The sequence below is a fragment of the Planctomycetia bacterium genome, assembly GCA_016795155.1.
GTDB lineage: Bacteria > Planctomycetota > Planctomycetia > Gemmatales > HRBIN36 > JAEUIE01.
In genome coordinates this window covers 57672-115342 of record JAEUIE010000006.1, presented here as the reverse complement: position 1 = coordinate 115342, position 57671 = coordinate 57672, and the positions used below count along the sequence as shown (strand labels likewise).

General features: G+C 47.9%; 51 protein-coding genes (2 of these 51 cut by a window edge). 17 read left to right on the top strand and 34 right to left on the bottom strand.

Annotated features, from left to right (window positions below; translation table 11 throughout):
• From rffA to JNJ77_03315, 9 genes are all read right to left on the bottom strand, one after another.
• Positions 1-77 carry the 5' portion of a dTDP-4-amino-4,6-dideoxygalactose transaminase gene (gene rffA / locus JNJ77_03355; protein ID MBL8821599.1) on the bottom strand. Its footprint begins 1063 nt before the window's first position, so only the first 77 of its 1140 coding nucleotides appear in the window; the start codon lies at positions 75-77; its stop codon lies off the left edge, out of view.
• Positions 78-100: 23 nt separating this feature from the next.
• Complete coding sequence (locus tag JNJ77_03350; protein MBL8821598.1) at positions 101-931, bottom strand: class I SAM-dependent methyltransferase; 831 nt, start codon at positions 929-931, stop codon at positions 101-103.
• The gene (locus tag JNJ77_03345; GenBank protein MBL8821597.1) at positions 928-1680 is read right to left on the bottom strand and encodes a GNAT family N-acetyltransferase; all 753 of its coding nucleotides are present in this window, start codon (positions 1678-1680) and stop codon (positions 928-930) included. Before JNJ77_03345 ends, JNJ77_03350 begins: the two co-directional genes overlap by 4 nt.
• 148 nt (positions 1681-1828) lie before the next feature.
• Positions 1829-2710, bottom strand: coding sequence for an NAD(P)-dependent oxidoreductase (locus JNJ77_03340; protein MBL8821596.1), 882 nt, complete (start codon positions 2708-2710; stop codon positions 1829-1831).
• A complete protein-coding gene (locus JNJ77_03335) occupies positions 2707-3768 on the bottom strand; it encodes an ATP-grasp domain-containing protein (GenBank protein MBL8821595.1) in 1062 nt (353 codons plus the stop codon). The genes JNJ77_03340 and JNJ77_03335 overlap by 4 nt, the downstream gene beginning before the upstream one ends.
• Complete coding sequence (locus tag JNJ77_03330) at positions 3765-4706, bottom strand: glycosyltransferase (protein ID MBL8821594.1); 942 nt, start codon at positions 4704-4706, stop codon at positions 3765-3767. Before JNJ77_03330 ends, JNJ77_03335 begins: the two co-directional genes overlap by 4 nt.
• Before the next feature lie 77 nt (positions 4707-4783).
• Positions 4784-5143 carry a hypothetical protein gene (locus JNJ77_03325; GenBank protein ID MBL8821593.1) on the bottom strand — a complete coding sequence of 120 codons (360 nt, stop codon included), beginning with the start codon at positions 5141-5143 and terminating at the stop codon, positions 4784-4786.
• 142 nt (positions 5144-5285) lie between these two features.
• Positions 5286-6332, bottom strand: a complete 1047-nt coding sequence (locus JNJ77_03320) for an exo-alpha-sialidase (protein ID MBL8821592.1) — start codon at positions 6330-6332, stop codon at positions 5286-5288.
• A 96-nt stretch (positions 6333-6428) separates the two neighbouring features.
• Positions 6429-8081, bottom strand: coding sequence for a hypothetical protein (locus JNJ77_03315; protein ID MBL8821591.1), 1653 nt, complete (start codon positions 8079-8081; stop codon positions 6429-6431).
• Positions 8082-8250: 169 nt separating this feature from the next.
• Between JNJ77_03315 and JNJ77_03310 the strand changes: the two genes are divergently transcribed.
• Together JNJ77_03310 and JNJ77_03305 are read left to right on the top strand one after the other, a co-directional pair.
• Positions 8251-8826, top strand: coding sequence for a hypothetical protein (locus JNJ77_03310; GenBank protein MBL8821590.1), 576 nt, complete (start codon positions 8251-8253; stop codon positions 8824-8826).
• Positions 8827-8895: 69 nt separating this feature from the next.
• Complete coding sequence (locus tag JNJ77_03305) at positions 8896-9615, top strand: pyridoxine 5'-phosphate synthase (GenBank protein ID MBL8821589.1); 720 nt, start codon at positions 8896-8898, stop codon at positions 9613-9615.
• A 24-nt stretch (positions 9616-9639) separates the two neighbouring features.
• Here the strand turns inward: JNJ77_03305 and JNJ77_03300 are convergent, their stop codons facing one another.
• A complete protein-coding gene (locus JNJ77_03300) occupies positions 9640-11454 on the bottom strand; it encodes a M1 family metallopeptidase (GenBank protein ID MBL8821588.1) in 1815 nt (604 codons plus the stop codon).
• Between the two features lie 64 nt (positions 11455-11518).
• Between JNJ77_03300 and thpR the strand changes: the two genes are divergently transcribed.
• The 3 genes from thpR (at position 11519) to JNJ77_03285 (ending at position 13496) form a co-directional block, all read left to right on the top strand.
• A complete protein-coding gene (gene thpR / locus JNJ77_03295) occupies positions 11519-12043 on the top strand; it encodes an RNA 2',3'-cyclic phosphodiesterase (protein ID MBL8821587.1) in 525 nt (174 codons plus the stop codon).
• A gap of 75 nt (positions 12044-12118) precedes the next feature.
• A complete protein-coding gene (locus tag JNJ77_03290; protein MBL8821586.1) occupies positions 12119-12448 on the top strand; it encodes a PadR family transcriptional regulator in 330 nt (109 codons plus the stop codon).
• Positions 12441-13496 carry a hypothetical protein gene (locus JNJ77_03285; protein ID MBL8821585.1) on the top strand — a complete coding sequence of 352 codons (1056 nt, stop codon included), beginning with the start codon at positions 12441-12443 and terminating at the stop codon, positions 13494-13496. Before JNJ77_03290 ends, JNJ77_03285 begins: the two co-directional genes overlap by 8 nt.
• Positions 13497-13638: 142 nt before the next feature.
• On the opposite strand, the gene ftsY is transcribed toward JNJ77_03285, so the two are convergent.
• From ftsY to JNJ77_03265, 4 genes are all read right to left on the bottom strand, one after another.
• Positions 13639-14544 (bottom strand): signal recognition particle-docking protein FtsY, encoded by a 906-nt coding sequence (gene ftsY, locus JNJ77_03280; protein MBL8821584.1) that lies wholly within the window; start codon positions 14542-14544, stop codon positions 13639-13641.
• 107 nt (positions 14545-14651) lie between these two features.
• Entirely contained in the window at positions 14652-15122 is a 471-nt protein-coding gene (nusB, locus tag JNJ77_03275) for a transcription antitermination factor NusB (GenBank protein MBL8821583.1), read from the bottom strand.
• A gap of 91 nt (positions 15123-15213) precedes the next feature.
• Positions 15214-15807: an SIS domain-containing protein gene (locus JNJ77_03270; protein MBL8821582.1), complete on the bottom strand. Its 594-nt coding sequence runs from the start codon at positions 15805-15807 to the stop codon at positions 15214-15216.
• A gap of 520 nt (positions 15808-16327) precedes the next feature.
• Entirely contained in the window at positions 16328-17347 is a 1020-nt protein-coding gene (locus JNJ77_03265) for a GDP-mannose 4,6-dehydratase (GenBank protein MBL8821581.1), read from the bottom strand.
• 210 nt (positions 17348-17557) lie between these two features.
• Between JNJ77_03265 and JNJ77_03260 the strand changes: the two genes are divergently transcribed.
• The gene (locus tag JNJ77_03260; GenBank protein MBL8821580.1) at positions 17558-18013 is read left to right on the top strand and encodes a TIGR03067 domain-containing protein; all 456 of its coding nucleotides are present in this window, start codon (positions 17558-17560) and stop codon (positions 18011-18013) included.
• 74 nt (positions 18014-18087) lie between these two features.
• Here the strand turns inward: JNJ77_03260 and JNJ77_03255 are convergent, their stop codons facing one another.
• The 5 genes from JNJ77_03255 to JNJ77_03235 all read right to left on the bottom strand — a co-directional run bounded on the left by JNJ77_03255 (position 18088) and on the right by JNJ77_03235 (position 24664).
• On the bottom strand, positions 18088-18519 hold the full coding sequence (locus JNJ77_03255) for a hypothetical protein (GenBank protein MBL8821579.1): 432 nt from the start codon (positions 18517-18519) through the stop codon (positions 18088-18090).
• A gap of 87 nt (positions 18520-18606) precedes the next feature.
• The gene (secD, locus tag JNJ77_03250; GenBank protein MBL8821578.1) at positions 18607-21603 is read right to left on the bottom strand and encodes a protein translocase subunit SecD; all 2997 of its coding nucleotides are present in this window, start codon (positions 21601-21603) and stop codon (positions 18607-18609) included.
• A 100-nt stretch (positions 21604-21703) separates the two neighbouring features.
• On the bottom strand, positions 21704-22105 hold the full coding sequence (gene yajC / locus JNJ77_03245) for a preprotein translocase subunit YajC (GenBank protein ID MBL8821577.1): 402 nt from the start codon (positions 22103-22105) through the stop codon (positions 21704-21706).
• A gap of 12 nt (positions 22106-22117) precedes the next feature.
• Positions 22118-23260: a tRNA guanosine(34) transglycosylase Tgt gene (gene tgt, locus JNJ77_03240; GenBank protein MBL8821576.1), complete on the bottom strand. Its 1143-nt coding sequence runs from the start codon at positions 23258-23260 to the stop codon at positions 22118-22120.
• A gap of 69 nt (positions 23261-23329) precedes the next feature.
• Entirely contained in the window at positions 23330-24664 is a 1335-nt protein-coding gene (locus tag JNJ77_03235) for a tetratricopeptide repeat protein (GenBank protein MBL8821575.1), read from the bottom strand.
• A gap of 207 nt (positions 24665-24871) precedes the next feature.
• Between JNJ77_03235 and JNJ77_03230 the strand changes: the two genes are divergently transcribed.
• Positions 24872-25378 carry a PEGA domain-containing protein gene (locus JNJ77_03230; protein ID MBL8821574.1) on the top strand — a complete coding sequence of 169 codons (507 nt, stop codon included), beginning with the start codon at positions 24872-24874 and terminating at the stop codon, positions 25376-25378.
• Here the strand turns inward: JNJ77_03230 and JNJ77_03225 are convergent.
• Both JNJ77_03225 and JNJ77_03220 read right to left on the bottom strand, forming a co-directional pair.
• The gene (locus JNJ77_03225) at positions 25375-26193 is read right to left on the bottom strand and encodes a DMT family transporter (GenBank protein ID MBL8821573.1); all 819 of its coding nucleotides are present in this window, start codon (positions 26191-26193) and stop codon (positions 25375-25377) included. The genes JNJ77_03230 and JNJ77_03225 overlap by 4 nt on opposite strands.
• A 53-nt stretch (positions 26194-26246) precedes the next feature.
• The gene (locus JNJ77_03220) at positions 26247-27752 is read right to left on the bottom strand and encodes a serine/threonine protein kinase (protein ID MBL8821572.1); all 1506 of its coding nucleotides are present in this window, start codon (positions 27750-27752) and stop codon (positions 26247-26249) included.
• A gap of 541 nt (positions 27753-28293) precedes the next feature.
• Between JNJ77_03220 and JNJ77_03215 the strand changes: the two genes are divergently transcribed.
• Positions 28294-29154: a sugar transferase gene (locus JNJ77_03215; protein MBL8821571.1), complete on the top strand. Its 861-nt coding sequence runs from the start codon at positions 28294-28296 to the stop codon at positions 29152-29154.
• A 59-nt stretch (positions 29155-29213) separates the two neighbouring features.
• On the opposite strand, the gene JNJ77_03210 is transcribed toward JNJ77_03215, so the two are convergent.
• Entirely contained in the window at positions 29214-30095 is an 882-nt protein-coding gene (locus JNJ77_03210; protein ID MBL8821570.1) for a hypothetical protein, read from the bottom strand.
• Between the two features lie 281 nt (positions 30096-30376).
• On the opposite strand from JNJ77_03210, the gene JNJ77_03205 reads away from it, so the two are divergent.
• A complete protein-coding gene (locus JNJ77_03205) occupies positions 30377-31123 on the top strand; it encodes a sigma-70 family RNA polymerase sigma factor (GenBank protein ID MBL8821569.1) in 747 nt (248 codons plus the stop codon).
• Between the two features lie 57 nt (positions 31124-31180).
• Here JNJ77_03205 and JNJ77_03200 read toward each other — a convergent pair whose 3' ends face one another.
• From JNJ77_03200 to JNJ77_03150, 11 genes are all read right to left on the bottom strand, one after another.
• Positions 31181-31627: a cytochrome C oxidase subunit IV family protein gene (locus JNJ77_03200; protein ID MBL8821568.1), complete on the bottom strand. Its 447-nt coding sequence runs from the start codon at positions 31625-31627 to the stop codon at positions 31181-31183.
• A 45-nt stretch (positions 31628-31672) separates the two neighbouring features.
• Positions 31673-32401 (bottom strand): cytochrome c oxidase subunit 3 family protein, encoded by a 729-nt coding sequence (locus JNJ77_03195; GenBank protein ID MBL8821567.1) that lies wholly within the window; start codon positions 32399-32401, stop codon positions 31673-31675.
• A 74-nt stretch (positions 32402-32475) separates the two neighbouring features.
• A complete protein-coding gene (locus tag JNJ77_03190; GenBank protein ID MBL8821566.1) occupies positions 32476-34266 on the bottom strand; it encodes a cbb3-type cytochrome c oxidase subunit I in 1791 nt (596 codons plus the stop codon).
• Positions 34267-34318: 52 nt separating this feature from the next.
• Positions 34319-35368, bottom strand: coding sequence for a cytochrome c oxidase subunit II (coxB, locus tag JNJ77_03185; protein ID MBL8821565.1), 1050 nt, complete (start codon positions 35366-35368; stop codon positions 34319-34321).
• Positions 35365-36492, bottom strand: coding sequence for an SCO family protein (locus tag JNJ77_03180; GenBank protein MBL8821564.1), 1128 nt, complete (start codon positions 36490-36492; stop codon positions 35365-35367). The genes coxB and JNJ77_03180 overlap by 4 nt, the downstream gene beginning before the upstream one ends.
• A gap of 88 nt (positions 36493-36580) precedes the next feature.
• A complete protein-coding gene (locus JNJ77_03175) occupies positions 36581-36898 on the bottom strand; it encodes a hypothetical protein (GenBank protein ID MBL8821563.1) in 318 nt (105 codons plus the stop codon).
• A 15-nt stretch (positions 36899-36913) separates the two neighbouring features.
• Positions 36914-38296, bottom strand: a complete 1383-nt coding sequence (locus JNJ77_03170; GenBank protein MBL8821562.1) for a quinol:cytochrome C oxidoreductase — start codon at positions 38294-38296, stop codon at positions 36914-36916.
• A gap of 12 nt (positions 38297-38308) precedes the next feature.
• Positions 38309-39580, bottom strand: a complete 1272-nt coding sequence (locus JNJ77_03165; protein ID MBL8821561.1) for a DUF3341 domain-containing protein — start codon at positions 39578-39580, stop codon at positions 38309-38311.
• Between the two features lie 60 nt (positions 39581-39640).
• The gene (nrfD, locus tag JNJ77_03160) at positions 39641-41059 is read right to left on the bottom strand and encodes a polysulfide reductase NrfD (protein ID MBL8821560.1); all 1419 of its coding nucleotides are present in this window, start codon (positions 41057-41059) and stop codon (positions 39641-39643) included.
• The gene (locus JNJ77_03155) at positions 41046-44219 is read right to left on the bottom strand and encodes a Fe-S-cluster-containing hydrogenase (GenBank protein ID MBL8821559.1); all 3174 of its coding nucleotides are present in this window, start codon (positions 44217-44219) and stop codon (positions 41046-41048) included. Before JNJ77_03155 ends, nrfD begins: the two co-directional genes overlap by 14 nt.
• The gene (locus JNJ77_03150) at positions 44207-44902 is read right to left on the bottom strand and encodes a cytochrome c3 family protein (protein ID MBL8821558.1); all 696 of its coding nucleotides are present in this window, start codon (positions 44900-44902) and stop codon (positions 44207-44209) included. Before JNJ77_03150 ends, JNJ77_03155 begins: the two co-directional genes overlap by 13 nt.
• A 320-nt stretch (positions 44903-45222) precedes the next feature.
• Here JNJ77_03150 and JNJ77_03145 point away from each other — a divergent pair, with 320 nt between their 5' ends.
• Positions 45223-48384 carry a PSD1 domain-containing protein gene (locus JNJ77_03145; protein MBL8821557.1) on the top strand — a complete coding sequence of 1054 codons (3162 nt, stop codon included), beginning with the start codon at positions 45223-45225 and terminating at the stop codon, positions 48382-48384.
• 58 nt (positions 48385-48442) lie between these two features.
• Here JNJ77_03145 and JNJ77_03140 read toward each other — a convergent pair whose 3' ends face one another.
• Positions 48443-49318, bottom strand: a complete 876-nt coding sequence (locus JNJ77_03140; protein ID MBL8821556.1) for a polysaccharide deacetylase family protein — start codon at positions 49316-49318, stop codon at positions 48443-48445.
• Between the two features lie 372 nt (positions 49319-49690).
• Here JNJ77_03140 and JNJ77_03135 point away from each other — a divergent pair, with 372 nt between their 5' ends.
• The 7 genes from JNJ77_03135 to JNJ77_03105 all read left to right on the top strand — a co-directional run.
• Positions 49691-50269 (top strand): UpxY family transcription antiterminator, encoded by a 579-nt coding sequence (locus JNJ77_03135; GenBank protein ID MBL8821555.1) that lies wholly within the window; start codon positions 49691-49693, stop codon positions 50267-50269.
• Positions 50270-50394: 125 nt separating this feature from the next.
• Positions 50395-51345 (top strand): exosortase/archaeosortase family protein, encoded by a 951-nt coding sequence (locus JNJ77_03130; GenBank protein ID MBL8821554.1) that lies wholly within the window; start codon positions 50395-50397, stop codon positions 51343-51345.
• 65 nt (positions 51346-51410) lie between these two features.
• Positions 51411-53594: a polysaccharide biosynthesis tyrosine autokinase gene (locus JNJ77_03125; GenBank protein MBL8821553.1), complete on the top strand. Its 2184-nt coding sequence runs from the start codon at positions 51411-51413 to the stop codon at positions 53592-53594.
• A gap of 22 nt (positions 53595-53616) precedes the next feature.
• A complete protein-coding gene (locus JNJ77_03120) occupies positions 53617-54279 on the top strand; it encodes an exosortase-associated EpsI family protein (GenBank protein ID MBL8821552.1) in 663 nt (220 codons plus the stop codon).
• 36 nt (positions 54280-54315) lie between these two features.
• A complete protein-coding gene (locus JNJ77_03115; protein ID MBL8821551.1) occupies positions 54316-55542 on the top strand; it encodes a TIGR03087 family PEP-CTERM/XrtA system glycosyltransferase in 1227 nt (408 codons plus the stop codon).
• A gap of 128 nt (positions 55543-55670) precedes the next feature.
• The gene (locus tag JNJ77_03110; protein ID MBL8821550.1) at positions 55671-56588 is read left to right on the top strand and encodes an ABC transporter permease; all 918 of its coding nucleotides are present in this window, start codon (positions 55671-55673) and stop codon (positions 56586-56588) included.
• Positions 56588-57671 carry the 5' portion of an ABC transporter ATP-binding protein gene (locus JNJ77_03105; protein ID MBL8821549.1) on the top strand. 188 nt of this gene lie beyond the right edge of the window, so the window shows 1084 of its 1272 coding nt (coding positions 1-1084); its start codon is at positions 56588-56590; its stop codon lies off the right edge, out of view. The genes JNJ77_03110 and JNJ77_03105 overlap by 1 nt, the downstream gene beginning before the upstream one ends.

Genomic DNA, 57671 nt, shown 5'->3' with positions numbered 1-57671 from the left:
AGGGTCTCGGCAATGTACTGGAATTCTTTGCCAATGGTGGAAGAGCGATTAAAAGTTATCAGTTGCTCATGCGACATAGGTTCTTCCTAAACATATCGGACTAAACGGCACGGGCAACCAGAAGGCAACTGCTGCCCCAGAAAAGTGTTTTCTTCTGGTGGATGCGTTGAAGTTCCTTCTGTCGCGACCGATCCATCCATTTTCCGATAAATCCCGATCGAGGGCGGTGTTCCTCTTGAACCTTCTCTGATTTGCTTTGTTTACGAAAACCAATGGCTGAAGGTATGGATCGGAGCAGGAAAATGGGAATTGTCAGAAAACTGAAAAAGTAAGTAGAGTATTCAACTTGATAGCCAGTTTGTTCAATTAGTTTTTTAAGTCGTGAAAGAGTAAATCGCCTGAAATGACCAGCTTCAACATCCTCGTGCGACCAAAGCATGCTGAATGCAGGCACGGTGATGTAAAGTAAGCCACCTGTCATCATGCGAGTGCGTAGATATTTCATCAAAGATTGATCATCATTGATATGCTCGATGACATCAAATAGACCTGCAGCTGGAATACTGGCTTCAGCCAATCCAGCATCTTCCAGCGTAGAACAAATAACCTGTTGGACACCCCGTTTTCTGGCATTCAATGCACCGGCAGGCCCCGGTTCCAACAGAATGACTTCCAGTCCTTGCGTCTGAAGTGCATTGGCAACACAGCCATTTCCTCCGCCGATGTCGAAGAATGTACCTGCAGGCGGGAATTGCTTCACGATTTCGCACAAGACCTGATTGCGATGTTGAAACCAGAATGAAGTGTCTTCGAGTTGGTAATACAGTTGATTACCTTCTTCAGGATAGGATAGCTGATGTGAACGCTGGCTTCGCCAGATGCCATGTTCATCGAATTGAAGTTGTGAAGAGAGATCTGCAATGGATTTCATGAACTGCCTGTCGATTGCGTCCAACGATGAAGCCAGACCGATTGCTTGATGATAAGGAACTGCTGCATGCAGTAACTGGCCAAAGCTCCTGTATTCCTGCCTTGCGTTACTACCTGCACTCTCTGGCATTTCTGTTCATTAAACCAACCTAACCCTTTTCGTAATAACGCTTGCCCAATTCCTTTCCCCTGATATTGCGAAGCGACTCCAAATAGACCAATAGTGCCAAGCTCGCCCTGGGCTTTGCAGGTCAGGTAACCAATGGGCGAATCGTTCTCATCAACTTTCACCCAAACAACTCCGTCGGTTGCAGCACATTCATTTCTCATCCAGATGGCATAGAGTTCACGAGCCTGGGCAACTGGAAAACGACGATCAGCAAAAAACCTGGTATCCTTATGCAACTCGACGGATAGAGCCTGCAGTTTCTCGATATCAGAATCACGTGCGGATCGGATTTCATTATCTGATGCATGCGAAGGAACGGAGATTTTCATCGATCGCTTCAGCAATACCCGCATATCAACAAACTGAAAGCTGTAGTGTTGAGCAAGATGAATAGCGTCAACGTGTTCGATGGGGCAATCGTAATACGTGCATTCAATATCGTGCGATTGAGCCCAGAGCAGATAGGCCTGCAACTCAACTTCGGTCAATGGCTGCAGAATGCGGGCAATACGGATACCAAACAAATTGGTATCCCAGTAGAGGAGTTGCCAGGGTTCACTCTCACCAGCTTGCATCAGCATTCGTTTCCAGAAGCTATACATACATCAATAACAACGAAGTGAATAATGTTGTTATCTAGTACTGCTGCAAAAAGGAATACCTTCAAGTCTGCAATATCGTTTTCTGTAGCACAAGTGAAAAAGGTACAGTCTTATCATGAAGTCGAATCTAATGAGCATAATAATCTGCAAGTTGCCTAATGACTGAGCGGATATCGAATTGAGGCTGATAATTCAGCTGTTTTTTCGCACGATCAATCGACACATTCCATACTTCGTCGGGTGCCGGGTCAGCTGTTGAGGAATGCTCAATTGTTGATTTTGAGTTTAGTAGTTCAATACATAACCTGGCCAATTTCAGGTTTGAGATACAATCGCTGCCGCCCAGGTTGAAAATGCCTGTGCCAGTGTACGAAAGTGCGTTGCAGACGCATTGTGTAATGTCGCGAACATCAACATAGTTCTGTTGTCTTTCACCACTGCCTTGAATTTGCAGAGGCAAATGTTGAATGGCATTTTTGACAAACGCTGGCAGAATCCGCTGTTGAGGCATGTGAACACCTACCGGTGCTGTCAGCCTCAAGATTACGCGTGAAGGAATATCTGATTGGAGCAGGACCAAGTGCTCGCCAAACAGTTTGGATGCATGGTACAGGCTGAGCGGATTCACAGGGTGATCTTCAGTGATGGGATGGTACACTGGCTTTCCAATTACACCAATCGATGACAGGTAAACAAACGTCTTTGAGTGCCACTTCCTTGCAAGTTGGATCAACTGCTCGGTGCCGATAATATTCGTAGTGATGATTTCAGGATGTGTGTTGTCGTAGCTGATCTTTGCTGCAGCATGAATTATGGCATCGCAGCGTGGACTGTTAGAGAGGACTTTCTGAACTAAGGATGCATCGCCCAGTCTTCCAGTTACATAATCACAACGCAGCTCAACATTTTGATTATTCACAAGACAAGTAACATCATGTCCAGCTTGTATCAAATGCCTGGCAATGGCCCCACCGACCAGACCAGATGCGCCTGTAATCAGGACTTTCACTGCTTTCTCCCGAACTGTTCGAATTGCTGAATGCTCTGAGCAGGATTCTCAAAGCTTCCCTTCGACTGAAAACGGGTGTACGATTGTTCGTCGAGATACACTTCATTCCAGAACCGCAATGCAAATCCGTTCCGAATCTTTGCCAGATCGTACGCAGGTTCGCCAAGAATATAGTGACGTATTCCTGCTTCTACATCATTAAAGCCCAGCTCGGCTCGGATGGGTGCTGTACCCGAATAACGTAAATTAATCTCGAAACATACTGGTTTACCCCGATGCATTCGCAATTGCATGTTGCATGGACCACTCGGCTTTAATCGCTGACTGATTCGCATCACTTCCTGTTCAACAATCGGCGAGTGTGTGACCTGTGCGCACACCGTCGTGCCATTCTGTAAATCTCGCTTGAAAAGGATGATGCCACGAACCTCGCCATCTATGTCAGAAAAGCTGGCAGCGGTAATTTCGTTTTGTTGTTCAGGTAGAAATTCCTGGATGACATATTCTGCATTGCCACGCAAACTGTTGAGTTGTTCGATGCTATCAATCCGCATGGCGCCTTTCGCACCTTTACCCACTTTTGGCTTGGCGAATAAGGGCAGTCCCAGATCATTAAGAAGATTCAAAACGTCCGCCTCGTTACCGGCATCTACTGATTTCGGATAATTCAATCCGTTAGCTTTCAGCCAATGGGCTGTTTTCAGCTTGTCATGACAGATTTCGAGCCGTTCATACGACGAAGAAATGACCCTGGCAGTGGTATTCTGCTGCAAGGCTTTCTGGTGCAGTGCCATGGCAATCAGAATTTCTTCTACACCGGTCAATATGCCGTGTATCTGAAACTGATTACAGGTGGTTATCAACCAATTGATGAAATGCGGATCGGTGGCATAAGGCGTGACGAGAGCATGATCACAGAAGTAGAGCCCTGCTGCTTCAGCACGTACGCAACCGCCAATGATCCTCAAAGGCAGTTGTGATTTCCTTAACGCTTTTAAGATTCCCTGACTGACGTTTCCACCCAATCCCAAGAGCAGGATATTCACTGGGGCTGTCATGTCGTATCTCCTGTCACGACGCGGACAGTATAGGAAGGTCGATCCATCATGCGGAAGTGCATACGTGCCAGGTATTCACCCATGATGCCCAGGGCAAAGAGCTGAACCCCTGAGAATAGTGAAATAACTGAGGCAAGGAAGGTGAATCCCTGAACGCCTCCACCTGTTACAAAATAATTGATCAGCAGATAAACAAGCAACAATCCGCCAAACAAGGCAAATCCAAATCCAATGAAGGTCGCCAATCGCAGAGGTACGGCACTAAAGCCGGTAATCATGTTCATCGCATGCCGTGCAAGCTTTGAGAAAGTGTAGTTCGATTTTCCGATTGTACGCGGGTCATGTCTCACTTTGACTGAGGTAAAACGTGTGCTGCCCCAGGTGAGGAGTACATCAACGGAAACATATGGACTGGAATAAGTGGCAAAGGCATCACGCAACTTGGTGCGAAACAGGCGAAATGCTGAAACCTTGCGGGCAATCGTGGTTCCCATGGCGCTTTGCAGGGCCATCTTGGTGACTACTGAAGCCAGGTCTCGCCATAGGCCATGCTGTTCCTTCTCAGGTGTACCATACACAACATCAGTTTCATCATTCAGTGCGTTCATTAGTTTGACGATCTCACCGGGCGGATGCTGCAGGTCGTCATCTATCGTAACAACCACGGGAAAGCGTGCTGCTCGTATACCACATAAAACGGCATTATGCTGACCGTAATTGCGCATCAGACAGATGCCACGTATCCAGGGTTTCTCTACTGATAAAGTCTGGATGACCTTCCAGCTATTGTCTCGACTGGCATCGTTCACCATGATGACTTCGAAATCAGGTAAAGACAATGCTTTCAGCGCTGTTTCCAACTGTTCAATTAACGGAGGCAGGCTTTTCTCACTCTGGTAAACTGGAATAACAACAGAGATGGCCGGATATGAATTCATAGTAATTCAAAGACATAGGTACTGATTGTTATTCTGCTGTTGTTGGGAAGAGAGTCAACGGCACAGCATGTAACGGGTTATTTCCGAACAATCTGCTTGAGAACGTCGCGTAATTTTTGATGAATTTTCAAACGACCTTTTGAAAGTTGCTGTGCTTCACCCAGGTTGATGCACGGGTCAGGGAAAGGCAAAACCATCAGGGCAGATTTGACATCGGGTATCAATACATATTTGCGAGAGGTCAAAGCAACATCGATTTGACATTCACGCAGAAGCTCGAGATCACGGTAGAAAGTGCGGATATCGATTTTGAGCTTATTCAGGATTTGGGCACGGGTTCGCGGGCCTTCACCCAGCCATTCCACCAGCCGATACAGCCGGGCGGCTCGTTCCAGACTGACAGAAACCTGAACGGTTGCCTTGCGTGTGCTACCCATCAATGATGTCTCTTAAATCCTGTAAGAATGAGTAGCGCGGGCCTCATCGCCTCACGTGCCATCATGCTTCTGAGATACTAAGCCCTGTGCTCCGGGTTGACAAGGGGCTGTCACCGAGACTTTCATGAAGATGAAAGGTGTATTATTTCCACAAATTCTTTATTTCCAATTGGGCTGGATCAAGTACGACATGCCGTATTTTCTTCCGCTTCCAGGTGTAAACAATGTGAATTTTTCCGTCACTGGACTGTATGACTGCAGGGTATGAATATTCCCCTTTATCATTCTCCAGAATGGCTGCGGCTTTCCAGTTTTTGCCATCATCGGAGATGGCGACATTCAGTGGTGTTCGTGCTCGGGAAACAACTCCAGCAATATCGACATGGTTGTAGACCAATAGCTGTCTGCCATCTGTCAAAGTCACTCCATCAATACCGGAATTGGAATGGGGTAATGACGTTGGTGTCAGTTTGGACCAGGTTTTGCCTCCATCACCTGACCATGTTTCGTAGATCTTGCCTTTGCCCCGAGTACGATTCAGTGCCTGTATGCGACCCTGCGGATGCAGTAACAAAGTTGGCTGAATGGCTCCGACGTCCTTGCCGTCATGAATGGGACCTGTGCTGGTCCAGGTTTTCCCCTGATCAGTGCTGCGCTCAAAGTGCAGTCGCCAGCCCTGGTTCTCGGTGCTGCAGCCTGAGAGAATGGTGCCATCGTCTAGGGTGATTGCCTTGTTCTTGATGGGGCCAATGATGTTGTCAGGTAATTTCTCTGCTGACGACCATGTCTTGCCATGATCTTTGGATCGTTTGACTTCGCCCCACCAGGAAGCAGGAATAGGGCCAACTTTGTAGAAGAGCAGTAAATCTCCACCCTTGACTTGATGCAGTACCGGATTCCATGTTGGGAACCGCTTCGTGGAATTGATAACACCGTCGGCGACTTCTACGGGTGCTGTCCATTTTCCATTCTCCAGACGTGAAATCCATATGCCGACATCACGGTGCTTTTCTTCGGTTCCTCCAAACCAGGCTGCAACTATTCCCTGGGGTGTTTCAACAATGGTAGAGGCATGACACTCTGGAAACGGCGCTTTCTCGTAAATGAATTCACGCACCAGTACACCGGGCTGTTTGCTCAGCTCTGTTTCATCCAATGTCAAACCGGCAAGCAATACACAAAGTAACATCATGAAACCCAAAGTGATGAAAAGTGATTGATTTGGCTGGTTCAGCCAGACTGTTCCTCAGATGATTGTGACGATTATGGATGCTGTTGTCAAAGTTCAATTGTTATCTTTGACAAACAGGCATCCGCCTTTCACTTCCTTGACGAGTCTCCAGCCAGGTGCAGTGCGAAGGTACGCTGCGAACTTGCTCTTGGGCTGCACAAGAGCCAGGTTGATGCCGTACCGTTTAGTCCATTCATTCATCCAGTATTCCTGTTTTTCTCTCTCTTGCGGAGTTAACACCGTGGGTGCATCAGGATCTGGATTCTTGGGTTTGTCGGCTGGCTTGTCGCGGATGGCATCCAGGTAATCAAGTAGAAATGCTTCGCCATAGAGTTCGCAACGATCATCTACGAATACTTTCAGTTCCGGAACATAGCGGATGACCATGCCTGCCAGGCGATCTTCGTTGAATAATTTCACATTCGGTTTTTGTGCCTGCTCTTTCATTTCAGGAATCAGTTCCAGCGGCCACCATTCCTTATCGAGTTCGACAAATCGCAAACCGGTGATAGGGACAGCCAGTATCAACAAAGGGAATAAGCGAGCTGCAATAATGCCCCAAGTCGGTTCTTTTGGATCGTCTGGCTTGGGTTCAACATACAGATCACTTCGCTTGGCCAGCCAGTGCATCCATTTGCAGTAAGGCAACATGTCGATGATCGCAATCATGGCGACCAGTGAGAACAATGGTGCATGACGAATACGAGAACAACCGAGAATCAGCCAGACAATAGGCAACAGCCAGACAACTCGAGGGCGATGCTTTGGCCATGTGCCTGCCAGAATAAAGAAGTAGAGAAGGGCTTCACTCAGAACGGTGATTCCGACTGCACTGGTTGGATTGAGTGGAGCATGTTCCACAATAATCTTGGGCAGATCAGCCTTCATGATCTCTGCCCACATGCGCATGTAATCGTAGCCATAAGGATTAACCAGGAACACTGCAGTGGCGGCAATACAGAGTAGGATCAACCAGCCAACAGTTTTCCAGGAATCGATAGGTGAATTCCAGCCCAACAACCAATAAACGCCCCAGCCGAAGAAGACGATACCCAGGGTGCCCCAGCCGCCGAGCACGCCGCCATGAATATTGGCCCACAGACAGAATGCAGGGATAATCCATAACAGATGAAGTTTTTTCAACCTGCCTGCTTCAACATCAGTGAGTAAAGCCATCAGAAAACACATGCCTGCCATCGTGATGAGATGGGGTCGGGCATGGAAATGATGACAACATTCAAAAAACGCAAGTGAACCAATGAGCGCAGCAAGTATGGGATGACATCCAAACCGTACGGCCCGGCCTGCCAGCCAACCGAACATACTTGCAAAAAGAGCTACGGTGGCCCAGAAAATTCCATCGTAACTGGCCCATTCATAGAGTTTTGCCATGGCAACTTCACCCAGCCACTGGAATGGTATCCAGAATTTGCCAGCAAAGGTGTGACTGAATGGGTCAGTGGTAATCCAGCCCTCATGGAGGAGTTTTTCTCCAACGACCGGGTGCCAGAGGCAACAAGAATCGCGGAACATACCACCTGATTCGGTAATGGTGAGTACTGCGACGACAAGGATTGCACCCGCCATTTCAACCAGCCAGGCATAATGGGCCAAGCCGTGCGGGGGCGGAACAAAAGGTTTCTTCTCCCCCTTACCCTTCGAGGAAAGGGGTTGAGGGTATGTGGCTTGGGGGGAGGGCGATGACATCAAACACCTGCATATTGAAGCAAAGAACTTGGCAGCCCGACGCGCTAGCGAGGGTGGACCTTGCGATTGCACATCGCCCCTCGCTGGCGCGTCGGGCTGTCATTACTATAGCTCGCAGATCGCAAAATCCTAAGCTGATAATAGCTTCTGCACCATAAAGGATGACTCCTTGTCTACCATTCCCTCTGAACGGCAAACTTTGGCTAAAACGCTGGGTCAAATCTGGGGTCTGCTGGCGTTAGCCGCACTCTTTGGCATGGGTGGTTACCGCCTTTTGAATAAAGCGTACAGTTTAACGTATCTCCAGACGGAAGGGATTCCGCTGACAGCATTCGACTGGTTCCTCTACGGATTGATCATTCTGCTCGGTGTAGGAAAGGCATATGCCATTTTCTATCGCAAGATGGTGCCCCGCACGCTGGCACGTTGTCGAACTGCACTGGGTGAAACAGGATGGAGCATGGACTATTTGCTGGCTCCGTTTTGTATGCTGAGCCTGTATCGACCCTGGAAGAAGAAGCATGCGATTCTTAGCTGGATCGTCATCCCCGTGATGGTTCTGCTGGCAGTCAGTTTCGTACTCTGGGTGCCAGATTCGGTATTCAAAGCGGCAGTTGATTGGGCTGTTGGTGGGGCACTGGCTTTTGCTGCATTGCTCTACATTGTTGCCTTGGTGCGATTGCTCGGATGGCTGGCTATGGGAGCGAAGTTTGAGCAGCATCCGTTCCCAGTGAGTGCGGATTAGGTCACTGCAAGCGCACCCCCTCACTACCAACCCCTCTCCCGCCAGGGGAGAGGTGAGAAAGAGAATTCAATGCTCCGTCTAGGCGTCAATATTGATCACGTTGCAACCATTCGTCAGGCAAGGCGAGGTCGGGAGCCTGACCCCGTGTGGGCTGCAGTGCAGGCCCAGCTTGGCGGGGCGGATGGGATTACGATCCATCTACGGGAAGATCGCAGACACATTCAGGATGACGATGTGCTGCGACTGCGGCATGCGGTGCCTGGGCGACTCAACCTGGAGATGGCATGCTCGCCGGAGATTGTGGCGATTGCCTGCAAGGCGAAACCCGACTATGCGACATTGGTGCCGGAAAAACGGCAAGAACTGACAACCGAAGGCGGTCTGGATGTCGTGGCAAACGTGAAGGCTGTGACTGAAGCAATCAAAGCGCTGCAGGGGGCAGGAATCGCCGTTTCACTGTTCATCGATGCTGATCCACGCCAGGTGACAATCAGCAAGGAACTAGGTGTGGAAGCAGTGGAGTTTCACACAGGCCAATATGCAGATGCGGTGAACGCAGCAGCGGTAGCGGAGGAGATAGCCCGACTGAAGGCAGCCTGTATCCAGGCTAATGAAGCCAAACTGCATGTGCATCTGGGGCATGGACTGAATTATCTGAACGTGCAAGCGATAGCTGCCTTGCCTCATGCAGAAGAACTCAACATTGGCCATAGCATAGTGGCAAGAGCGGTGATGGTGGGCATGGAACGGGCGGTGCGGGAGATGAAGGAACTGATGCGAGGTTTGTAGTCCTCACTCAGAGAGTGAGAACTACTATTTCAACAACTCATCAATGCTGTTCGCAGTTATCGAATGATACCCCGGTCTTGCTTTGGCGTATATGGCTTTCGCTCGTTCTTTGCCTTGGGGCGTCTTGATCAGCGCTTCGTAGAGAGGTTTAACATAAATGCGACGGCCGACGGTGATGAGGAACGATTCAACGCGGGGGTAGGCTGGTTCGTAGTTGGCCCGGATGGCTATTTCGAGCCACTGGCAGAGGATTTCGTTGTTGCCGGTCTGGGTGAGGTGATGGGTATCGTCGAGTTCCTTCAGTTTGTTGGCTGGAATTGTTTCCGGAAGAGATCGGAGAAAGTAGAGCCATTCCTGGGTTGACCATTGTTTGCCTGGTAAAGCATGAGCTTCAAGCCAATTCGATTTAAATGCTTGGGCAAGTTTCTCAACATGACTGAGAGCAGGTGATACAGTAGCAGGAATCCCGGCGGGCAATCCGGGTTTGTTGATCCATCCATCCAGTGGAAACGCTTTGGCCAGTGCTGCATCTTTGTCGAGCAGTTCTTTCTTGAGGTAGGCAACGAAGACATCGGTGGTCACGCTCTGAAAAGCATGACTGGCGAACCAGCCTTTCAGGAAGGCATCAAAGCGTTCACGGCCGATGAGTTTCTCCAGATGCAACAGAAACAGAAAGCCTTTCTCGTAGGGAATATCAGTGACGTTCTCATCAGGATCGAGACCATTAAGATCAATATGCAGAATCTGATCGCGGGGTTTCATCGATTTGATAGACTTCTCTAGTACATTGCGGCCAATTTGCGTTTCCATGATCGCTCGGCTTGAGCCATAAACTTTTTCGAGGATGCGGCGTTCGAGGTAGACGGTGAACCCTTCGTTGAGCCAGAAGTCGCGCCAGGTGGCGTTGGTGACGAGGTTGCCCGACCAGGAATGGGCCATCTCATGGGCGATGAGCGAGACCAGGCTCTTGTCACCGGCCAGCACGGTGGGTGTGGCGAAGGTCATGCGCGGGTTTTCCATGCCGCCAAACGGAAAGCTGGGAGGCAGGATCAATACGTCATATCTTCCCCATCGATAGGGGCCATACATCGACTCCACTGCTTCCAGCATGAGTTCCATGTCTTCAAACTCTTTGGCAGCCTTGGCAACGACAGAGGGTTCAGCCCAGATGCCTGTGCGTTTGCCAATACGCTGAAACTTGATGTCGCCGACGGCGAGGGCGAGCAGGTAAGCGGGGATGGGCTGTTCCATGGTGAAGCTGAACGAGCGTGGCTTGGCTTCATGGCGGGTGGCGCTCATGACGGGCTGTAACGGGAATGGCACATCCACAAGACCTGTATAAGTGAAGCGGACTGCGGGAGAATCCTGCACTGGAATCCAACTACGGGCGTGGATAGCCTGCGACTGCGAGAAGAGGAACGGGTGTTGTTTGTAAGCGGTCTGGGCGGGTGTCAGCCATTGCAGACCGCTCGCAGCGGCGCTGGTGGCGTAATGGATGCGCACATACTTCGTCGCAGGGGTAATCTTGATGTGCAGGGCGGAGCCGAAGATGCGGTCTTCTTTGTCTAGTTGGTGCGTAGTGGGCTTATAGTCTTTGTCATTGTCGCTGATTTCACAGCGGTTGATGGTGAGCTGACGGGTATCGAGAACAAGTTCCGTCGGCGATTGGCCAGGCATCGTCTTCAGGCGATGGGTGACGTAGCCGGTGAGTTGTTTCTTGTCGAAATCGACATTGAGACGCAGGTCGAGGTGTTCGGTGCGGATCTGGTGGGAGTTGGCAAATGAGTGGGGATCGGGATTAGTGGACTGCAGAGAGAGCAAGAAAAGCAACGGGAGCATGATTAATTACCCGGCAGTTATTAGTGAATAAGATCAGTATATGTTTGATCGAAGAGATTACGCCATGGCACGACTATTCACCGGTATTGCTCTTCCTCCTGCAGTTGTTCAGAAACTGCAGGCGCTGCAGCCTTCACCAATGCCGGGGATAAGGTTAGTGAAGGCGGAACAGATGCATTTGACACTGCACTTTATCGGCGAAGGAGAAGTGGAGGTGTATCGGCAGGGGCTGGAAAAATTACGGTCGCCACATTTCTCGATAACCATCGAAGCGTTGGGGAAGTTTGCCAATCGCAAAGAGACGATTTTGTGGGCAGGGGTGCGCGAGTCGACAGAGTTGCAGTCATTACATCGGGAAATGGAGGCAGTGCTTGTGATGGTGGGGTATCAGCCCGAAATGCGGCCATATCATCCGCATCTGACGCTGGCCCGGTGTGATGGCCGTGTGCCTGGCGAAGTTGTGGAAGCATTTCTAACACAACCCTTCGAGCCTGATGAGTTCAGGGTAAACGAGGTAGTGTTGTTCAGTAGCGTGTTGAGTTCCCAAGGCCCTACATATCATCAAGAATTTGTGATTCAGCTCCGTTAATTACTTGACAGCAGTTAGCATTTCAGTTAATACATAGGAATCCAATGTATCGGATTCCTTTGCTAGTGGATCACGATGGATACGGAACTACTTAAAGGCACATTGTCGCTGCTCATCCTCTCGCTTTTAAGCAGGAAGGCGATGTATGGCTATGAGATTGCTGCGACCGTGCATCGTGATACCGATGGCGCTTTTCAATGGCGAGAGGGATCGCTTTATCCAAGCCTGCACAAATTGGAACAGACAGGGTTGATCACTGGAGAGTGGGAAGAGAAGGAAACGGGTCGCAAGCGGAGATATTATCACATCACGAAATCAGGGCGGGCTGCTTTGAAGGAGAAGGAGCAGTCGTGGCAGGAATTGGGCAAGGCGGTTAACAGCATCCTGGAGAAATCCCATGAATAAGCTGGAGCACTATCTGCAACAGGTGTGCCGGAGCATGGGCGGTCCCAAGGCATTGCGGGAACATGTCCGGCAGGAACTGCGCGAACATCTGCTGGATGCGATATCGCAGCATCAGACGGCGGGGCTCTCGGAGCAAAAAGCCATCGACCGTGCACTTGCGGAGTTTGGAACGCCGGAGACCGTACGCAGTGAACTGGAGGCAACCCACGGACATCGCATGATGCTGGCCATGGTGATCGACAAGGCGATGGAATGGAAGGAGAAGACCATGAAAGCGAAGTGGCTCTGGGCGACTTGGACGTACTTAATGGTGGTGGGCATCATCGTCTTGGAGATTCTCTTTTGTTTCTTCTGCATGATCTATCTGCTCCCGAAGATGAAAAAGCTGAAGCATGATGGCTTCATCCCTGTACCAGATGATGCTCGCTCCATTGTCAACTGGATGTTTGATTTTATCTACGGAGTTGCATCCACGATTGATCAATGGTTCTGGTGGTCAGTGTTAGGCTTTGCTGCCTTGTGGGCACTATTTGAATGGCGGGTGAAGAGCGAGAACAAGCCTTTCATGCGGCTGTCGGTGCTGAACAGCATGGCACTGGGATTATTACTGGTGGTGGTAATCATGTCGGTGTCAATGATATTACCTTTTTTGCTTTCCACGCCCGCGCTGGGCCGTATGACACCAGCCTCGATGGTGCAACAGCTTGAAAGCATTGACACAAGCTTGATAGAGGCACAGCTTGCAGCAAAGAAGAATGATGAGTTAGCGGTGGCTTTTCAACTCAGCAGGGTCACGTACTCGCTGAGCGCTTTATCCAACGGCCCAGCGTTTTCCGCCTGGTTACAATTTGCAGATCAGCCGACGACTGACGTATTAGCCAAATCCATCGAGAAAACAAAAGCACAGATCGAGGCGGCGAATCTCACCATCAGCAATGGAGATACCAAGGCACTTGTCAAGTCAATTGAATCCATTCAGCAGGCATTTGAACCAGTGAGGGCTGCTGTCAAGAGAGTCAGGCAGAAGGTAATAAAGGAAGATCGATGATAATTGAGCCAGCGTTGTTGATGCTATATGTCCACAACAAAGATAACTTTTACTTTTGTGAGCGTCAGGCCGTAAGGCCGATGTGTGCTTTCTTTTTATCACTCCCACGTCGGCGTAACGGCCAGACGCTCGCATTTATGAATCACACATCTTCAAACAATCCATCCACATAGCTCTGTGCATCAAACGCTTCCATATCATCAATGCCTTCGCCAACTCCGATGAACTTGACGGGAAGGTTTAATTTCTGGCGAATGGCGATGATGCTGCCACCCTTGGCGGTGCCATCGAGCTTGGTGAGGATGATGCCGGTGCAATTGACGGTCTTGAGGAACTCCTGAGCCTGGATCACAGCATTTTGACCGGTGGTGGCGTCGAGCACCAGGATGCTTTCGTGCGGGGCATCGGGAATTTGCCTACCGACGATACGCCAGATTTTCTCCAGTTCCTTCATCAGATGGGCCTGCGTGTGCAGTCGGCCTGCGGTATCGATAATCAGGTAGTCAGCTTTACGGGCAATAGCTGCAGCAACAGCGTCATGGGCCACTGAAGCAGGGTCAGCATTCTGACCAGCCTTGATGATTTCACAGCCCAGCCGCTGGCTCCAAATTGTGAGTTGTTCCACTGCTGCAGCGCGAAAGGTATCACAGGCAGCGACGATAACCTTGTTGCCTTGCTTTTGCAGCAGGTTGGCTAACTTGGCGATGGAGGTTGTCTTTCCTGAACCATTAATTCCGGAAACCATGACTACGGTAGGAGGAGTTGTTTTCTTGATTAATGCAGTGTCATTGGCAGCAATGATGCTGACGAGTTCTCTTTTGACAAAGTCCTGAACATCCTTGCCGACTTCCTTGTCAAGAAATGCCTGCTTGACTCGTTCAACGATCAAAGGCGTTGCAGTACCTACATCGGCGAGGTAGAGTTTTTCTTCGAGTTGTGAAAGAAATTGCTTGTCAACACGGCCACGCAAGCCGAACAGGCCAGCTACACCAGAGAATGCCTGCCGTGTCTTGGTCAGTGCTTTCTTAATTTTGTCGAAAAAACCCATGTTGAACTCAATAACTGGAAACGTGAATAATCGCAAATGTGACGAGAGTGATGCTAACTGGCCATGAGCGCATTGCTCAACCAGCACTAGCTGCTTCGGTCGTACCTTTATGATAGGGTTGGAACAGGTTCAGTGGGAGGCTCAGCAGCTGTGGATTCATCTGCATTTTCAGTTTGTTTCTTTTCATTGGCGACCTTATCAAGGATGCCATTTACAAAAGAAGGCGATTCTTCGGAACCATAGCGTTTGGCCAGTTCGATGGCTTCATCCAGAACTATCTTGAAAGGCAATTCTGGGCCATGATAAAGTTCATAGATTCCCAGTCTTAAGACATTTCGATCCACCACAGCCATACGCTCAACTGACCAGTTGTCAGCGACTTCTGCCAGCCGTTGATCAATGGCCGTTACATGTTGGGTAACTCCCAGAAACAGTGATTTACCCAATTCCAGGAGTTCAGGTTCTGCTAATCGACGGGCCAGGAAGCTGATGGCATCTTCCTGTGACATGGATTTATTCTGGTCACGTTGATACAGGGCTTGCAGAGCGATTTCACGGGCACGGCTACGGCGGGACATTGATGGGTAACAACTCACAGTTAAGTACAAAGATTAAGTATAGGAGCCAGTAGCCTATAGCTAGAGTAAGTCAGGATATGTTCGTATCTCCTTAGATATTATTAATCCGTCTATGCAGGTCATCGATGATCCAATGGAAACAAGTCAGATGGATGGATTCGACAATTCCCATGTCATCGAGTGGGACATGCAGGTTATGATTGGCCAGGGTTTTCAGTTTGCCTCCGCCAAAGCCAGTGCATCCCACGGTTTCGATGCCGTGGTTATTGGCCCATTCAACTGCCCGCAAAATATTGGGGCTGTTCCCCGAACCACTGATGGCTACGAGTAAATCACCCTTGGTTCCAAGATTTTTCAGTTGTTCAGAAAAGACTCTGTCAAATCCCTCGTCGTTGCCCCAGGCAAGAATGTATGGGGTATTATCAGTCAGGCTGAGCACCTTCAGGCGTCTCTTGTTATCGTTGTCAAAATCTTCCCGGCGGAGTGTGCATTTTCCCAGGTCTTCACAAAGGTGCGAAGCATTTGAGCCTGAACCACCATTTCCAATGATGAAAACAAACCTGCCTGCTTCGTACCGCTGAAAGATCAGATCTGCCAGTTTCTGCATCTGGGCAGGATCAATCCTGAGCAGTTCCTGAGCACTGCGTTCCATGAAAGCTCTAGCATTAAGTGTTACACCGAGCATGGCAACTCCACCATAAACAGTTCAAAATCGTACAGACAGCACAATCGTCATACTTTAACATCATAGCAATTATAAGCGATTGAACCGATACGTTTTGACATACTGATCGTGATGATTGACGAGGTTTGCGAAAAGGCGCCCTGCATGTTTGGTCGATTGCCTTAATAGCACTTTCCGATCGATTGGGGGGGATGATGGATCATCCGCCTGCAAACGAATTGCCTTGCAGCGAGTTTGCAATTGGGAAAGGCGCAAATTATCAGGTAGGATGCCGATCCATGCGTACACTCATGTCTTTCGTTGCGGTTGCCGTTGTTTCCGCATTGATGGGTTGCTGTCATGATACTTGTGACAGTTGTCGAGATATCTGCACCAGCTGCGGCAATAATGCTCCAGCTCATGTGCATGCTTCCCCTGCTGCTCAGCCAATTCCTGCTCCTGCTCAGGCTAAATAGTTGAACAGTAGCAAATAGCATTGCTATATCGTTACAGCCTGATCTTCAGATCAGGCTGTTTTGCGTTATGCAGTCTTCGCCAATCTACGGGTAGGCAAACTGAGGATAGTTGGGCTAGTGCGCTGAATCACCCTGAGATCTTCTTCAACCATCATTCCTATCAGATCGGAAAAAGAAAGGCTTGATTCCCAGCCAAGCTTGTCTCGTGCCTTACTGGCGTCTGCTCGCAATTCATTTACTTCGGCAGGGCGTACGAGATCAGGATCTACTTTAACCCAGTCCTGATAATAAAGGCCAATATGGTTAAAGGCGGTTTCAACCAGTTGTTCAACAGTATGAGTGACACCCGTGCCAATGACATAATCTTCCGCGGAATCCTGTTGCAGCATACGCCACATGGCATCCACATAGTCGCCTGCAAATCCCCAGTCGCGGCGGGCATCCATGCTTCCTAGCGTCAGCACATCACTCTTGCCCGATGCAATGTCAGCAACACCCTGACTAATACGGCGAGTGACAAACTCTTTTCCTCTTCGTGGAGATTCGTGATTGAACATGATGCCACAACAGGCAAACAGGCCATAATGTTCTCGGTAATTAACGGTTGTCTGATGAGCAAAGACCTTCGAAACACCATACATATTTCGTGGCTGAAATGGAGTGGTTTCATTTTGCGGACTGGAGTTAACTGAACCAAACTGTTCACTCGAAGATGATTGATAAAAACGTGCACTGGGCACAGCCTGCCGCATGGCTTCCAGTATTCGCAGCGTTCCCAGGGCAGTAATGTCCGCTGTCAGTAAGGGTTGATTCCAGCTCTGTGAAACAATGCTTTGAGCAGCAAGGTGATAAATCTCTCGAGGCTGAATGCGATAGAGAAGCTGGGTAAGACTAGAAAGATCACATAAGTCGCCAGGCCACAGTTGCAACTTTCCATAGAGATGATTGAGGCGAATCGGGAACGGATCGCTGTTACGACGAAGCAGTCCATGTACTGCATAGCCTTTGCGCAGCAGCAATTCTGCCAGATATGAACCATCCTGGCCGGCAATGCCGGTAATGAAAGCAACAGGGCGGGCGTCCATGCCAATCTCTGTTATTGAATTGACGAAACAGTGTATCCAGATGAGAGCGAAATGAACAAGCCCAAATGTCTTGAGGAACCGTCCAGATATTCCTTTACCTTGGTCTGGTGTACGCCTAAACTTATCGGTGATGAATCACTGAGGTAGTGGTTCATTGACATATCTGGCAGAGAAGTCATTTCTTTCTGCACCCATTGAGGAGTTCTGGACATGAAACGATTGCTGGTATTGACCTGGGTATGCCTGGCCTTCTGCAGCCTGCAGGCTTTGCCACAGGATGACAAAGTTGCTGAAGAAGACAAGAAATTCACAGGTACCTGGGTGGTGACTGCTATGGAATTTGGAGGAAGTAAGGTCGACGAAGCGAACTACAAGGAAATGACCTTCACATTTAAAGGCAAGAACTACGAACAAAAACTGGGCGATCAGTTGATGGAAGCTGGCAAACAGGACCTCGATCCCTCCAAAAAGCCCATGCACATGGATATCACCGTTACCGATGGTGAAACAAAAGGCAAGAAACAACTGGCTATCTACGAATGGGATGGCAACGACAAGGTAAAGATCTGTGCTGCAGATCATGGCGATACCACCAGGCCTGACAAGTTTGAAACCAAGGAAGGCAGCAGGAGCATGATCTTTGAATTGAAGCGTAAAAAAGACTAATGATATACTTCAGCTGCAAAATAAAACCCCCACGGAAAAATCCGTGGGGGTTCTACTTGCTTGGATTGAATCATTTACTTATCAAGTAGTTTCTTGACGCTATCGTTCAACCCTTCCTTGGCTTTGTTGAGGGAAGCCTCATCGGCAGCATCTTCAGCAGATTTCAAACTGGCTTTCAGCTTGTCGAGTTGAGCCTGTACCTCGGCAATTTCTTTTTCAATGGTTGTCTTATCTGCTGGTTTCTCTTCCTTCTTTTTCAGCAGCCCTGCAAGTTTGTCTTTGCCTTTGTTGAGATACTCACCAGAAGTTTTAAGGAATGCATCCTTATCAGCTTTGAATTTTTCCATGTGAGTGACCACCTGCGTTTTGCTGGTGATCGGATCTTTCTTCAATTCAAACCAGCCTAGAGAATAGCCCAGGACAGCTACTCCGATAGCCAGAAATATGAGCCAGCCAATAAGGCCAATGCCTTTGGCAGGTTGTGGTGGTGGCATGGGTTGAGGCATGTGATTATCCTTTCAAGTTTATGAGTCTAACAGGTTATTCTCATTGTCGAGCGTTTCATTGTAAGGTGCAATCCATTTTTAAAGCAATCATCGGGAAGCAGTTTGCAACTGTTTGCGTCCCGTTGTGCCAGTTGGTGCTGTTCGAGGCTTGCCTTCACCCAGTAGCAGCAACAGTGGGCTGGCGACAAAAATCGAACTGTAGGTTCCGATAATGACTCCAACCACCATCACGAAGGCAAAGAGTTTAACACCTTCGCCACCGAATATGTAAAGCACGACGACAACGAGCCAGGTGGCCAATGACACAAGAATCGTTCGGCTCAACGTGCCATTGACGCTTTCATTAATGATGGCTGTGGTCAATTCAGGGTTCTTTCCTCGGATTTCACGAATGCGGTCAAACACCACGATGGTATCGTTCACTGAGTAGCCAACCAATGTAAGTAGTGCAGCAACTGCGGGGAGATCGAGTTTGAAATCTTCCAACAGTAGTACATTGCCAAACATACCCACTATGTAATGGCAACCCGCAATAATACCGACTGTAAACATCAGATCGTGTGCAAGACAAAGCACTGCAGCAACACCGAAGGTCCAGTTACCAAAACGGAACCAGAGGTAGCCAACTATGGCGAGCCATGAGAGCAGAATGGCGGAAAGAGCCTTACCCTGGGTTTCCTGGGCCAGTTGACTGTCGAAATTCTCCAGGCGATCTGAAACAGGCAAGCTGAATTGCTGAACTACATACTTAACCAGATCACCTGCCTTATTCTTCAGTTCTGCAGGGAGCTTGAATTCAACCCTGGATGTCTTAAAGCTGCCCTGTCGGGTTCCAGGAGTTATGCCTTTGACATGGAAGAAGTCTTTATTGCTGCCAGGAACATGCTGCGCAAACCACTGATTGACAAACTTGGCAACTTCCTCTGCGGGTGGTTCCTTATTCGAAAAAGTAATCTCAAATGCCTGGTCCCGTTTTTCATTATCCTGCTTATCAGGAGGAACAGCAGTTACATCAGTGGTTTTGGCATCCACATATAAGAGTTCTTTGCCAAAAGCACTTTCGATTGCTTGCCGAACTTTGATAGCATCTTTATTGGTGGTACGAACCGTGAATTCTCTGGTGGCACCCGTCCCGAGCGTTGCATCACGGTACAATGCATCTACGGCAGGCTCTGGCAACTCTGGGTGTTTCATGATCTCAGAACGTACTTCCGAAATGTTCTTGGGCTCTTTGAACTGGAAGGTATAAGCAGTCCCGCCAGTGAAATCGATGTTGAGTCCTTCTTCACCACGATAGAGGAAAAGTGCAACTCCCAGAATGGAGAGTATGACAGTTGCTGCAAACCAGTAATGCCGAACTCGCATGAAATCGAAGTTAGGTTTGCTGAATAACTTCATCATGCTCAGATTTTTCAGCCAGCCTTTGCTGAGAGCAATGTCAAAGAACAATCTCGTCATGTACAAACTGGTAAACAAACTGATGATCAACCCCATCGTCAATGAGATACCAAAACCCTTCAACTGGTCAGTGCCGACTGCATAAAGAACGATGGCAGTGAAAATGGATGTGATGTGAGTATCGATAATAGTTGGCAACGCACGGTCATAGGCATTACGAATCGCCAGTGCGAAATTGGCGCCCCGTTCACGCTCTTCACGAAGTCGTTCATAGATCAACACATTGGCATCAATAGCCATACCCAGCATCAATACCAGACCAGCCAGGCCTGGTAGCGTAATGGCTGCATTGGCAAAGGCGAGGAAGGCTACGGTGAGCAACAGATTGATGAACAACGCCGCTACCGCGACAAATCCTGCAAAGCGGTAGTAAATCATCATGAACACGCAGACAGCGAGGAATGCACCGGCAACAGCCAGCGTTCCCTTGCGGATCGTATCTTCACCGAGTCCTGGCCCCATCGTCATTTCACTGGCTGGTTCAGGTTTCAGTGCAGCAGGGAGTGAGCCCGCCTGGAGAATGCGAGCCAGATCAGTAACTCGCCTTTGGGCTTCGGCACCGCTGCCACCCATGGTGATAATTCCACCCGTGCTTAACCGTGCCTGTAGTTCTGGAGCTGATATTACTTTTCCATCAAAGATAATAGCCATCAATTTTTTGACTTCTTTGGTGAGTTCAAAGAATCGATCCTGAGCATCAGGCTTGATACCAAACCGGACGACAAATTGCAGATTATTCATGTCAGGGAAAATGGATGCAGGATCCATGTTGTCACCCGTTACCAGTGCTTTATCTGCAATAGGTTTGCGAGTAAGAACAAAATGTCGACCCAGGTTAGGTGCACTTTCAGGTATATCGATGGTACGTTGCTTGGGTGCACTGAAATATGCGTAATCCCCGATCATGCGAAAGCCTTCTGGCGATTCAGCACTAAAATTTTGCTTCAGTGTCTCGATTTCGCTGGCTGACATTTCGAGCCATTCATATTCAGCTTCCAAGCCTGTTGGAGCAGGGGGAGTTTTTCCGGGCAGCACAATTTCATCTGCTTTTCCTGCCAATTGTGTCTTGGCGGTATTAATGGCATCACGATCGTTGAATTCAGGCATCGAGTTGTTGTGCGCCAGGATGCGGAATTCCAACTGACCCTGTTGCTGGATCAGTCGTTTGATTTCCTGAATTTTCCCTGCGCTGTTTTTATTCTTCGGATCATTGCTGATGGGTAGTACAATTTCGACGCGTGGTGGTCTGCTGGCATCTCCCTGAATAGGTCGAATGGTGGTTTCAAGAAGATTACTCGGATCGACTCGTGTTTTGATGCGCGAAGCCAATTGCTCTGCACTGAATTCACGTTTGAAAGCATCGGATTGGCGTTCCCAGAATGCAGGATCAACTTCGTAAACCAGAATAGATCCACCTGCCAGGTCTACACCCAGAGTGAAACGCTTACCTTCAGCAGTAGGATCCATGTAATTGCGAAATGCAACCACCGTAATCCAGGTTGCTAGTATTACCGGAACGGTGACCAGCAAAAGTCGCCATTCAAATCCGGGGAACAGCCTGGTAAACAGAAGTTTCAAGCCGACAATCAGTGCGATTAAAATCAGAATTGATATCAGTGCAGTCATTGTCACAATCGGGGCTAGAGAAAAGTGAATGTCTTATCCATTTAACAAGCCCTCAGGTTACGCCCAAGGGCTTCAGGTTGTCGTTTTTACTCTGCATCCATTAACCCGATGCAGACTCCTGTGATGTTGCTTCGGAGGCAGGCGTTATGGAATAGATGCTAGAACGCAGAATTCTCAATTTGCTTTCGAGCACTTTGACGATGATTTCGTCCTGGTCTCCTGGAGTTCCTGCCGTCTTTTCCTTGATGGATGCTACCGTGCCAAGAATGCCGCCAGAGAAGGTGACCTCGTCACCCTTCTTAATCAGGTAAATGGCCTTCTTGCGTTCTTTCTCCTGCTTCTGTGCAGGCCGCAAAAGAATAAACCATGCTAGCAGTAGCGGGATACCGAAAAAGATTAGTGGTTGCAGTGCTGCACCAGTTCCGGGCTCAGCATTACCCTGTGCAGGGGCTGCTTCACCACCGGCAGCTTGAGCCAAAAGACAGAAAACGAAAGATGTCATAATAACCACAAATCAAGGCAATTCCGTGTCAGACTGTTGATTGTAAGTGCTTGACTGCCAACGGACAAGGTTTTCATGATGGAAGCGGTCAAAGCATCCGGCATTAATTGCCAGGCGAGCTTTGGATACTAAATCGAGATAAAACTGAATATTGTGCAGTGATATTAACGTTGGGCCTAACATTTCATCTGCATTGAACAGATGGTGTAAGTAAGCTTTGGTATAGTTAGAGCAGGTATAACATCGACATTGCGAATCCAGAGGCAATTCAGTTCGTTTATGCTTGGCATTACGCAATCGCACTGGTCCATCTGAGGTTAACGCCTGGGCATTACGGCCATTGCGTGTGGGTAATACGCAATCAAAAAGGTCAATGCCACGGGCAATTCCTGAAAGAATATCTTCAGGTTTACCTACCCCCATCAGGTAGCGGGGTTTATCCACAGGCAATGCGTCTGCTGCTTCACTTAAGACCTGCAACATGACTTCACCCGGTTCACCGACACTGAAACCACCCAGCGCATACCCAGGGAAATCGAGCATTTTCAGTTGCTCAGCACATTCAATCCTCCAGGCGACGTTCATGCCACCCTGTACTATTGCGAACTGTGCCTGATCAGCACGGCGATGCGCCTGCTGACATCTTTTAGCCCACAGAATGCTGCGATCCATTGCCCGTCTTACCACCTCTGGATCTGCAAGCCCAGGTGGGCATTCATCCAGCACCATCGCAATATCAGAACCAAGTTTCTCCTGTATATCGACCGCACTTTCTGGAGTGAGAGAGAATGGAGAACCATCCAGATGCGAGCGAAAAAAAGCACCTTCGTCAGTTATTTTTCGTTGAGCAGCCAAGCTGAAAATCTGATAACCACCCGAGTCTGTTAGAATGGCTTGATCCCAGTTCATGAATCGATGCAAACCACCCAGTTCAGCGATGATGTCTGCTCCGGGACGCAGTGCAAGATGGTAAGTATTTCCCAGAATAATGCGGGCACCACACTGCTTCACCATTTCTGGGGTTAATCCCTTAACGGTAGCCTGGGTGCCAACAGGCATGAACATGGGGGTTTCAAAGGTGCCATGCGGCGTCGACAATTGTCCAAGCCGCGCTTTTCCGTCGTTTCTCAGAAGTGTAAAGCTGACAGGAGGCATGGGAATAAATGTGCCCCCGAATGAAACTCGGGGGCAACTTTGAGAAGGGGTAGCGCGGGACTGATTTGATCAGTCGCCACGAAGCTTCAAATTGAGTTCAGTGAGCTTTTCACGAACCTCTACCAATGAAGTTTGCCCAAAGTTCTTCATTTCCAGAAGTTCATCAGCAGTTCGCTGAATCAATTCACCAACTGTACTGATACTCAAACGGTTCATACATTTACGGGCACGCACCGAAAAGTTCAATTCACTGATGGGTTTGTTCATCGCCTCTTGTTCTTCGGGAGAATACTGAGGCTGATTGGCTCGGAAGCGTGGGTCGTAACGCGCACCTTCTTCCAAAGCCTGGCCAAGCCTCAAGCCTTTAGCTGTCAACATATCCTTGATTTCATCAAGTGATGTCTCACCAAAGTTTTTGCTGGCCAGCAATTGTGATTCAGTTACGCGTGTCAAATCACCGAGCGTCCGGATGTTCATCTTTTTCAGGCAGTTTCTGCTTCGCACGGACAGTTCGAAGTCTGTAACTGGAACTTCAAGTACCTGTGAAAACTTGTCAAAGCGTCGTTCAGCGTCTTCATCGAAGAACATTTCACGGGATGCATCAGCATCCTTGAGAAAAAGTCTGGCTCTGCCATCAGTTGGGAAAGCCTCACTCAACTGTCGATAGCAATTGTGTGCTTTCTCGTACTGATTGTTATCCTCATAGAGAATACCCAGATTATTCAATGCACCCTTGCTGGCGGGAAGTTGAGAAACGCTGCGTTCATAAAATCCGATAGCTTCTTCATCGTTTCCAGCCAGGTCGTTGTAATATCCCAATTGGAACAAAGCACCTGAGTGGTTGGGATCAATTTCGATCGCCTTCTCAAAGCTGGCCAGTGCACCCGATCGATCGCCTTCTTCAAGTAACAGGCAACCTTTCTGGAAGTGGTATTCACCAGAATGACTGCTCATGCTTTCCAGTCGATTGATCAGTTCTTTTGCCTGCTTATACTGCTTCTGGTGCAGATAAAGCCCTGCTCGCTGCAGTTGTACTTGAGTTGCCGTATAACCCATCTTTTCTGCACGTTCAAACGCTTTATGGGCTTCGTCCATATCGTTCAGTTGGGCCAATGCTCGTCCCAGATAAAATTGTGACAGGGCGGTATCTGCTTTGTGAAGATGATCAGCAGCGTCACGTGTTCGCCCCAGAAACCAGTTAGCTACCCCCAACTTCAAATGCCACTTCTTCTCTTGTGGTCCACCTGCTTCCAGTTTGACCTTCATGGCATCAACCGATTCACGCAGTGCCTTATATTGGGGATGTCCCTGGGCCAATCCATCACGTAATCTTTGCACCGTTCCTGCATCACAATCATCTTTTTCGAGAAACATCGCTTTAATATCAGTAGTTATGCCAGTCATCGTGCGCACACTCCACCAGAAGTACTTACTAACGGACTATTAATATAGTTGCTGAACTCAAGAGAACAAGGCGAAGGCCATTCAGGTGTCTGATATGGGCTTGCAAGCTTGCCTTGACTATACTTTGAGGCTTTGCTATGGCCAAAAGCCTCAATTAAGACGTGGAATGAATATGTCCGTCTTCATTGTAGTTGAGAAGGATTGGTTATGCGTAAGATCTTACTGCTTTTGGGCTTTATCATAATTACCTCACCCTGCACCGGGTGCATCTATCGCCGTATGACCATCATGAGCGAACCACCTGGGGCACGAGTATTTGTTAACAATGTTGAGGTAGGTACAACGCCATGTAACGTTCCAACAAACGTATTCCTCGATCATGGAAATTATAAATTCACATTGTTTAAGGATGGCTTCGAACCACTTGAGGTACTTCAACCAGTACCTGCCAACGCGTATGAATATCCAGCTATCGATTTTCTGGCTGAGATATGTCCGATCGAATATCGCGATAGAAGAGTATTCAATTATCAATTGCAGCCGGTGCGAGAGAAATCGGGAGATGAACTGAAACAACAGGCGGACGAATTCAGGCAACGAGGAGGTGGTGGAATGTCAACGGCGCCCTTAGTGGTACCGCCCCCTGCAGGCCAAGCTGTTAGTCCACCACCCAATGCTGAAACTGGCCCATCTATTCCCTTGCCTCCGCGTTAAGTTCTGGCAGTGGTAGTTCTCAGCGGAAGATATCTCAAGATCAGTGCCGCCAGGAAAATGATCCCTCCTGCAACTGTAGTGCTGGATGGAATCTGATACGTGATCAAGTATGCCCAGAATGGTGCCAATAATGGATCGAGAAGAGTGATAAGAGATGCTTCATGTGCAGGCAAATGGTACATCGCTTTCGACAACAGCCAATTAGGCAATGCAACCTGCACAGCACCAAATAGAGCAAGAATAAACCACTGCCAACCTTCTGGCCAAGGTGTGGCCATGGCCCAGGGTAATGCCAGAAGTCCTGCAGTCAGTTGATTCACGAATGTCAACCAGATTGAGGACAAATGCTGTAACAAAGACAACCCGATAATAACCCCGGCGAAGGCAATTCCCGCACCTAATGCCATTGATGCTGATGCGAATTGATCACTTTGAAGATTGCCAAAGACGATGATGACAACCCCAGTCATGGCAATTGCAAGTGCCAACCAATCTCGTTGAGAAGCTCGGGACCGTCGCAGGATGATTACTTGAACGAGAAATACCCAGAATGGTGCTGTATATTGCAGCCATGCAGCTTCAGCGACACCGCCTATCGACATTGCTGCAATGAATAATCCATTCATCAGCGTGAAGCAACATGCGGTAATCACCAGAATTGGATGCCATTGCAACATTCTCAGTCGCAGAAACGGCGCGATAGCCAATGCTCCAAAGAGGCATCGCCAGCAGGCAATCTGCTCAGGCGCAACCGCCCGAACCTCTCCCATCCATGATTGCGATTCAGTAAGGAGTTTGACAAAAAAGCCACTCATGCTCCAGCATAGAGCGGCAGACGCCACAATGAGTCGGCTTCCCCAGAGATCTGTCATTTCTGAATATGAGGAGCCATAAACCAGAGAAGTAACATGAAAAGCAGGCAGAACAATGTAAAGCCTGCGAATACCATCCAGCCGGGCCATCGCCTTGGCGTTTTCATGATTGGTTCTGTAACAGTGGGCATTCGAAATTCAATAAACTCACGTAATGGCCGATAAGGGCCCCGGGGTGAACGGCTAACTGGTTGTTCCAGTGTATAAGTCTTTTTACTGAGTGCCTCGCGGATTTGTTCTGTTGTCGCCTTTTTACAAACCAGTTTACCAGATTGTCTTCCTGACCAGAGATACCAGGCGCGTTCTTTTTCCTGATCCGATACGTTATCATCGTGATTGGTCGGCTGATCCGCAATATGAACGGTGCCACGTTCTTCAACGGTTGCTTCGTCCCAATTCAGCTTTGCTGGAACCAGGTTAGAAGCATCCAGCGCAATGATGAGGTCGCTGGCGGATTGAAAACGATCTTCAGGTTTCCGGGCAAGCAATTTGGCGAGCAAAGCATCAATCTTGGGATTCAGGCTTGGAACAAGTTCGGAAACAGGAGGGTAGGTGCCTGTCTGCTTTTTCTCGGTGATTTCCAGAGGGGTCTGACCTTCGAAAGGCAATCGGCCAGTCAGCATGTGGTATCCAGTGGCACCAAGAGCAAAAAGATCGCTTCGCTGATCGGCTTGGCGTGCCGAGATGGTTTGCTCGTAAGGCATATAGAACGGTGTACCGAAACCCTGCCTTGTTTTAGTGAGAGAAACATCGTTGGTGAATCGGTCTTTGGCTAATCCAAAATCTGCGAGTTTGGCAACTCCAGCCGGATCAATAAGGATGTTGGCTGGTTTAATGTCTCGATGAACAATACCCTTGGAATGCGCATGTGCCAGACCGTGAGCTATTTCCCAGATAATGCGCAGGGCTACGCCTGGAGGTAGTCTCCCTCGTTGAGATAATAAAGTCTGAACGCTGATCCCATCTACATATTCCATCACAAAGTAATGACGACCAGTTTCTTTGTCAGATCCTGCATAGAATCCACGAACGATATTAGGATGATCCAACTTGGCTGCATGTTGAGATTCGCGTTGAAACCGGATCAGAAGGGTTTCATGCTTGCGCCATTGAGGCCCAAGCACTTTCATAGCATAACGCTTGTTGGATTGAGGTTGCGACACCAGGTATACAGCACCCATGGTTCCACCGCCAAGTCTTTTCAGGAGTTCATAACCACCGATGAACCTGGGATGTTCATCATCAAAGTACTCAACATCCAGTTTCTGTACTTCTGCATGTTGAACGGCAATAAATGACCCATCGCTGTTTTTCAGTATTTGATCTGCTTGTTCGTCGGTGAGAAACCCCCCATCCCGTAACAGCGTAAGTACGTTTAGAAATACTCCCTGTTTTTCAGCCTGAATTACCCTACTGACCATCTGGGAAGCAATGTCAGAGGGTACACCGAAATGATCAATGGCTAATTGAGCTTGTTGTTCAATCTCATGTGTTGAGTGCATAACGTTGTTATAGATTGAGGTAAACACTTGTGCAGGCAAACTGCCAATTACGAGGTAAAACACTCCCGAACATCAAATTTATGAAAAAGCAAGAGACTCATAAATTATTCATTTGACAAACGTTGATATTTTCATGATAAATATGCATAACTATGAAAGGCAATTCAGTCTCTCCAAGTAATCTCGTCGCCCACGAGAATCAGTGAGAACAGCGTTATTTTCCCATAACGCAACGGCCCAGCTGAATCCAGCCTACACAACAGAGAAGTTGCACCATGCGTTTTAGTGGGCGATACAGTCGGCTTTGTCGTTCTTCAATCATTCGATTGGGGCAGATTTCATCACAGCCCTGCTTATGCAATTATCTCCAGAATTTTCTCACTGTGTTGTCTGATTGGTTTCACTCAATCCATAGATTCTTCTCACAATCAACTGCATTGATTCCATCAACAGAATCCTTGACAGTTGGTTCCATTTATCAGCACCAAGCCAATCTCTCCAGATACGGTGCTGATCGTTTCATTTTTGTAAAGGAGAGCCTGTGAGCACGAATGCTCGCTTAGACAATGACAAGGTTGTAAATGCTCAAGTTCCTATCAGTGATCGCGTCACTTTTATGGAAATTGAAGCTACAAAACCTACTGATTCCGATATCAGGCTGCCAGATGAGCCTAGTCTGCCTTCAGGTTACAAGCTCAAAGTTGGCGGATATCTCATTTATCACCATGTAAAATCAATTCTAGATTTTATAGCGGCAGCCATCATTCTGTTGCTGAGTTCACCATTCATTCTGATCTCGGCTTTACTTGTAAGATTGACTTCGCATGGGCCGGCCTTCTACACCCAGATGCGATTGGGACTCAACGGAAAGCCCTATGTCATCTATAAACTGCGCTCGATGTACCATGATTGCGAAAAACAGTCAGGAATCAAGTGGTGTACTTTTCGCGATAATAGGGTGACTCCGGTGGGCAGAATTTTGCGAAAAAGTCATATCGATGAACTTCCACAATTGTGGAATGTACTTCGTGGTGAAATGAGTTTGATTGGACCAAGACCGGAACGGCCTGAACTGGTGGTATCGCTTGAAAAGGCACTGCCTCGGTATCGTGATCGCCTTCTGGTCAAGCCTGGTCTTACTGGTCTGGCACAGATTCAACTTCCACCCGATACTGATTTGGAAAGTGTTAGGAAAAAGCTGGTACTTGATCGCGTTTACGTGAACCGCCGCAGCTTTTGGCTGGATATGCGAATTTACCTGGGCACCATCTTCTACCTGGTGGGTATGCCTTTTGAAAAGGTACAACGTTATTTTGCACTTCCAGCTACCATCAAGGTCGAAAATCCACCAGAGGCTTCGACGATTTCAGCTATGCCTCTTCCCGTCCTGGAACAGGCTTAATTAGTCATCATTGCAGATTGGTAATCCGACTAATGCCTCCAGAACGGAGGCATTTTTCCTTAGAATCTCCACCCAACCTCCAACATCAGTTTGAGTTGACTTGCACCGTCATTATTATCCACCAGTTTGTTGAAATACTCGCGTTGCCATTCCAGTCGTGTTCCGATTATGAAATCATGCGTACGGCGAGGAAGTATCACATTGAAATTAGTTCCAATAAAGAAACCCTTCGTAACACCAGAGGTGTGTCCATCTGCTGGATTATACACGATGTCATCAGTTGGTTGCAGACCGTCAATTTGTCTATCATTGACAGTGGTCTTAACGGTTGCTTGTCCCCAAATTCCACCAAAATCACCACCCAGTGAATAATTCATGCCGTTAAACCACTCAGATTGAAAATAAAACTCACGTCCGAGAGCCAGACGTGCATGAACACGATGCAGATCCTTTATGCCCAGGGACGTAACTCCATCGAGTTGAATCTGGCTGCCAAACCGTGAGACGGTAACCGGGCCATCCCGAACAATCAAATTGATGTCGTTATCTTTTGAGTTGTTGTAAATGTATCCTAATCCTAGATCACCATACCATGCAGCTGATCTTTGCTCATTGTAAGCCAGACTGCGTATACCAACATCGGCACCAATGCCAGTGTTCAATATCTGGGCCAGAGAGCCATGTCCGGTGCTGATGGAAGCCGTCGGTCTGGCGTAAACATAAAAAGGACTAAAAAGTGAATAAGGGGGACCGCCAGCGGGGAATAGCGTCACAGGATCAAGTTCCATGGTACGTGGACCATTGGTTATCTTGAAATAATTTTCAGGAATGGCAGTGGTTGGTGCTGCAGTGCTTTGAGGTTTGTTTTCCTGAGCAAAGCATACACCATTTGCCAGCAATAGTATGCAGCAAGCTGTTGTCAGGGTGCTTAGATATTGCACGATCAACTCCCCCACTCAAATACGCCCCTCATGCTCCCCGCACTGGACGTACATACTTTAATATCGGCCGAAAAGATAGTGGTAATCAGAGATTTAACGGTTGTAACTCTGTTAGACTCACTGAAGTAACAAAGATCCCTCTAATTAGCTCACGAGAATACTCATTATTTGGAATTTTGGGAAATATGGGTAATTCAAATTATCTTGAGATTCGCTTGCGCTTTGTACGTTGTTTCGATCTATACTATTTGTACCCATCACCCTCATGAAGAGGTTAGTGTGTGACGCCTGTCCCTGTCAAGCGTATATCGAGACTCGACGCCATCACGACTCACTGGTCGCGAGTTGATGATCTCTCCTACTTTGTGTTGCGATATGAAGTTGCCGTTCGGAAATACCTAACGGCATTACTGAAAAATCCGGATGTGGTTCAGGAAGTCATTCACGATGTACTGCTTGGTATTCTGAAGCGAGGGCTTGGAGAAATCAGGAATAATGCAGGTAGATTCAGAGATTATCTGCGTTCATCTTTACGTCATGCAGTTTTTCAGTATTGGCGCAATCAGGCCAAGGCGCCCTCGCATGAACCAGAACTCGAAAGCCTGATTAGTGAACATCCAGGTCCGGAAGCGGAACTGGATGCGATCTGGGTGAATCAATGGCGAGAATGTCTGCTTGAGCGAACCTGGAAGACTTTCAAACATCTCCAGGACCAGGGCAGGCTCAATGCGGCCTATTACACCATACTCAAGCTGGCAGTCGACCATCCGGGAATGACATCGACAGCATTGGCAGCCAAGGCTGAAATGGCGTTAAACAAGCCTATACGTCCAGATACTTACCGGCAATTGCTACGTCGTGCACGGAGACGCTTTGCAGAATTGTTGCAGGATGAAGTGGCAAGAACTTTGGATCATCCCACCCCTGAAGCATTAGTAGACGAATTCGTTGATCTAGGAATACTGCACTTTATGAAGGATTATATTCATCCAACTTTGAGGCACAAATTGGAAGAGAGGCTCATGTAGTACCCCAGGTGGTAGAACGGTGGTACAACTGGGGTCTGGTGTACTTTGTCAGGCAACCTACTTGACAGGTGCAGGGGCTGCAGGAGTCGACACTGGAGCAGCGGTAACCTGTATCTCATCCAGTCGGCGAATTTCCACGGCAGGCTGATACGATTTGCTATCCAGCATCACCATTCCCAGGAAGAATGCAACAAACGCCAGTGAAAACGTGAATATGTAGGCGATAAATGGCCGGTCGTATTTCATGTGCATGAAATAAAGCACAACCAGAGCACCCTTAACCACAGCGATTGCCATGGCAATCCAGATGTTCAGGCTGCCAAGATTCACCCAAGTTGCCATCACGGTCAGGATGGTCAATGCCATCAACGCAGCCCAAACCTTGACTAGAGTCTGCCAAGGTGAAATATGGCCCAGCCCATGAGGACAATGTTCTCCATCCCCCTCATGGTGAGTGGTATCTTCATGCGTATGCAAAGGTGTTGGATCGGTAATACTGCTCATAGGTAACTCCAAGCTGAAGGCAAATCATAAGCCTGACAGCTTGATTTAGTGAATGAGGTAAAGAAGTGGGAACAGGAAAATCCAGATCAAATCGACGATATGCCAGTACAGCCCGATAAAGTCGACAGCAGTGAAATTTTCAGGTGAAAAATCACCACGGTATGCACGAATCAATAACCACGCTAGCAGGCCAATGCCCACCAGCACGTGAATGCCATGCAGGCCGGTCAGACAGAAGTAAATTGCAAAAAAAGTACGTACATTGGCCGGTTCAGGAGGTGGGGAAAATTTCGACCCTTCCTGCCCATGGCTGAAGGCATGCTCAAGAGCTTCTTCACTGGGATGATATCGGGTCCCCCACAGTAGTCCTTCATGCCACTTATGGGTATATTCAATGTACTTGATACCCATAAAGCCGAAACCACACAGGATTGTTAGCCAGAGACAGAGAATCAAACCTTTTCTTTGTCCCAGTTGTGCACAGCGTACACCCCACGCCATCGTTAAGCTGCTGAACAACAAGACGCAGGTATTTATGGCACCAAGATTCGTATCAAGAAAGTGATGGGCATAGACGAATACTTCGGGGTGGTTGTAACGGTAAACAGCATAGGCGCAGAAAAGTCCGCTGAAGAACAGGATTTCCTGGGCGATGAAAGCCCACATACCGAGTTTGCCTGCCTCAAACTGCTGTTGAAGACTATCGAAATGATGTGCCAGATGCTTAGAGTGAGCATGTCCATGGTCATCGTGGCTTTGAGCTGTATCTGACATCGTGAAAGCTCGGCAAAAAGTTTTAGTAAGAGTGGTTCTGCGTGTGATTGAACATTATTGTCAAATCACAGATGTTAGTGTTTGTTATTGTTACCGTTGGGGGTACTGGAAAGACCATCCTGGTGAGCAACAATGTCATCCCATTCATGGGCAAAGTGCTCATCCTTCCAGCCTTTGTCTGGACCCAAGTAGGTTTGGCGTTCATAGTTATACGGTATGTCGTCAATGACCGGTGTGTGATAGAAGTTCTCCGTTGGTGGTGGAGAAGTTGTCTGCCATTCCAGCGTTGCTCCTCCCCATGGATTTGGTGGAGCTTTTCGGCCACGTACCAGTGATTGAACAAGAGTGAAGCCAGCGAGTACAAAACCACAAGCCATGAAATACGAACTGTAAGTTGAAGCTTTGTGGTATGGCTGATACTCAGCATAGTAGTTGTAATACCGCCTTGGCATGCCTTTTGAACCCATGACAAACTGTGGGAAAAAGGTACCATTAAAACCGATGAAGATAATGACAGCTGCGATTCGACCAAGAAGATCGTTGTACATCTTGCCGGTCATTTTAGGCCACCAGTAAAAAATGCCGCCGATGAATGCGATCAGTGCAGAACCCATCATCACATAGTGAAAATGGGCTACCACAAAGTAGGTGTCGTGCAGCGGGATACTGGTTGACAGCGTGGCATGGAAAAGCCCTGTTAATCCTCCGATCGTGAAAATCACAATGAAGGAAAGCCCATAAAGCATGGGAGTTTCAAAACTGATCGATCCTTTATACAGGGTTGCCAGCCAGTTAAATACCTTGATGGCAGAAGGAATGGCTACAAAGAAAGTCAGGAAGCTGAAAATCATGTTAGCGATGTCGGACTGGGTGCTGGTGAAAAGATGGTGCCCCCAGACTAGGAAGCCAATCAGTGCCAGACCCACACTGGAAAGTGCAATCTGGCGATAACCGAAGATGGTTTTCCTGCTGAATGTGGAGATCAATTCACTAGCCACACCCATTCCTGGGACGATCATAATGTAAACAGCCGGGTGACTGTAAAACCAGAAGAAATGCTGGAACAGCACAGGATCACCACCCAATGCAGGGTCGAAAATACCAATTTGCAACGCACGCTCCACAATGAGCATCAATAAGGTGATGCCCAGAACAGGAGTTGCCAACACTTGAATCACTGAAGTGGCATACAACGCCCATAGCAACAAGGGCATGCGAAACCAGGTCATTCCGGCTGGTCGCATGGTATGTATAGTGACCAGGAAATTAATGCCGGTGAATATGGAACTGAAACCGAGAATAAACGCTCCCATGGTTGCCATGATCACATTGGTGTTGCTATTAGCTGAACTGGAACTGTAGGGAGTGTAAAAGGTCCATCCTGTATCAAGCTGACCTACGGCAAGGGTAATGAGAAAGCAAACCGTACCTATGATATAGAGATAATAACTCCACAAATTTAATCTGGGGAATGCCACATCTTTGGCTCCCAGCATGATTGGCAGAACAAAGTTACCCAGCGAAGCCGGGATACTGGGAATGATCACGAGAAAGACCATGATCGCCCCATGCAGCGTGAATAACTTGTTGTAGGTATCTTTTTCAAAGAGAAATTTCTTGGGGAAGCTGGCTGGGTTTCCCTTCGCATCATATTGCTGAGGCATCTGCACACTGTCTTTGGGTGTGAGCAACTCCGTTCTCAACGCAATGGCGAACGCACCACCAATCAGGAAGAAAAAGAGTACTGAACCCAAATACATCATACCTATGCGCTTGTGATCAAGCGTAGTAATCCATGAAAGGAATCCCTTGGTGCGATTCAGATAATTGTCGCCTGGCGGATAGCCGTTCGATTCGTGCGACATGTCGACTGCTCCTATGTCTTCGTGGTGCTGAGGCACCAGTTGTTCGTTTGGCTTATTGTTTAACCGGTGGTTGAGAGTCGCGACCAAGAGTCTTCAGGTACTCGATGACCCCGGCAATCTGCTTGTCGGATAATCGCCCTTTGTAACTGGGCATGGCGGAAGGGCGTGCAAATCCTTCACGCACTTCATCATTTGGTTCATTGATTGACATACGGATGTAATTTTCATCAACCTTGGTGGGTGTTAAAGAGCCTGTAGTTTTCCAAGTTTTGTGTTCTTCAGCAGGCATACCCCAGAGCCCCTTAAAGGTTGGACCTGTTCCTGTAGATCCATCAATACTATGGCAGCCTCGACAGCCTTTGGCTTTCCAGACGTATTCACCCAGTTCAACAGGTTTCTTGTTGTCAATTTCCTGTTCTTTTCTCTTCTGCCATTCCAGGAATTTGGCCATATTTTCGTGAACCACCAGTTTAGCTGTCATTTCTGAATGGCTGGTGCCGCAATATTCAGCACAGTAAATGTTGTAGGTGCCTGGGATCTGTGCGTTAAACCAGAGTTTGGAATAACGCCCTGGGACGACATCCTTCTTGGTACGCAGTACAGGAATATACAGGGAGTGGATGACATCTTTCGAAGTCATCACCAGTTCAATCGGAATGTTGGCAGGTACGTGCAGTTCAGGTAATGCTTCCGGCCCATCACTGGTGCCCAGTAATCCCGTTTGGGGATATGTGAACTCCCAGTTCCATTTTCCACCTACAACATTAATTTTAAATGTTTCGCGAGGTGGTTGCATCAGATCCTGGTAAACCATGAATCCAATGTAAAACAATCCAATGCAGATCAATGAGGGAATAATGGACCATACCAGTTCCAGAACAGTATTGTGCGATGGGGCAGGCAGTGGTTTCTGATCAGGTGTCCTGCGGCGATACTTCACGCAAAAGTAGACTACCAGTCCAAAGATTCCGACGAAAAAGAAAACATTCAGCCAGTAGAGCAGATAGAAATGCACATCGGTTTCAGCTGCCTCTTTTGATAACTGAGCAGGAAGCCAGTACGTTTTGTCTTTGAGATCAGAGGCGAATAATGCCCAGTTCATGTGTGTGTCTCTCCTTGCAGCGGAGGCAATACGATCGGCCGACGGTTAGGTATCATCCAGAGAATTATCAAGGTTAGAACGAGCCCCACTGCCATGATGGAAGCGACCAATTTCATCACCTGCATGGACATGGTGGCATATGGTTTAGAGTCGTCAATAATCTTGCAGTTGAGGTAGTTTTCTTCCACACCTGATGCAACTTGAATGCCCTGTCGAGCTTCATCAATGCGTCGTGTTAGTTCTTTGGGTTCGTATTCGATACCCTGGTAGTATTGGGCGACTGTACCATCTGGCGTGCAGAAAATCAGCGTTGAAGAATGTGCGTAATCCCGTTTGATGGGATCATATCGGTAATTAAATCCTACCGTTGCAGCCAGTTTTTTTATCGCTTCATCCTGATCAGTAGTCAGGAAGTGCCAACTGCTACTGCTGGCGTTTAGTTCTTTGAGATAATTCTTCTTGGCATTTTTAGCTCTAGCAGGGCTTTCAAGAGGGTTGATGCTGACCGTGATAATTTCAAATGACTTTCCTGGCAGAATCGAATGTGTCTGCATCACTTCGACAAACCGCTCGAGTTGGATATGACACAACTGAGGACAGTCAGAATAGTTCAGCGTAAGGATTACCGGTTTTCCAGTTTGGAAATAGCTTCCCAGAGGTTTTCTTTGTCCATCCTCATTACGGAATACGAGTTCCAGTGGTAGGCGTGCCCCCGGTTTTTCAACGATCCCAATCCCTTGCAAAGCTACAGGTATGGGTTCTTTGCGATCGAGCTTTTCAAGGAGTTTGTCTAATCTGCCTTGAAGTTCATTACCTGAAATACTCGACAGCTTGGTTGGAGCATCCTTCAGAACGGTTACCATGTCTTCCAGTCGCTCATATGGCAACTGCAACAGTCGATCTTCGCGAACGTTAATGGATTTAAAAATCTGATTGCGGGCTTCTGGGCTAAGTTGATTTAGAATAGCCAATAGCTCTTCGACCTTGGCTATAGGATCCTGCTTTGGTTTTTGTTCCATAAACAAGACAGGAAGCAGGCTGATCGGCAACAGCACACCCAGTGCGATAATCAGATGAACCAGTGATGCATTTTTACCAGCCTGCATGTGTTTCTCAGTATTCATGACAAGTGGCCTCGTCAGTCGAATGCCTTGTCTTGTATGCTATTCGATGTGCCGATACGTAACGATGTACGGCACGCCGTTTTTCTGGTTATTTGGCAGGTGCAGGGGGCTCGGTCTTGGCTGGTGCCGCGGGAGGTGGCGGAGTTGCCAGTACCTTGCCGGCTTTTGCATCTGCAAGTGTCTGTTGCATGGCCTGCTCAATGGAATTCATCTTGAGTTCCTGTTCTTTGCGATATTGCATGAGGGGAGTTTCCAACGCGCCTTCACCTGTCTTATTGCGGTGGCGTGCTTCCCACATGAAGTACAATCCCTGCAGTACGATGAATACAACTAGTATCAGGATGAGACTGATGGCAGTCACCCATGCTATCAAGCCTGTTTTTGGATTATCAGCTTCAGCAGCCATGTTCGTCTCGGCCTTTTAGAAGTTCTGGAATACCAGTGAGTTGTTCAGATAAGGATCTTTTTCCGGCACTAGCGAAACGCTACAGGCACGTTTAGCCAATGCCCCAAGCCAGATTCCACCTACACCGATGGTACAGAGTACCTCAATGAGGGGAATTTGCGGATCAATCGGTTCGAGGAGATTTCCTGATACGCGACCAGCCCAAGTGGGATGAATCAGATAAAAGAGGTCAAACCAGTGAGCTGCCAGCATCCAGCATGCCCAGAAAATAAGGGCTGGCTTGCTGCGTTTGATCCACCGCGAAAGCAATCCCGGGAAGGGGATCAGCAGATGTCCAAACAGCAGAATCAGTGAAAAGATGATCCAGGCAGTGCTGAATTGTCGTGGTTTGTAGAAAGCAGTCTCTTCGGGCATATTGGCATACCAGATCAACATGAACTGGGAAAATGCAATGTATCCCCAGAAAAAGACAAATGCGAAAAGCAGCTTGCCCAAGTCGTGGTAATGTTCGGTTGTGATGGCTTTGGTTAGTATACCTTTGCTCTGTAGATATCGGTAAGCAAGGATGCTGAACGCATAGATACTGATATTGCAGCCGGCAAAGATGTACACGCCGAAGATGGTGCTGTACCAGGTAGGCGTCAGAGACATCAGAAGGTCAAACGCCGCGAAGGTCGTTGCCAATGCAAAGAGAATGATTCCCAGTGGCGATAACCACTTGGCTTTACTGTATTGCTGAGGATCGCCTGAGGTATCACAGTTCACGGACTTGCGATAAAAATACCAGCCCAGGAAAGACCAGATGAGAAAGTAAATAACGATGCGAATGGTAAAGAATGGAACATTCAGCCAAGGCGATTTGTGATGAATCAGATCCTGATAAGTTGCCAGAAATTTGTCTTCAGGATGCAAATCACTGCTGCGTATTTTTTCCATATGTTGAGCCGCATCTGCTCGCACATGCGGATCACCAGAGTATTTGGTTTTATCTGACCATTCATAGAGTGCATGACTGCCCCAGAGCATGGGAATGATGATGGGCAATACGAGAATAGCAAGTATAGTGGCATTTCGTGCTGCAAGTTCTGGGATGCGTCGGATAACGATACCCCACTTGGCGCCGGTGATGTAGAGCGCCATCGTAAAGAACAGCCCACCAAGTGTGATAGTCAGGAAAAACATGAATCCAAGCAGGTATGCATATTGCAAACGGACCATGCCTGTTCCCAAGCCTCCATTGCGACTGCTGTCGCCATAGGGACCGGAAAAATAACCCAGCACGATGGCCAATACCAAGGCAACGATGCCAACCAGGTAGGACATGCCAGACAGGGAATTTCCCAATTCGCCTAACCGGCGATTCTCGTGTTCGATGTTGATAGGCTCACGGTGAGCCATGTCATTCTCCTGTTAACGTCTGGCGGTTGAGTTGTCAGTAGTTTTTGAAATGGATGATGCTTCGGTAGCAGCTATAGTCTTGTTTCGCTGACTTTGCTGGAGAGCACGAACGTAGAGCACAATAGCCCAACGGTCTTCTGGGGATAATCGATAGCCATAACCCAGCATTTTATTCTTGCCGTTAGTGATGGTATCGAACAGTTCACCATCAGGTTTGGACGAGATCAATGGATCATGGAAACTCTTGGGAGGAACCCATAAGGAAAGATCCGTGGTAGCTCGCTCCGTAGCAACGCGGTGCACCATCCCATCGCCATATCCTGCAGTGCCATGACAGACAGAGCAGTAGATGGAAAACTGACGCTGTCCGCGATCCATGAATGCCTGATTCAGCTTGTCCTTGATCCGGGCAGGGAAGCCATTCACAAACTGGCCATTGACTTTGCCCTTGTTAAAGTGTTCATCTTCACTGTAACCGAACGGAATAGTCCCTTCTACGGGCGGCAGATTCATGTCAGGCGTTTTGAACAGGCCAGCTGGCGCTGGGGCCTGTCCTTTCACTTTCTGCTGATAGGCCATGCCATGATCGATGCGGAGCGGCGGGGCGTCGCTGATGGAATTGCTTGAACGAAATACGTAAGCCATTGGAATCAAACCTACGACTGTCAGCAAAATAATGATCTTCCAGAAGAGAGAAGGTGGTTCAGGAGACTGATACTCTTCATAACACGCTTCCAGATGATGTGCACCGGCTTGGCTCAACAAGTCGCTGGTGCCCTGCAGTCTGAATTGCGGGTCATCAGCTTCTACTACTAATGCATACTTATCATTGGTCACACGCTGCATGATCTTCGATTTGTTCAACGCGCTATAGTAGCCAAACAATTTGTTCAATCCGATCATCCCGACAAATGCAGTAATACCTGCCAGCAGAATGGTCAGTTCAAAAGCAACGGGCATCTGGGCAGGCAGTGAAAAGAATGGTTTGCCACTGATAATCAGTGGGTAATCGACTGCATTCATCCACCACTGCATGAGGATGGCACCTGCGGTACCTGTCAATCCTCCACCTAGTACCAGCCAGGGAATTGGTGAATAGGGTGTCTTCATGGCTTCGTCTATGCCATGTACCGGATGGGGTGAATAGCACTCATATTTCCGGTAGCCCGCTTCCTGAACTTTGCGTGCTGCCTCAAGAAGGGCATCCGGAGAAGAAAATTCAGCCACCAACCCATGTAACTGGGGAGGCCTGGTCTCTTCAACTTTTTCATGTTCGTGTGACATGATCGATCCTGTAGGGGGAACTCGCCAGCGAAAATGGTTTCGAAAGCTCGTACCCTGGAATTACTCCTTCGAAGGGATGGCCAAGCCCACTGCAACCGGTGCTGCAGGGGCCTGATACTCATGCCCATGTGTGTCATCATGGTGTACTGACACCGCCTTGACTTCAGCAATGGCCACCATGGGAACAAACCGAATAAACAGAAGGAACAAGGTAAAGAACAGCCCGAAGCTGCCAACAAAGGTCAAAATGTCGACAATCGTTGGGTAGAACATGCCCCATGCTGAAGGCAGTTGGGTTCGATGCAGGCTGGTTACAATAATCACGAAGCGTTCAAACCACATGCCAACATTGACCAGGATGCAAGCCACCATGATTACAGGAATGTTGCGACGTAAGCGACGAGACCAGAATATCTGAGGAACTAAAACATTGCAGGTTACCATGGTCCAGTAGGCCCACCAGTACGGTCCGAAGGCACGATTGAAGAAGATAAAGGCTTCCGTTGTATTGCCAGAATACCAGGCGATAAAGAACTCCAACCCGTAGGCATAACCGACCATCATGCCGGTTGCCAGAATGATCTTGTTCATATTGTCGATGTGATCCATCGTCACAATATGCTTCAGATTAAAAAAGGCCCGACAGGGGATCATTAAGGTGAGAACCATGGCGAAGCCGGAGAAAATCGCACCAGCCACGAAGTAAGGAGGAAAGATCGTGGTGTGCCAGCCTGGGAGAATGGAGACAGCAAAATCGAAAGAAACCACCGAGTGTACTGATAACACCAACGGGGTCGAAAGAGCAGCGAGAAGCAAATAAGTTCTTTCGTAGGTATGCCAGTTGCGGGCGGAACCTCTCCAGCCAAGTGCAAGAATGCCATAGACCATGCGTCGAGTCGTGCTGGTAGCACGATCACGTATGGTGGCCAAATCGGGAATCAAACCCATGAACCAGAACAGCAGGGAAATGGTGAAGTAGGTACTGACAGCAAACACGTCCCAGAGAAGTGGACTTCGGAAGTTAGGCCACATGGACATGGAATTAGGGTAAGGCAGCGCCCAGTAAATGACCCAGACTCGTCCGACGTGTATTGTTGGAAATAACAACGCACAGATCACCGCAAAAATGGTCATTGCTTCAGCAGCACGGTTAATACTGGTTCGCCAATTTTGCCGGAACAGGAACAAGATGGCGGAGATTAATGTACCTGCATGACCGATACCGACCCAGAACACGAAGTTTGTAATGTCCCATGCCCAGCCAATTCGATTATTCAATCCCCAGACACCGACACCGGTGAGAACCAGGTAACCCACCATGGCCACCAGGATAAGTAATCCCGTGCTGGCAAGACCAAATGCAGTCCACCAATGCTTAGGGGTGGGTTCTTCCACGATGCGGCAAACTGCATCAGTCACGCCAGCAAGCGTTAAAGGAGGGGCTACCCCATCAGCGATTGTGTGATTAACCGTGGCCATAGCCGGCCTCCTTCTGAGCTGCTGTCGGTTCCAACTCCGGATTCGGATTGCGAATGCGAGCTAGATAGGCCGTGCGTGGTTTCACATTCAAATCTTCCAGCATTTTGTAACCACGTGGCGAACTTTGCAGTTGAGCCACGCGACTTGCCTGATTATTCAAATCACCAAATGTGATTGCGCCAGCAGGGCAAGCCTGCTGACATGCCGTGATGACATCACCATCCTTGAGTTTTCGTTCCGGGTTTCCTGCCTTAATTCCTTCGTTTTTAACACGAACTTTGGCGGCACGGATACGCTGAATGCAGTAGGTGCATTTCTCCATGACTCCACGACTTCGGACTGTCACGTCAGGATTGAAGCTGAGCCTGATGACATTGTTCTTTTCATCATCAAGTTGTTTGTGCCAGTTCAGAAAGTTGAAGCGACGAACTTTAAAAGGACAGTTATTGGCACAGTACCGCGTTCCAATGCAGCGGTTATATACCATGTCATTGGTGCCTTCCGCAGAATGCACCGTGGCCGCAACGGGGCAAACCTGTTCGCAAGGAGCGTTTTCACAATGAACGCACATCATGGGTTGATGAACAACGGTAACATCTTCCAAGCTTTTGGAATCACCATGGAAGTAACGATCAATTCTTAGCCATTGCATTTCACGTCGTTCAATGACTTGTTGCTTGCCGACGACCGGTATATTGTTCTCTGACTGGCAGGCGATGACGCAGGCATTACAGCCGGTGCACTTCGACAAGTCGATAGTCATGCCCCACTTATAATCAGCTTTGACCTGATTATCGAGTGGGTTATCGAACAATTTAATCATCGGCAACTCATGCACTTTGTGATGAATGGCTGATTGATCTTTCTGATAGTGAGCCAACGTATCGGAACGGATCAGAATGTCTGATCGTTTGTCCCGTTCACGCAGGCCAGTGGTATCAATCTGAGAATGCTCTTGAGTGGTAGCAAAAGTGTACCATTCATTGAGAGGCGTAATGTTTAGCCCTTGAGCGATATTCCACGTGGCGAGTGAACGGAGTGGATTGAAATCGAAACCTGGGGAAGTGACGCGTCCGACTGCAGTGCCGCCAACGACACCGGCTGACTTACGGCCATAACCCAGAAACATGGTCGTGGACCAATCGGCATGTCCGGGCTGGATGAATACTGCAGCTTTGACTGATCTGGTATGCAGGGTTGCTGTAACCATCTGACCATGTTTTACGTTCAGTCGTTTAGCAGTGTTGTAAGATAACAATATAGCATTATCCCAAGTCAACTTGGTGATAAACTCTGGAAGTTCCTGCAGCCAGGCGTTGTTTGTAAAGCGGCCGTCGTATACCTTGGTGTCCGGAATAAAAACTGCTTCAAGTGGTGGTGGTCCGGACTCGCCACCTGTTCCGCCCATAAACATCTTGACATCCATGGTCATGGTAGTCAGCGATATGGCCAGTTCATGATGGTTGGCAGACTTTGTTGCAGGCTTGACGGAAACGGGCTTCCACGCTGAACCTTCTACGACACCATCACGCAAAGCCTTGTTCCAGTCTTCTGCTGAAGCTTGTGGATACGTTGCCTTGAACGCCTCCTTTACAAGATCGTAAGGCTTGGCAGTGTTGCCTAATAGCAGTGAAATAACTTCAAGGTTTGTCTTGCCCTGATGCAATGGTTCGATGACCGGTTGGACGATGCTGTGAATTCCGTTCCATGAACGAGCATCTCCCCAACTTTCGAGATAATGTGTCTGTGGTATATGCCAGGCACAGAGTTCTGCGGTCTCGTCGTAATACAACCCGACATGTACAGAGTTCTTGACTTTGGCCAGTCCATCGCTGAATCGGATTTCCTGGGGGGCAGAGTAAATTGGATTATTGTTCAGGATGACAAGAGTATTTACTTTGCCATCGTTCATATCTTTTGCAAGTGCTGCGAGAGCCTGTACCGAAGGAATTGCATCACCTTCAGGAGCCGCAAAATAGTTTACGGTAGTGCCAATGTTTCCCAGAACATAATTAAGTTCATGGACTGCTGCATGAACTTCGGGTGCATGTCGAAAGCCTAGAGCGATTACCGACTTGCCCTTATGGCTTACAAGATCTCGAGCCAATGCCGCGAGAAAAGTATTGGCCTTTCCGCTCGTAGTTGCCCGTACAGGTAGTTCTTTATTCTGTAACAGTGACTCGACGCTTTTGGCAAGCGCCGTTACCAGCTGTTTCATATCGCTGGAACGCCATGCCAATCGATGGTCTGCAGTTCCACCGGTGGCACTGAGGTTGCTTTCAACGCAATAGAGTCGATTATACATCGCTTTCTGGGCAGAAAGCGTATTCTCTGGATTGCGGTTAGCAGCAAAATCACGTGTATATTGCAGAGAGGCGGGATGGATGCCAAGAAGATCAGCATCGAGGTCGACAATGATCTCTGCTTTGCTCAATTCAAAATGCGCTCGCAATGGAGACCCAAATACGAGCTTGGTGCCCAGACGTTCATTATCTCGGGATACAGATTCAAATTCTATCCACTGTGCCTTGGGGTATGTTGCCAGTAACCTGGACTTTGCCTGGCTGACTGTGACTGAAGATGTTGCTTCACTGAGAATACGCAACCCTTCACCTTGAGTGGCTGAGAGCTCAGTTCTTATGGATTTGAATGCATCAGCAACATTAAACCATTTCTTCTCAGCAATAGCTGTTTTGCGGTCGGCTTTGAATCGAATCGTCTTGCTTCGGTCGGGATCATAAAGTCCCAGGATGCTGGCAGACGCCCAGACATTTACGGAGCCTTGATTTAACGGATGCAGTGGATTGCCATCAACTCTGATCGGGCGTCCTTCGTAGCACTGTGCCAGCAAACCGATGGCAACGCCACTCAATTCCATAGCGGTAGCATATGCCTGGGTTTGGCCGATTGTGCGGTTCTCAATGCCTTTGGCTGCTGGTACAACGTAGCGGTGTTGACGGGAACAGCCCACGGCACCAGCCATGGCAACTGAGGCTCCCATAATCTGAAGGAACCGGCGGCGTGTTTCGCCATCCATAGGTTCCAACTGTTTGGGAAGAAATTCCGCACCGAGGTTGGGATCTTCTACGCCGTTAAGTTCAGCGAGCGAACGCCAATAGCCTGCCTCGGGAATCGGGGCAGTGTTGTTTAGCGATGACATGTAGAACAATCCGTAGATGGGTTCAGTTTCAACTGTGCACGCAGCGTTTTTCCGAGAGATTCTGCAGTTTCATTTGCAGTATCCTTGGGTTTCCAGGTCATGTTGGTGATCTGATCTAATGGCCGCAGATGAGGCTCAGGATTACGATGGCAATCCAGACACCAAGCCATGCTCAAAGGTTTCTCATGCACCACAACGTCCATTTGGTCTACACGACCATGACAGGAAACGCAGCCTACACCTCGATTAACGTGGGCAGAATGATTGAAGTAAACAAAATCGGGTAACTTATGTACTTTCACCCATTCCACAGGCTTTTTGGTATTCCAACTTTCCCTGATTAATTCCAGGCTGCCTTTACCTGTTGCAACCATGGAATGACATGCCATGCAGGTCTCTGTCGGTGGAATATTAGCCTGCCCGGATTTTTCCACATCAGTATGGCAGTAACGGCAATCTATCCCCAACTGGCCGGCATGTATGGTGTGACTGTAATTGACCGGCTGTTTAGGTGCATAACCAACATGCGTTGATTGATGATTAAAGCCAAACCACGCAATAGTCAGAAAGACTGGTGGCCCAGCTAAAGCAACAGGTAGAATAACCCACCAGGCTTTATTAAACCATTTCGGGAAGAAGAACAACGACTTCTCCGCCACCGGGGCAGCAGAAGTTTCCGTCATAGAGGCCACCTTTGCATTCAAGCTAACGGTTTTCTCAGAGATTTTGTCTCTGGGAAGTTAGCAGGTTCGATGCCAATTGCAAGAGGTTAGGCAGTTTGGAAATTGAATTCTTCAAGTTTCGTGCAGTTTCAAACTGAATTCTACCTAAACTGTTTCCAAGCAATACCGTCACCGTTCTTGGATTTAAGAATCCAGCGTTACTGTCAGGTTCATTTGCAGGAATACTCTACTCCGCATTACATCTTTTTTACACTCTTCATGCTTTTCCACAAATCGCGATTAGTTGTTTTAACTTGGTAAGTTCAGTCTCATGGTTTATCATGGGCTTAAGTAGTTTTTTCCCGGCTGAAACTCTCATGCGAATTAGCATCAGTCTATTTGTGTTTCTACTGACTTTTCTTCTGAGTTGGTTTTCTGCAGCGCAAAACTCAAAGCCAATAGTACGCTCCAACCGTGTGCAGTTTAATCGAGATATCAGGCCCATTTTGAGTGAACATTGTTTCGCCTGTCATGGGCCGGATCAGAACAAACGTAAGGGAAAATTGCGACTTGATCAGCGTGATTCAGCGATAACCAGAAAAGCTATTGTGCCTGGTGATTTGTCGAAAAGTCATCTGATTGAACGAATTTTTTCGGAAGATCGAGATGAAATAATGCCTCCTCTTGAATCCCATAAGCCTCTTTCTGTCAAACAAAAAGAGTTATTGAAACTATGGATTGAGCAGGGAGCAGAATATCAGGCCCATTGGTCATATGTAATCCCAACTCGTCCACAACTTCCTTCTATCCAAAACAAAGATTGGGCAAAAAATCCGATTGATGTATTCATTCTGGCTGCATTAGAAGCAAAAGGAATCAAGCCTTCAGATGAAGCTGATCGATCATCATTATTCAGACGTATAAGTCTGGATATTACCGGCCTACCTCCTACATGGGATGAAGTGCAGGCAATTCAGAATGGGGATGATTCCTGGTATGAAAAAACGGTAGACCGTTTACTGGCTTCGCAGCACTATGGCGAACGGATGGCAGTGAATTGGCTAGATCTAGTTCGTTTTGCAGATACCGTCGGTTATCATGGCGATCAAAACCAGCGTATTTTCCCCTATCGAGATTATGTAATCCAGGCATTCAATTCCAATATGCCTTTTGATCAGTTCACCAGAGAGCAATTGGCAGGGGACCTGTTACCACAACCTACAGTGAATCAACGAATAGCAACAGGTTTTAATCGTCTCAACATGATGACCCGTGAAGGTGGCGCTCAGCCTGCTGAATATCTGGCAAAATATGCAGCAGATCGTGTTCGTACTGTTGCAGGAACCTGGCTAGGTTCAACCATAGGTTGTGCTGAATGTCATGATCATAAGTACGATCCATACACCATGAAAGATTTTTATTCACTGGCAGCCTACTTCAGTGACTTGAAACAATGGGGAGTCTACCAGGATTACGATTACACTCCCAACCCCGACTTGAAAGGATGGAGCAACGATCATCCGTTTCCTCCAGAAATAGAAGTGGAAAACGACTATCTGAAACAACGAATGAAAAAACTGATCGAGAAAATGGAGCAAATTGCGAAAGAGAGTTTTGATTCCCAGTTGGGGGCAGGAAAGGAGCAAACTTCTGCAATAAATCAACTTGCTCGCTGGAAGAGGCAGATTACCAGCCAAAGCCAACAACAACATGAACTTAGCACATCGGTGACCGTGTCATTTAGCGACTTGCCTCCACTATCGAAGACGAATGCAAGTAAGTTTCCTGCAAAACAGAAAAGCGAGACAAAGCAGGGAGAAGAAAATTCACAAGAGATTGCTGAAGTTCAGAGAGATGGTTCAATTCTAGTGAAAGGTCCAATCAATAAGGCTCCCACAGTGAGTTTGGTATTGAAACCTGGTTGGCTGTCAGCTGTTCGTGTTGATCTGCTGCCAGTTGAGCAATCCTCAAAATCATTGAGCATTTTTCGAGACAAGTCAACGAACATCACCTTCAGACCGACTTTCTACCTTAAAAAAAGTGGCGAAGAGAAGCTGGTTCCGATCTCCATTCGATTTGCTGAAGCAAATCTGAAAGAAAACATTTATCGGAATGGTCATGATGTTGTCGGGATCAAGGACGGATGGCGAACCTTGTCAGGCAATCGCAATCAGTTGCATAAGAGTATCTGGTGGCTTGATCAGCCTCTCGAGTCAGTAGAGGGTGATTCTTTAGTGATCAAATTTCCAACCAGTTTACTGGCACGAATCCGAGTCGCAACTACTGGCGATGTTCCACTTAGTTTAGTCAGCCATCATTCACTTTCGGAAACTTTGCAGTTTCTTCGTTCGACCGGTTGGAATAAATCTGCATTTGCGCAGATCAAGGAACTGGAAAAAAAGTTCCACGAATGCAGAAATGGGAAAGCCATGACTATGGTTTCTGAAGCGTTGGAAAAACCTGTTACAACTCGTATTCTTCCCCGAGGCAATTTCCTTGATCAATCAGGGTCAATAGTCTCAGCATCACCTCCAGAATTCTTAACCTCAAAGGTTGTTGGAACCAGCAGGTTGGACCTGGCGAACTGGCTCACTTCTCCAGAAAATCCCTTGGCTGCAAGAGTTTTTGTTAATCGATTATGGAAACAATTTTTTGGCAATGGACTAAGCAATCAGTTGGATGATTTTGGTGCTCAAGGAGAGTGGCCTACTCATCCAGAGTTGCTTGATTGGTTAGCGGTGGAATTTCGTGAATCAGGCTGGAATATTAAACATCTGCTGAAACTGATGGTCATGTCCAGCACGTATCGTCAATCTGCAGTCACACGAGGAGAAAGCAAGGAAATTGATCCGCAGAATCGATTACTTTCGTTCCAGAACCCAAGGCGGCTGGAAGCAGAATTTATTCGCGATCAGGCACTCGCAGTCTCCGGTCTATTGAACAAAGAACTGGGTGGGCCAAGTGTATTTCCTTACCAGCCTGAAGGATATTATGCGTTGCTTCAGTTTCCTGACCGAAACTACGTCGCCTCTCGCGATGATCGCCAGTATCGGCGAGGGCTCTATACCCATTGGCAACGTATGTTTCTTCAGCCTATGATGTCGAATTTCGACGCTCCTTCTCGGGAGGAATGTACTGCCAATAGAGTTCAATCTAATACGCCTCAGCAGGCACTGACCCTGTTGAATGATCCAAGTTTTGTTGAAGCTGCACGAATACTGGCTCAAACGATCTGGCATAGCTCCAAAGACGATATTCAGAGAATTCGCTTCACTTTCAACAGAGTGTTGGCCCGAAATCCCAAACCTGCTGAATTGGATGCGATGAAAAACATGATTGCTATGCAACGCAGTCACTATGCTGACAAATCAAAAGAAGCTGAAAAACTGACTTCGGTGGGTTTGGCTTCTCATGATGATCGAATTGACAAGCGAGAACTGGCTGCATGGATGCAACTGATGCGTGTTGTTTTGAATTTGCATGAAACGGTCACGCGATATTAATCAAGCAGGAACTCAAACACAAATTCAAACCAGAGAAATAGAGTTAATTCAATTTCACTCAAGCGCTAAGTTTGAAATGAATGAGTTGAGTCGACTTTAACTCGCCAGCAACATCCACAGCTCTGCAAAATGACGATGGTGAAATGGTTCGAATCAAGTGTCGCAATCTCGCAGTAGAACGGTGTATGCCGGCATAAGTACGCCAACGACTCAGACATGGCAAAGGTAACCTGACTTGTCCCGGATCAAACTCCCATGGGTGAAAATAAAGCATCGATACAGAAGGTTCATGATATCGATTCAGGAATAGTCCAGTTTGCATGATTGATAACGGGAACAGCCTGAAATACCCTCCTCCTGCTACAGGAAGATTTTTCAAGGGTGTACGTAAAGTTAGTGGTGGTATTTCCAGTAATTTACATGTCGAATCCTGGCCTGAACACCAGAAGGGAACTGTTGGAGCGTGAGGTACTCCATAACGATCATGGCTCACTGGGAAAATAGATGAATCATATTGAAATCCAGCTTCGACTAGTGCATCGATTGCCCAGGCTGTTCGGGGTACAATGCTGAAAGTCGGAGCACGATAGCCATAAATTGGTGAGCCGATAATCTGCTCGAGAGAGTCTTTGGATTGTTGAATATCGGATCGAAAGGCAGCTGGATTCAGCTTCAATACAGATTGATGATCCCATCCATGAGATGCGATTTCATGACCTGCCTGATGAATTTCTCTGATTAACCCTGGAGAAGACTTGGCCAACTCTCCAACAATGAAAAAGGTTGCTGGTGCATTCGCTTCGTTAAGTAGTTCAAGCAATGATCTCGTTGCATTTTCAGCACGCTGACGATAAACGTTCTTGACACTTGGACTGCAGTCTAAATGCGATGCAGCTTCGATCCGAAAATGTTCTTCAACATCGAAACTAAGTATGGTTCTGGGGCATTCATTAGATCGCAATTACGTCACCTTAAAGCCTTGATACGAACCGCGAAATTCTGGTATAACTTACTGCCTCGACCACCTATTTGCAAAATAATTGCAAATCCATGAGTTTCGCATGATTCAAGTTCAAGTAAATCATGTCAATTACAGCAGGTAATGCTTGAATTGTCGCAATTGTTTGTTACCATAGGATTTATAAGAGATCGCCCATCTCTGCCAACCAGATTAACATCGTGATGGGCACCCCCAATGCACAGTATAGCCTTAAAGTGTTTTTCAGTCGTAAGTTACGATATTTTAAGACGGGTGACTGCTTGAGGCCTGCGCAACACACAGACGTAGCATCATTGAGAGACAACAATGCCTCGATTGCAGTTAGAACCTTATCTGTCTAAGGATAGCCTTTTCACCGATATTTCCGAGAAGGTCGATTCCAGTCGAGGCTGGTGGGTATTGTATACCAAGCCACGGGCAGAAAAATCGCTTGCGAGGAAGTTGAATCAGCAAGGCAAGGATTTCTTTCTCCCAATTCATGAATTCAGAACCCTACGAAAGAATCGAGTTCTGAAATCGTATTTACCATTGTTTCCCGGATATGTTTTTATTCATGGTAGTGATGAGGATCGAGTCCAGTCACTGAAGACGAACATGATCATAGCCTGTATACCGGTGATCGATCAAGTGTCACTGCATCATGATCTCCATGCAGTACATCGACTCATCCAGTCTGGTGAAGTAATGACACCGGAAAAACAGTTAATGCCGGGGCAAACGGTGGAAATACTGCACGGTTCATTGCAGGGAATGACCGGTAAAATCATTCGTAAGAACAATAAGGAAATGTTCGTCGTGGAAGTTCGCATGCTGCAGCGTGGAGTTTCTGTGCAGATTGAGTCCTGGATGATCGGAGCAGTTACTCCAAATGTACGATTGGGCTAACGATCAATGCAAAACTGAGTGATAAGACTCAGTAGAATTTGCAAGGAATTACATGATGCCAGGAAGGCAAAAAAGGTGGTACTTAAAAGGGGGCAGGTCACCCCACGGTCACGGAGTGCGCGCACGTGTTACCCAAAAATGTTGAAGCAAGCAGTTTAAATGTGAAGCAGGACTTGTCCAGGACTGCGATTGCATTGCTTGCAGTATTATTTCTAACAGCACTGATCTGGAGTTACTGGACGACATTGACCGCCATGGCCTATAAGTGGTGGAACGATCCCCAGTATTCCCAAGGGTATCTCGTTCCCTTTTTCTCCTTGGTTATCTTATACTTGCGAAGAGATCGTCTTGAAAAAATCACTGCAACATTGGATCCGCGCGGGCTGATACTAGTTATTTTAGGAATGCTGATACATGTTGCCTGCGGGTTTATCAATCAGGACTGGATAGATGGTATTTCGTTAATGATAGTAATAGCAGGATTGTTCTGGCTGTTCGGTGGATGGTCGATTATGTGGTGGGCATTGCCAGCAGTTATGTTCCTGATCTTCATGATTCCATTACCCCACAGCGTGGAAACCGGTTTAGCATATCCACTTCAGCGGATAGCTACTATTGGCAGTCTTTTTCTGATACAAGCTTCCGGAATACCTGCGGTGGCAGAAGGAAATGTGATTTTTCTTTCTCAATCACGTATCGGCGTCATGGAAGCCTGCAGTGGCTTGAGCATGTTGCTGATCTTCTTTGCGTTGGCTGCTGCGATGGTAGTTATTTATCGACCACCTATTCTTGATACGGTTATAATCATTCTGAGTGCCATTCCCATAGCAATCATTGTCAACATTCTAAGGATAACCGCGACTGGAATTGCACAGGAATGGTTTGGTGAAGAAGCTGCGGAAAAGATATTTCACGACTGGGCTGGCTGGCTTATGATGCCAGTTGCGTTGGGTTTCCTCGCACTGGAAATATGGTTGCTGCGAAAACTGGTTCCAGTGCAGGATGTTTCAACGCACAAACATGCTGGTGCAGCCAGCATACAGGCAACCAGAAAAAGATTGATTGGCAGACGTTGATGGACTTAATTGTGACTGTATCGAAGTAGTCATGAAGTAATCATCAGGAAGTGAGATAGCATCTTATGGCCAACACATCCAATACATCGCCGATAACTACAGTTCAATCTGTTAACGGAAATAGTACTTTCCAAAACAGCAAACTCAAGCGTAACTCCAAAAAAGTAAATGTCTGGATATTGCTGCAGGCTTTAAAGAGAAGATGGTTTCAGGCAGGTGTGGTTGCCATCTTACTCGCTGTGCTCGCAGCTACGATTCTCTGGTTCGTAGTCCCCTATACGCAACCATCCGTTTATGCTCGAATCAGGATTCTGGATCGAGTAGGTGGAAGCTGGCAGGAACATCCAGATCCACCATTACAGAGGCAAACCCAGGTCGCATTGATTAAAAATCCAGTGTTCATGAGTTCAGTACTTAAAAACTCGGATGTAGCTAAACTTTCGGTCATCAAAGAGCAACCAGACCCCGAAGACTGGTTGATGAAAGAGTTAAAAGTGGAATTTCCATTCGGTCCGGAAGTTATGCAATTTTCGATGTCGGGCGATAAACCACATGAACTGAAAATTCTGGTTAATAACATTCGAGAAGTGTATTTACGTGATTTTGGTAGCGAAACAAAAAAAGAGAGAATGGATCGACTAACCAGATTAACTCGATTTGACGATATGGCCAAAACAGAAATTGACGTGCTTAGAGAAAAAATGCGAAAAAATGCAGATGCAGGCAAAGATGTAAACACCGAAACAGTGTTACTTAGGCAAAAGCTAACTCTCGAATTGCAGGAAGCTACCAAGAAGGAAATAATAAGAGCAGAGTCAGAATTAAGGCATTATCGAAATGATTTAAAAATCTTCTCCGATAACAAACAGCAGGCACTGGATACTTCGAGCAAGTACTTCGATGAAGTTCTTAACAACCATCCTCAGCTCATGCCACTTAAACAACAGCAAGCCAATTTGCAGGAATTACTTGATCGAACTATTAAAGCCGCACCTACGAATATTCGAGTTAAACAACTGCAGGATGAATTGGTTTCCATACAAAAGCAGATTGATGAGAAAAAAACACAGCTTCGACCATCCTTGGTGACAGAGATTCAGTCAAAGACACAGGCAGAGCGAACTGCAATACTCGATAATATCAAATTCAAAATAAAACAGCTGGAGGAAGCATTAAAAACCCTGCGAGCAGATCTGGCTGAATATGTCAAGGTTTCAATGGAATTAAATACGAATTCTGTCAATGTTGAAGAAGATAAACAGAAAATAGGAACCTTGGAATCAATTCGAGCAAAGTTGTCAGCTACTGTGGAAAATCTCAAGGCGGAACTTGATACACCGGAACGAATCAGGAAAATGGGGGATCCAATGATCTCCACAGCAGATCGGTATTCAAATAAAATACGTTTCTCCATTCTTGGGTCAGTTATTGCTTTTGGGCTAGGGTTACTTCTTATCGCATTCCTGGAAAGCCGGACGCATCGAGTATCTTCCCCTGATGAAATTGAAGATCATTTTGGAATGAATGTGGTAGGCATGGTTCCCGCACCGCCAAAGCGACTGAGCTTGGGATTTAAGCCTAAAGAAGATGATGAAGAAGTCTGGCAAACGATTCTCACAGAATCAGTCGATTCATTCAGGACTCAATTGATTCATACTGCCAAGAAGAACTCATTGCAGATCATCATGGTCTGCAGTGCAGATAGTGGCGAAGGAAAAACTTCCTTGGCCTGTCACCTGGCACTTTCCCTGGCTCGTTCCGGACAGAAGACGCTATTAGTCGATGCTGATTTACGTAACCCTACGGCTCATGAATTATTTGAAATGCCCCTTGAGCCAGGACTGAGTGAATTAATCCGTGAACTGGTGCCTGTTCAAGATTCACTTCACCGAACGACTTCACCTGGGCTTTGGTTGCTCCCCGCTGGAAAATGCAATACTCGTGTCATCGAGTTGCTCGCTCAGGAAGTGATGACCAACATCTTTAGTGAACTGAGAGCGGAGTTTGATTTTATCATCGTTGACACCAGTCCCATCCTTCCCGTTGCTGATCCCTTGCTGGTCGCTCAGCATGCTGACGGTGTGATCTTCTCGATGATGCATCAGGTCAGTCGTATCAGTTCAGTCAGGGAAGCAATAGATAAACTGAATGCTCTAAATATCCACACTCTAGGTGCAGTCATGAACGGAACACAAGCCTATCGCGGCTATAGTCAACGCAAATATGCGTACCGCAATTTAAATAATTGATTTAACGGAAGAAAGGCATTCCATGTATCGCATCATTCTGACAATCCTAGCGGCGGGTATCATTCTCGGCGCAGGCTACTATCAGGGCAAATTAGTCAATCGATGGGGCGAATCCCAGGAAATGACTAAAGGCATGTCCAGAATCGCACAACTGCCAGAAACTATAGGTGACTGGTCCAGTCAATCCATGGAACTCAATGCCAAGCAATTGCAGATCGCTGAAGTAAACAGTTACCTTTCTCGAGTGTACACGAACAAGAAAAATGGTGAAAAAGTAAGCGTACTTCTAATTGGTGGAAGGCCAGGGCCGATCGCAGTACATTCTCCTGATGTCTGTTATCAGGGTGCCGGGTACAAGATGGGAACCAGGCTATTACAAGCGATTCCAGGTGTTCATGAGGGCCGCCCGCCGGAATTCTGGGTTGCTAAGTTCACCAAAGAGCCTGTTCCTGCACCACTGCATATCATGTGGGCCTGGAGTGCCGGTGGCCTGTTTATCGCACCAGATTCTCCCAGGCTGGTTTTCTACCGCGAACCATTCCTGTACAAGCTCTACATCATCCGCGAAGCTAAATCTCTCGATGCGCCACTCGTGGATGAAACGATGCAGCAGTTCTTGAAAGAGTTCTATCCTGCTTTGGAAAAGACGCTGCATGGTCAATCAGAGAAATCAGACAAACAGTAACCGACAGCAGTGCCTCACCTTCCCAGCATCCTGTATGTGACGCATCGGGTACCTTACCCGCCTGATAAAGGCGATCGCATTCGCACTTATCATACGCTTCGCTATCTGTCCACCAGATATAAGGTGCTTCTTGCATGCCTGGCTGATGAGCCAGTCCCCGATTCTACTCAACAGGTTTTGCATTCACTTTGTCAACAGGTTGCAATCATCCCGGCAGACCGCTTCAAACGCTGGGGGCGTATGGGCTGGTCTATTTTGACAGGCGGTGTAACTTCCATCAGTGCTTTTCATTCCCAGGTATTGCAAGCCCTCATTCAGCATTGGTCGCACAACTTGGAATTTGATCTGACCCTGGTTTCCTCATCAGCCATGGCGCCCTATATCGCGATCCCGGAATTGCGAAACACCCCGCGTGTGGTTGATCTGGTTGATGTCGATAGTGAAAAATGGAACAACTATGCAGTGTCTTCCTTCTTTCCCAAAAGCTTTGTTTTTCAACGTGAAGGGAAGGCGTTACGGCAATACGAAAGAATGCTCGCCAAGACCTCCGATGCACTTTTGCTGGTCAGCGATGCGGAAAGTGATTTATTTCGATCCTTGGTGCCTGACGCACCTGTTCACACCATCAGTAACGGAGTAGACCTCGAGTATTTTCATCCTTCCCATGACGAAGTTCGACCAAACCACTGCGTGTTTGTCGGGGCGCTGGATTACCTTCCCAATATTGATGCGGTATGCTGGTTCGCTCAAGAGGTTTGGCCTGAAGTCACAAGAAAATGCCCGGGTGCAACCTTCTCTATCGTGGGGCGAAAACCTGCACCACGTGTTCTGGCACTTGCATCGATTGCGGGTATCGAAGTAGTAGGACAGGTTGCCGATGTGCGTCCGCATGTGCACCGGTCTTCCGTGGTAATAGCACCGCTAAGAATTGCCCGAGGCCTGCAGAACAAGGTGCTCGAAGCGATGGCTATGGGAAAACCAGTGCTCTCCAGCCCCGCTGCCCTGGCTGGCTTACACCAGCATGTTCCCAACCCGGCACAGTGTGTCACTACGAACAGTGAATGGGTCAGCCGACTTTTGCAATTATTCAACAAACCTGACCTCTGTCAACAATTGGGACAATCTGGTCGGGATTATGTGGAATCCTGGTATTCCTGGGATCGCTGTCTGCAGCCTTTACACGAACTTTTTGTGAAAATCATGCAAAAACCTGTGCAATCTGGAAAAACACAGCCATTAAGCCTTGGTGCACCTGCATCGTAAGCTATCCTGTCATTGAAATGTCTCGGGTATCCGATCTCCATGAAAAGAAAAACGATACCTGACGATCCATCAAGGTGTTCATACTCACAGGCAGGCCTTGAAGTTTGCAGCACGAAACCACAACACGCATGAGCTCAACGTTCGCTACACATTCTGATAGTTCGGTGCCTTTCACGCCAAGGGTAGAAGCCCCGCCGAAACCGCTTGAAAGCAATCCAAGCGATCAATTGGTGATTACCCGCATTGAACCCAGCCACGGTTTCAGTCTGCGTGATCTGGTTCAACTCTGGCGCTATCGCGAACTCTGGTTCTTCCTGGGCTGGCGCGACGTCGCGGTACGATACAAGCAGTCTGTACTCGGCGTCATGTGGGCCATCATTCAGCCCCTGTCCACCATGCTGGTCTTTGCAGCTTTCCTGGGCAGACTTGGCGGCCTGAACACCGGTATTCAGGATTATGCACTTTTCGTTTTCGCAGGCGTCATGCCCTGGACATTTTTCTCCAACGCCATCATCGCCGCGGGCAACAGTGTCGTAGGCAACGAACGACTGATCACCAAGATCTATTTTCCGCGACTGCTAGTACCTCTCTCCTCCATGATGGCGCCTTTTTTCGATTTCCTCGTCTCCATCGGGCTCCTCGTGGTGCTCATGTTCTGGTACCAGGTGGCTCCCGGTTGGAATCTGCTCCTATTCCCCTTTCTTGTTTTCATGCTCACCGTGGCTGCAACGGGTGTAGGCTTATTCCTCAGCGCCCTCATCGTTGCCCAGCGTGATTTCAAATTCGTGCTGAACTTCGGTGTACAGCTATGGATGTTTGCAACTCCTTGCATTTACCTCAGTCCCAATATTTTCGGTCCACTCGCTTCCAACTGGCTTCCGCTGAATCCTGCCTATGGCCTCATTCTCAACATCCGGGCGACACTGCTTAACGGCACCATCGACTGGTATGCCCTGGGTACCTCGTCTGCGGTCAGCATTATCATGCTGATCATCGGGCTCTTCTACTTCCGCCGCGTCGAACGAACCTTTGCTGACGTCATCTAATGAAACCTGCGATCTCCGTCCATAACATCTCGAAACAGTATCGTCTCGGGCTGGCTCCCAGCAAGGATAACAACCTGACCGAGAACATGCGCCTGATGGCACGCAATGCCTGGGACAAAGTTCGCCGACTGGCTACACCCAAGCGGGCCATTCGGCAGGAAGAATCATTCTGGGCACTGAAAGACGTCTCCTTCGATGTCATGCCCGGCGAAGTCGTAGGCATCATCGGCCGCAATGGTGCAGGCAAAAGTACACTTCTGAAAGTTCTTAGCCACATAGTCGAACCCACCGCAGGCTATGCCGATATCCGTGGCCGCATGGGTTCACTCCTCGAAGTTGGCACCGGCTTCCACCCAGAACTGACTGGTCGGGAGAACATCTATTTGAACGGTGCCATTCTGGGAATGAAGCGAGAAGAGATCACCCGTAAGTTCGATGAGATCGTTGCCTTTGCGGAGGTCGAAAAGTTCCTCGATACTCCGGTCAAACGCTATTCCAGCGGCATGTATGTGCGATTGGCCTTTTCGGTTGCAGCCCACCTGGAACCTGAGATTCTCATTGTCGATGAAGTGCTGGCAGTTGGGGATCAATCGTTTCAGAACAAATGCCTTGGCCGCATGCGTGATATCAGTCGCGATGGTCGTACCGTGGTCATCGTCAGTCACCAGATGGCATCACTCAAACATCTCTGTACCAAAGCTATCTGCTTCAAAAAAGGCAGAGTGGCATTCAGTGGGGATGCAAAAAATGTCATTGACCACTATCAACGACTGAATCGAACAGAGTACGCAGAACAAACCACCGATTTGCGGGAGATTGAAACAGATCGGCGTGAGCGCATCCTTTTCCAATCGGTATATCTGCTGAATGATCAACAGCAAGCCGTGGAATCCATCGCTTTGGGTGATACGCTGCGGATTAAAATACATATCGATCCGAAAGGAAAGCTCGAATCTCCCAAAGTGGGAATCGGCATCGACGATATGTTGGGACAAAGGCTGTTGACGGTGCACACCCCTGCTTCGCAGGATGTCACCAGTACGATACAAAGCAAATGTGCGGTAGTTTGCGAGATTCCGAATT

Coding starts and splice junctions, on each gene's coding strand:
- JNJ77_03230 (MBL8821574.1), top strand. CDS start 24,872: ATGCGTAAGATCTTACTGCTTTTGGGCTTTATCATAATTACCTCACCC.
- JNJ77_03135 (MBL8821555.1), top strand. CDS start 49,691: ATGCCTCGATTGCAGTTAGAACCTTATCTGTCTAAGGATAGCCTTTTC.
- JNJ77_03165 (MBL8821561.1), bottom strand. CDS start 39,580: ATGTCACACGAACATGAAAAAGTTGAAGAGACCAGGCCTCCCCAGTTA.
- JNJ77_03125 (MBL8821553.1), top strand. CDS start 51,411: ATGGCCAACACATCCAATACATCGCCGATAACTACAGTTCAATCTGTT.
- JNJ77_03300 (MBL8821588.1), bottom strand. CDS start 11,454: ATGCTCCCGTTGCTTTTCTTGCTCTCTCTGCAGTCCACTAATCCCGAT.
- JNJ77_03325 (MBL8821593.1), bottom strand. CDS start 5,143: ATGGGTAGCACACGCAAGGCAACCGTTCAGGTTTCTGTCAGTCTGGAA.
- JNJ77_03220 (MBL8821572.1), bottom strand. CDS start 27,752: ATGCACTCAACACATGAGATTGAACAACAAGCTCAATTAGCCATTGAT.
- tgt (MBL8821576.1), bottom strand. CDS start 23,260: ATGCCTCCTGTCAGCTTTACACTTCTGAGAAACGACGGAAAAGCGCGG.
- JNJ77_03175 (MBL8821563.1), bottom strand. CDS start 36,898: ATGGCTGCTGAAGCTGATAATCCAAAAACAGGCTTGATAGCATGGGTG.
- JNJ77_03335 (MBL8821595.1), bottom strand. CDS start 3,768: ATGACAGCCCCAGTGAATATCCTGCTCTTGGGATTGGGTGGAAACGTC.
- JNJ77_03290 (MBL8821586.1), top strand. CDS start 12,119: ATGGATACGGAACTACTTAAAGGCACATTGTCGCTGCTCATCCTCTCG.
- JNJ77_03195 (MBL8821567.1), bottom strand. CDS start 32,401: ATGTCAGATACAGCTCAAAGCCACGATGACCATGGACATGCTCACTCT.
- JNJ77_03330 (MBL8821594.1), bottom strand. CDS start 4,706: ATGAATTCATATCCGGCCATCTCTGTTGTTATTCCAGTTTACCAGAGT.
- yajC (MBL8821577.1), bottom strand. CDS start 22,105: ATGACATCTTTCGTTTTCTGTCTTTTGGCTCAAGCTGCCGGTGGTGAA.
- JNJ77_03260 (MBL8821580.1), top strand. CDS start 17,558: ATGAAACGATTGCTGGTATTGACCTGGGTATGCCTGGCCTTCTGCAGC.
- JNJ77_03270 (MBL8821582.1), bottom strand. CDS start 15,807: ATGCTCGGTGTAACACTTAATGCTAGAGCTTTCATGGAACGCAGTGCT.
- nusB (MBL8821583.1), bottom strand. CDS start 15,122: ATGTCCCGCCGTAGCCGTGCCCGTGAAATCGCTCTGCAAGCCCTGTAT.
- coxB (MBL8821565.1), bottom strand. CDS start 35,368: ATGAACTGGGCATTATTCGCCTCTGATCTCAAAGACAAAACGTACTGG.
- secD (MBL8821578.1), bottom strand. CDS start 21,603: ATGACTGCACTGATATCAATTCTGATTTTAATCGCACTGATTGTCGGC.
- JNJ77_03305 (MBL8821589.1), top strand. CDS start 8,896: ATGCTCCGTCTAGGCGTCAATATTGATCACGTTGCAACCATTCGTCAG.
- JNJ77_03200 (MBL8821568.1), bottom strand. CDS start 31,627: ATGAGCAGTATTACCGATCCAACACCTTTGCATACGCATGAAGATACC.
- nrfD (MBL8821560.1), bottom strand. CDS start 41,059: ATGGCCACGGTTAATCACACAATCGCTGATGGGGTAGCCCCTCCTTTA.
- ftsY (MBL8821584.1), bottom strand. CDS start 14,544: ATGGGTTTTTTCGACAAAATTAAGAAAGCACTGACCAAGACACGGCAG.
- JNJ77_03235 (MBL8821575.1), bottom strand. CDS start 24,664: ATGACTGGCATAACTACTGATATTAAAGCGATGTTTCTCGAAAAAGAT.
- JNJ77_03110 (MBL8821550.1), top strand. CDS start 55,671: ATGAGCTCAACGTTCGCTACACATTCTGATAGTTCGGTGCCTTTCACG.
- JNJ77_03320 (MBL8821592.1), bottom strand. CDS start 6,332: ATGTTACTTTGTGTATTGCTTGCCGGTTTGACATTGGATGAAACAGAG.
- JNJ77_03265 (MBL8821581.1), bottom strand. CDS start 17,347: ATGGACGCCCGCCCTGTTGCTTTCATTACCGGCATTGCCGGCCAGGAT.
- JNJ77_03350 (MBL8821598.1), bottom strand. CDS start 931: ATGAAATCCATTGCAGATCTCTCTTCACAACTTCAATTCGATGAACAT.
- JNJ77_03345 (MBL8821597.1), bottom strand. CDS start 1,680: ATGCTGATGCAAGCTGGTGAGAGTGAACCCTGGCAACTCCTCTACTGG.
- JNJ77_03315 (MBL8821591.1), bottom strand. CDS start 8,081: ATGTCATCGCCCTCCCCCCAAGCCACATACCCTCAACCCCTTTCCTCG.
- JNJ77_03255 (MBL8821579.1), bottom strand. CDS start 18,519: ATGCCTCAACCCATGCCACCACCACAACCTGCCAAAGGCATTGGCCTT.
- JNJ77_03225 (MBL8821573.1), bottom strand. CDS start 26,193: ATGAGTGGCTTTTTTGTCAAACTCCTTACTGAATCGCAATCATGGATG.
- JNJ77_03285 (MBL8821585.1), top strand. CDS start 12,441: ATGAATAAGCTGGAGCACTATCTGCAACAGGTGTGCCGGAGCATGGGC.
- JNJ77_03120 (MBL8821552.1), top strand. CDS start 53,617: ATGTATCGCATCATTCTGACAATCCTAGCGGCGGGTATCATTCTCGGC.
- JNJ77_03155 (MBL8821559.1), bottom strand. CDS start 44,219: ATGTCATCGCTAAACAACACTGCCCCGATTCCCGAGGCAGGCTATTGG.
- JNJ77_03190 (MBL8821566.1), bottom strand. CDS start 34,266: ATGTCGCACGAATCGAACGGCTATCCGCCAGGCGACAATTATCTGAAT.
- JNJ77_03180 (MBL8821564.1), bottom strand. CDS start 36,492: ATGAATACTGAGAAACACATGCAGGCTGGTAAAAATGCATCACTGGTT.
- JNJ77_03150 (MBL8821558.1), bottom strand. CDS start 44,902: ATGACGGAAACTTCTGCTGCCCCGGTGGCGGAGAAGTCGTTGTTCTTC.
- thpR (MBL8821587.1), top strand. CDS start 11,519: ATGGCACGACTATTCACCGGTATTGCTCTTCCTCCTGCAGTTGTTCAG.
- JNJ77_03145 (MBL8821557.1), top strand. CDS start 45,223: ATGGGCTTAAGTAGTTTTTTCCCGGCTGAAACTCTCATGCGAATTAGC.
- JNJ77_03170 (MBL8821562.1), bottom strand. CDS start 38,296: ATGGCTCACCGTGAGCCTATCAACATCGAACACGAGAATCGCCGGTTA.